The organism is Nostoc sp. EspVER01 (assembly GCF_034530635.1).
Classification (GTDB): Bacteria; Cyanobacteriota; Cyanobacteriia; order Cyanobacteriales; family Nostocaceae; genus Nostoc.
The window spans coordinates 1-48616 of record NZ_JAVRCS010000046.1 but is presented as its reverse complement, the minus strand read 5'-3'; the positions used below and the strand labels follow the sequence as shown (position 1 = coordinate 48616).

The following is a 48616-nucleotide window of genomic DNA, read 5'->3' as shown; positions in this document are numbered from 1 at the left end:
ATTTCCCTTTACATTTTCCCATAAATGATAAATCTTCCAAAACTGGATGCTCCCCAGCTAATTCTCTCCAGCTATCTCCTCTCACTAAATATTTCCGCTCTATTTCTTTCGCCATTTTATTTACCAAATTATTTGCTTTTTTATATCACAAATAATCTAGCAATCTTAAATCTTTTCACAAAAATATGTGTGTAATTATTACAAATTAGAGTGAAGTTGTTGAAGTATTGATATTGACTAATTGATAATTAGCGATCGCTTCTACTATAGTACGATAATTTATATCCTGATGACGATTTGATGCTATCTGCACTGAGCAATTGCAACTAGCAGTAAATTCGTCATTTTTATCCCACTTATTTAAAGGTGCAGTGAATTGACAAGACTGTTAATACTCCATACCTATGTTCAATCACTAGCACTGAATTCAAACATTTGTTATATATAAGAACTCACCAAATTTTCTTGTTTAATTTGTTCTTTTGCTAAAGCCAATGCTAGATGAGCATTTTTAAACTTTGTTTCATCTGTAAATTTATGCTCAAAATTCTTTAAATAAGCTTCTAAATACCGAATACGTAAGTGTGGGTCGGCCGGATTCTGAAGAAAGGGGAGGTCAGCTTCAACCATGAACCGGATAGCCAACAAGGGGATAGGGCTACGAAGTGGACGGAATTTTGGGTTGTGTAGACCAGGACAGTCATTACGTTTATGAAATTCTCCGATCATCAGTCCTGACTCAACAAACAAAGGTTTAAGTTTTTGTTGGACACTATCTATTACTTTAGAAGCGTCTTCTATATGGATGTCAGGAAAAATAAGTAAAAAAGCTTTATTCATTGCTAATGTCTGCTCTTTAGCATCTATTTGCAGAAATATATCTCGATACCGTCCAACAATCTCTTCTAATTGTTCTGGATACAAATCTTTTGTATGAATAACTGCTAGACGAATACTATTTGATTTGAGAGAGTAAGGTACAAAGGGGCAAACTGCGCCGGGTCTACCTAAGTTAGGATGAGACCTTCCTAAAAAATTTTTCACCCACTCCATAATTTCAATTAAGGCAGAAAGGTCTTCATGTTGCTGGAGTTGTTCAATTTCACGAGTTGTATAGAGTTGCATAGGCTTGAGTGAAATGAAATAATTGTTTAATTCTGAATCCCAAATTAGTTTTACCTACAGATATATTGCAAAACTAATTATTTAAGTAAATAAAACAAGCCCTTTGTTGTTGATTTTTGGTTCATCTGTGGCTTGCAGAAGATAACAACGATCTCCCATTTGGTTTCGTGAACTTAAAATAAGTTACCTCAATACATACACAAACATATTTCGCATCAAATAACTTGTTTTCATTTGTTTTGAAATTAGTTTGTAATATGTTAGCTTCAGAAGTAATATTTGAATCTTGAAACACGTGTAGGGCGTGCTACGCTTTGTTAACACACCCTACAATTGCTTGACAGATTTTTTCAAAAACAATTTACGATTTCTATAGTATACGTATGTATCATCATTATTCGGCATCTGCTCCTAGTTTTTTACACTCTTAAGCTTCTGTTATTTTTATGAACACATTATAAATTTTATGTGTAAATAGTTATTTTTACTGTAAAAATTTGGTGTAGATTCAACAGCAAGTTTAGGGTTACTATCAAGGTAATATACTTGTAGTAAGTAAAAAGTTTACATAGAATTGGTATAAGGCTAATTATATAAGCTGTATATTAATCACAGCATATTTGGTTTAAAAATAAAAATCAAAGGGGAAGGCAGAATCAGCGGCGACTTCTACCGTTTATATCCCTATTCTTAAGTAAGCTACTCACAAAATTAAATATTTTAGGACTTACAGTACTATACCAATTAACCATAATATGCATTGAATCAAATTTATATTTTAGGTGCTGATTGCAACCCCGATTTTGCTGCATATTTACTGTTTTGGGTGTTAGACATGGCTCCAAAGCCCAAAATTAGTATAGTCAATATGTATGATACGTAAGTCCTATATTTGTTTAATTGGAAGTCTCTTATTTCTCAACAAATTCTTTCACCACTGCCATAGCATCAGGCGGAATCTGCGTAATTAGACGGAATGGAAATGCGGCAGTTGAAGCAAAATGAGCATAGTCTGGTGTCAGGAAGATAGCATAGTTTTTAGCTTCTGGAGTCATCTGGAAAGCAAAGGCCAAGGTTAGAGCTTTAACGTACTTGCGAACCTCTGCTGCTTGTTCACCGACAACTTCACCGCCACTAATCGGTGTATTTGGTTGTCCGATCTGATCTAATGTGGTGCTGGGGTCTTTGACACTGAGATGAGTACCCCCAATTATACCAACTAGCGATTTTGGAGATGGAATTTTTTCAAATCCGACAATCTGTTCAGTTAAAGCTGGGGTGGTTTTATCGGCGGAACCTGCTAACACGATGGTAGGAACTTGTATTTTAGTTAACCCAGTTTCGCCAAAAATCAGAGAAGTTGTCGGATTGAAAGCGATCGCTTGTTTGATTCTGGGATCTCGTAGTTGATAGCTATTTTCTGGTAGTTCTTGAGCGATGCACTGCATATTTTCTCCCAAACTCAAGATAGTCAGGTTCTTTTTACAGCGTTGTTTGAGACGTTCTAGTTGTAACTCGGCTCCAGCAAGCGCTAAAGCTGTACCACCACCAAAAGAATAGCCAACAACCATCGCGTTTGTAGTTGCAAGTTTCCCTTGCAGGGGATGATTAGCTGTTTGGTTGAGTTTTGCTAATTCGTCGAGGACAAAACTAATATCTTGAGGGCGATTTAAAAACTCTTGAGGCTTCATAACTCTGGTTTTGCCTTGTAATGCTAAATCAATATTTGCCGCATTACTACCGGGATGTTCTAAAGCTGCTACTACATAACCGTGGGATGCTAAATGTTCTGCTAAGTAACGCAAGTCCGTGCGGACTGACGCGAAACCGTGAGAAAAGACAATTACGGGTTTGTCGGGAGTTGCAGCAGTTGACCAGTAAATATCAACTGGAATTTTGCGGTCGCGCTTTTGATCGTTCAGATTTAAGTTGAGTATTTTTACTTGGGCGATTCCTGGTTGGCTGGGATCAAAAGGGAAAGCAATCTGCGGTGTTCTCGGATGTGCTGTTATGGGGTCGAGTTGGGGAGCGATCGCTAACATGAATTGCTGGGTACGCCAAAAAGCTGTATTTAAATTCCCTGCAACAGCGAAAGCCTTTGGCAAATCAATTTCTAAGCGTTTACTGGGATAAGCAGCAATAAAACTCAGTATAGAAAGACCTTGCGGTGCAGTAGAACCTAATACCAATCCTGCCCTCAGTGCTTGTACCCCAGCTTTGTCTTTTCGGGCTAAGGCTGTAGCGAAGTCACTGAGAATAGTTGTACCAATCTGCGTATTAATTAACCTATCAAGTGTGACAACATTCATAGGTATATTCATGCCCAGCGCCCCCAAGAAGAAGCGGCGTTGTTCTTCAGATAAAGACTGTAAACTCCCAGGCAATTCCCCTGTTTTTACAGCCTTTTGCAACTCAGTAACAGAGATGGATTCTGTAAATAAACCGAAACGCATAACAACTGTGTCAGCTGCAATGGCCGAAGTATTTGTCCCGAACTGTGTAAGTGCGATGGCGCTAAAAAAACCTGCAACTGTCTTAAGACTTCTCCAACTTTTTCCCATAAACTTTTATACCAATTGTTACTTACGGGAATATAACGGATATTTGTGTATTTGACTACCCCAATAATTGTCTAGAAATAAAAGTAAATTTTTTCTTAACTTGATGGCAATGTCTACGACGGTCACATAGCTCTGTCGTACCACTTGCCTACGGCACCACGAACTTAGAAGCAAGTTACGCGTCGCGCCTTGTAGAGAAGTACGGACTACGACTATGGTCTAATCTCCTCAAAGCATCTGCTAATGCAAACAAAGCCATATTACAAGCATACAAAAGTAACGAATTGTAGAATTCATCACAATTCAAAATTTGAGCATCAATCAGTGTTAACAGCCACAAAAGCTCGATTGTTTCTCAGCTAGGTTTAATACTGTAACGGAGCTACTAGAACAGGAGAACGCATCTACAATCTGCAATTTTATTTGACAGGGAAATTTAACCAACTGCTTAATGTTTTGTCTTTGCTCTTTAAAACGTTTTGCAGAGGTGTTGCAGGTGAATAGTCTGATTGCTGTAGCTGCAAGATCGTTACTCATCAAATTCTACCAGCCGCATCAACAATTTTTCTTGGCTTTATGCGTCGCAGACTCCCATATATTTTAATTTTTCTGCTCTCTCTGAGTATTATTACACTGTGGTGGCCTGTGAATGATTCTGATTGCAATTTCGAGGCTTTTATCGCATCAAAAACTACAAAATTTCAAGTACATGCTACTAAGGTTATTGTTCAGCCGTGGCGTGGTCGTCACCATGTATATGGAATATTTATGATTCCTGATGAATACAAACAAGCTCCATTTTTTGTGTTAACAGTCCAAGGTGCTGGTAGTTACTGTTCAAAACAATTTGGTCATAAACAAAACTTTGATGATATCTTTGCTGAGCCAGGAACTTATCTGGTAAAGAAGCCGATTAGAACTCGAAAAACTCTGCGGCTCATTCTTCAAGGTTTATATTCTCAGGTGAATGATAAAAATAATTGGACGTTGACTTTCCCTGAACCAAAAGCTAGTCAAAATAATTCTTGAAGAAGAATTCAGAAGTCAGAATTCAGAAGTCAGAATAAATCAGTCGGGGATTCAAACCCGCGACTGATAGCGTAGCGTTAGCGAGTCGTACAAAATTCATTCTGAATTCTGACTCCTGACTCCTGAATTCTGTTTGATAATTTATCAATTAGCTTAGTGGTTGAGTTTCCAAAACCTGGTCTTTTTCTAATAAGGTACTAGTCGCATTAACTACAATTTGTGCTGCTCCAGTGAAGAACGATCGCTCGATAGTCGCTGGTACATCGCTAGGTTCATGATAGTGCGGAGTACGTAAATTTGCGGTATCTGTCACTAGCACAGCACCCACACCTTGATACCAAAACGGTGCATGGTCGCTGCGTAGGGTATCTGGTGTCAGTAAACCTTTAAAAGGAATTGGTAGTGTTAGAACTGCTGGCATTGATTCTTCTTTATTCAGGGCGGTTGAGGGGATGTTTTGTGAGTTTTGAAAGGCATTCAACAAAGACAAATGTTCTGTATCACCAACTACCACTAAAAAATCGCCCTTGTCACTAGGTGGCGTAACAGGCAATCCAGCAGGGTATTTCTGGCATCCAGAAGTGTAACAAGCGTAACCTACCATATCCATAACGATCGCTCCGCCTAAATTTTGCAGGCGTGCTGTCTTACTCACAAAAGCCTGACTACCCAAAAGTCCTGCTTCCTCTTGGTCAAAAAAAGCTAGCTGTAACGTCCGTGGCGTAGGACGAGAACCGAGTAACCGGGCGACTTCCAGCACTACAGCTACACCACTAGCATTATCATCAGCACCAGGGGAAGAGGCAACAGTGTCGTAATGCGCTGCTACAAGAATTGCTTTCGCGGCTTTATTAGTTCCTGGACGTTCGGCAAAAATATTCACACCGTCAGAGAACTTTTCTAATTTAGGTTTCCAGCCGGCTTTTTTCAGTTCAGCTGTAATATAAATGCGAGTAAGCGATCGCTCTTTTGGGGTGTAGCGCTGAAAATTCAACTTTTGGATATGGTTTAACAGCTTCTCAGTAGACACTTGCGGGGTAATGTCAACTTCCCTTGACTTTGGCTGTGATTCGAGTGTTTTCACTGGAATCCGCTCAACAATTGTCGGTGAGGGACGCTGTTCAAAAAACGTGCTACCTCTGCTACCCAACACGGCAACCGTCATCAGCACCAACAGCATCAGCCAAATCCATTTTCTCATCTGATTTATCCTTGGCTTCCTGACTTAGGGTAGCGCAAATCAACCTTGGTGAGGACAAGAGGGTTATGTCAGAAGTATTCAGGCAACAGGTGTTAGTGTTTGCCTTGTTTAAGACAGATCAATTCATGAGTTAAACTTCTCTACCTTCTGATGTAATTCCTCTAGTTCAGAGTAATCAGGGTTATGCGAAGCGCCTGAAACGACCAAATATCATAATCCACATCATGGTTGATTTATAGATTGGTAAGTAGTTTTAGTTCTTTAGTGATATCTACTGCTTTGCGAGTGATAAGTCTGGTAACTTTTAGAACGTCTAGCAAACCTCCGCTAACACTTACGACATCTAATAATTCAGATTCGGGAATTATTTTTCTTACCAGCTTCACTCTTGATAAAGATTAGTTACTTATCTTCAATATTTTGATTAAATAATATTGCTTTTACGCCGATCGCACTCCCTTAATCCTTACTTTATATCGCTAAAAATACTGCTGTATCTACTTTATAACCTTTCACTCTTTTGTTAAAAAAGATGTTGGATTTACGGTAAATATTAAAAATATTGAGTGCGATCGCTGTTTAATTACCACAAAAAAATAAGTATACCGAAAGGAGTATTTCAAAAAAATAAGTAAGATTGTAATATCAAGCAATAAACATTCTATCAGATCATCAATTTTCCTTGACAGTTAATCCTGCCCTTACTAAATTCGTGATATATAGGCGTTAGAGGCAATCACAGGTACACTCAATTCGTACCTCATTTTTAATAGCTGGAGAATGTTTAGATATCGCTAGTCATTTGGTTTTTTCAAGGAGGAAAGTTTTATGAATTTTTTGAAAAAATACTCCAATTTAACTATCCGTGTAATATGTTTAGAAATTTTATTTATTGCACCTGCTTTAGCTGATGAATGTTCATCAAATCAGCGAGCGCCTTTGCCAGGATGTGTTTCAGCAGAATATATTAGTGGTGGAACTGTTATAACTAATAACTGTCCTTATACAGTTACTATAAAAGTTGATATAGCTAACAGTTCCGATAAACGGGTAGACGTTGGTCCCAACGGAGGAAGAACTGTAGTTGGTGTTGGCGGTAGGTTTCAGTTGTTTTGCTGTCCCAGATATAATAAATGTGCTTAACAATACCTTCACCGAAAAAGAGTACGAAGAGATAGAGTTATCGGCAACTTTTGGTGATGATGAAAGGTTACGCGCTTTAATGCAGAAGGCAAAAGGTTTTAAAGATTTTGTCTGTCGTTATGGAACTAGTGACAAAGGTTCAAATCTAATCCTAAGCGCATCACACGCAATCAATCGACCATTGCCTCCACATCCGTAAATAACACCTCGTAGAACCTCGCGTAGCACGAGGTTTATTTTTGGGATTGGCAGAGGCCAAAAAATAACATTTTTTGGAGAAGTCATTTGACCTGTATTGTAGAGACGGCGATTCATCGCATCTCTTGCTTGCGTTAACTTAACATTTGTCTCTTAACAAGAGCATGGCCAGATTGCACATCAAACCAGTGAATATCTTCAGGGGGCAATGCTAATGTAATATCCTCATTACTCCAATTTTGGTCTGTTGGCAACAAAGCACGTACCGTAATTGCTCCAGTTTGTGAACCCTCAACCCTGACACTAACCAAATAGTGCATACCCAAATTTTCTACTAAAAACACTCGCCCTTGAATAGTCTGGGTATCACCTGGTTGAGCAATGCGGACATTTTCTGGGCGGATTCCCAGAACAATCTGCGGTGGTACAGTTGGTATATTTGGGAGAAGTATTTGGAAATTACCCAAGATTGCGTATTGTCCCTTACAAGGTAAAGTCAACAAATTCATTTGCGGACTACCAACAAATCCAGCCACAAATAGATTAGCGGGATGGTTATAGATGCGGTCAGGCGGGTCGAGTTGCTGGACATAGCCATCGTTGAGCAATGCAACTTTCGTAGAGAGCGTCATCGCTTCAGTTTGGTCGTGGGTAACGTAGACAACTGGCACTTTTTGGGCGGCAAAAATTTGCTTGATATCGGCTCGGACTCTTTCCCGCAATAGTGCATCCAGGTTACTTAAAGGTTCATCCAGCAGGTAGACATCGGCATTACGCACCAAAGCACGACCGACAGCAACCCGTTGCCGTTGACCTCCAGACATCTGACCAGGCTTACGGTTCATTAACTCTGCTAATCCTAAAACTTCTGCCACTTCTGCCACTCGCTGTTTAATTTCTGTCGGTGGTACTTTTTTCAGCTTCAGTCCAGAAGCGAGGTTTTCGTACACCGTCATGTGGGGATAGAGTGCATAACTTTGAAACACCATTGCAATATTGCGATCGGCTGCTCGTTTATAGGTGACATCTACATCCCCAATCTGGATCTGACCGCGAGTCGGTTCTTCAAGACCCGCAATCATGCGTAGGACAGTGGATTTGCCACAGCCAGAAGGTCCAAGTAAAGTGAGAAACTCATGGTTATCTACAGTTAAGCTAACGTCTTTAACAGGGACGACTTTAGGACTGTAGGTTTTATTCAAGTTTTTAAGTTCGAGTTTAGCCATTTTTCATTTTTCATTTGTCATTTTTCATTTGTCATTCGTCATTTGTCGCTTGTACTGAGCGAAGCCGTTAACGTGGTCACTGAGCTTAGTCGAAGTGCAGCCTCTCGTAGAGAAGTATTGGTCAGAAATTATTATTCTCCTCTCTGCTTCCCCTGCTCCTCGGTCACTGAGCGTAGCCGAAGTGCTGCTCCCCCTATCCCTTGACAGCACCAGCGGTAAGACCTTGGACAATCCGGCGCTGGAAAAACAAAACTAGTAAAATCAGGGGTAATGTCCCGATGACAGTTGCAGCAGCGATCGGGCCATAGGGAATTTCATATATTGTCGCACCACCCAACTGAGCCGCAGCAACGGGAATTGTCTTCAACTCTTCACGAGTCATAAACGTGAGAGCAAAAATAAACTCGTTCCAAGCAAAAATAAAAGTGAGGATTCCAGTAGTAACTAAGGCGGGAAGGGTCATGGGTAGCACGATTTGCCACAGTAGTTGAAAAGTGTTGTAGCCATCGACCCTAGCAGAATCTTCCAAGTCTTTTGGTAATTGTTCAAAAAAGCTTTTAAGTACTAAAATTGTTAGCGGCAAATTGATCGCAGTATAGGGTATAATCAGCGCCAGATAATTATTGCCCAATTTCAGCGCTTGGATAATTTCTAATAGTCCTAAGAACAAGAGAATTCCAGGAAATAAGGTAACAATTAAAATGCTGGCGAGGATAACTTTTTCACCCCAAGGGCGTAACCGTGCGAGAGCATAAGCCGCAGGTGCGCCGATCGCTAAAGCTACAGCGGTAGAAGTAATCGACACAAAAGCGCTGTTGAAGATGTAGCGCCAAAATGGCCGACGGGTGAATAACTCAATGTAGTGATTGAAAGTGAATCGTGTGGGGAAATAGACAGTAGGAACGGCGGCAATATCCTCATTCACTTTAAACGAGGTCAGCAATTGCCATAGGGCTGGTGCTAGGCTAAATAGCACTATTAATACAACTATGATAAACAGCAAGATTTTTTTCAGAGAAAACTTGGTTCCCCCTGTTCGTTTTGGAGTCGTTGAAACTGTTTGGGGAGTTACACTCATAAGCTAAATGGCTCCTGATGTTTTGGCACGGTATTTGTTAAGTAAGAAACTAGCGATCGCCACCGCCGCAATTAATATTAAGAATGTCACTACTACCAGGGCTGCTCCATAACCAAAATCTAAGTAGCGCATCACCGTAGAGTAAATGTACAATGACACCACTTCCGTAGCGCCACCAGGGCCGCCCCCGGTCATCACAGCAACCAAGTCAAAAATTCCGAAAGCTTGAGCAAACCGAAATAGCACTGCAATTAATATCTGCGGCAGCAGCAATGGCAGGGTAATATTACGGAAACTTTGCCAAGCAGTTGCCCCATCAACCGAGTAAGCTTCATAGAGGTCTTGTGATATCGACTGCAACCCAGCTAGCAATAGGATACTGATAAACGGTGTAGTTTTCCAAACATCAGCAAAAACCAGTGCGATCATCGCCAGCGTTGGCTCTCCTAACCAATTAATTCCAGTCTTAATCAGCCCTAAGCGCAGCAGAATATCGTTCACAACCCCAAACTGGTCGTTAAAAATCCAAGACCACGCCAGACCAATTAGAGAAGTAGGCAAAGCCCAAGGGATAATGGCAGTTGTACGCACTATGCCTCGCCCAACAAACGCCTGATTGAGAACAAGGGCAATCCCCAGTCCTAGCAGTAATTCTGAGATGACCGATGCTGTTGTGAATACGGTTGTCGCCCACAAACTCTGCCAAAAACGACCATCCCCCGCCATCCGCACATAATTCTCTAAACCAGAGAATACAGGTTGTAACTCTGTTCCCAAATTTCTAGTAAATACGCTTAACCAAAATGCTCGTAAAATCGGGTAGGCAAATACAAACAACAACAGCAGCAATGCGGGTGTTAATAAAATCCAGGCTGTCTGTTGTTCTCGATTTCTAAGTGTATGTAAATTTGTCATTTGTCATTTGTCATTAGTTATTCTCCCCCTGCTCCCTGCCCCCCTGCCTCCTGCCCCCTGCCGCCAGCAGTCGGCGTGTTTCCGCAGCAGCAGCTTGCATTGCTCGTTCAGGATTCATTCGACCGGATAATGCGGCGCTGAGATAACGCTGTAAAATATCTGATGTCTGAGCATATTGCGCGATCGGTGGACGTAAAACTGCATTGTCCACGACCTGCAATAACTGCGGATAGTGGGGGTATTTAGCAACAATCCCTGGATCTGTAAACAGTTCCCGGCGACTGGGCACATAACCTGCACTGAAAATGAATCGGCGCTGTGCTTCCCGACTAGTAAAATACTTAATTGCTTTCCAAGCTTCTTCAGGATGTTGAGAAGATTTCGCAATCCCTAAACCCCAGCCACCTAGACAAGCCGCTCCCGTCTTACCAGGAGCATGAACCATCGGTTTAATAGCTATTTTGCCCCGAATTGGCGAATTTTCTGCCTGTGCTAAAGGCCACGCATAGGGCCAACTACGTAAAAACGCTACTTGACCACTTTGAAACAAGCGCCGGGTGTCTTCTTCTTGGTAAGTTGTGACTCCAGGCGGAGAAACGCCTTCGCTGATGGTACTACGTAGAAACTCAATGGCTTTTAATGTTTCTGGTCGATCTAGTCCAACTTCAAGGGTGTCGGGTTTAACCCAGAAGCCACCAAAGCCATCGAGGATTTCTGCAAACATCGCCACAAGTCCTTCATATTGGCGACCTTGCCAAACATAGCCCCAATTCACCTGCTTTTTCTTCTGCAAAACTTGGGAAATTCGGATCAAATCATCAAAGGTTTCTGGTGGTTTCAATCCTGCTTGTTTAATTAAATCTTCCCGGTAATAGAGCATTCCCACATCGGAACGCACTGGAATGCGGTACAGCTGGTTTTGATAACGTCCCCCTTCTACATCCTGGGGTGAAAATGCTGCCAACTCCTCTTTAGAAATGCGATCGCCTAAAGGTAGCAACCATCCAGCAGCAGCAAACTTGGATGTCCAAATGACATCCATATTGATCAGGTCGTAAGGAGATTCACCCAAGATAAAAGATGAGGTATACAAGTCTTCGAGCAAATTTGTGGCATTGGGCCCTTCAACTAGGTTAATACGAATACCAGGGTTCTCAGCTTCAAAGTCTTTAATCAAACCCTGCCTCCAAGGTTGGGCATCAGGGGCAGTCATTAACAAATTGAGGGTAACTGGTTGCTGCGAGAGCGCTACCCAACTGAACAATATCATGCTCAAGAGAGTTGCCAAGAAAACCCCTATATGCAGATAACTTTGTTTTTGAATGAATTTTTGCAAATTGTTTATTGGCTTTCGGTACAACATTATCAATGTAGCGATCGCTAGTTGTAATTCTTAGGAAATAAAAACATAAAACATCTCAAAAAAGATTATTTCGTATTATTTTTTTACGGTTTATTATAAGTAAAATTAATTTATCGAACAGAATTCTTCTTTAATAGAGAAAACATCAAGTTTGACGCTTTGTCTTTTGACAGCGATCGCAATTTCACCTACAGTTCCGCACTAGAGGAGTCCTGAATACTGAGCAAAAAAGAAAAGAATTTCTTAATTACTTCTTCAAAATCTTTATTCTTACACTCAGGACTTATGACTCAGAACTCGGAACTTTTTTTATGGTAGATTTGTTGCTGATCGCAATCCTGGGGTTCCTGGGGAGTTTTGGACACTGCTTTGGGATGTGTGGCCCGCTAACAGTGGCATTTTCTCTGTCTCATCAGCCGAAAAGCCCACAAACAGCCTCTTTGGGACGGACATCAACCTTAGAAAAGCCCGATACATGGCAACAGCAATTAAAATTCCATATCCTGCTAAACCTGGGGCGGATGTTGAGCTATGCTCTAGTCGGTGCTGGCATTGGGGCGCTAGGTTCGGTATTGCTGCAAGGTGGACAGCTAGCGGGTGTTGGCAGCGACTTCCGGCGCTGGATGGCAATTCTGACTGGTGTGATGTTGATTTGGTTTGGCTTAGGACAAGTAAAACCCGATTTACTACCGCGCATTCCCGTGTTACATCCCCTATTGCAAGGTAGTTTACACGATCGCCTCAGCAGCGGAATGGTAAAACTTTCTTTAAAAACCAAATGGTGGACACCAATGCTTTTGGGGATGACTTGGGGTTTAATGCCCTGTGGTTTCCTGTATGCTGCCCAAATTAAAGCCGCTGAAAGTGGCAATTTATGGATGAGTACAGCTACTATGCTGGCTTTTGGCTTGGGAACCTTACCCACGATGCTAGGTGTAGGCGTTTCCACATCTTTGGTAAGTAAAGACAGGCGTAGTCAGTTGTTTCGATTAGGCGGTTGGGTAACACTCACCATTGGCGTTATCACCTTGCTGCGGACTGGTGACACAATGGTAGATTACACCGGACACGCCGCCTTAATCTGCTTAATTTTGGCGTTAATTGCGCGTCCGATTAGTGGCTTGTGGGCTTCACCACTGCGTTATCGGCGCGGCTTGGGTGTGGGATCTTTTGTGCTTTCTGTGGTTCACACCATCCACATGATAGAACACTCATTGCAATGGAATTTTGCCGCCTTTTCGTTTTTGCCACCAGAATTTCAGTGGGGGATGGCTGCGGGTGCTGTAGCATTGGTATTAATGTCCCCCGCCGCTTTTACAAGTTGGGAATCGTTGCAAAAATCTTTGGGCAAGCGTTGGCGACAGATTCATCTATTGGGTGTGCCAGCCTTGCTCTTGAGTGCCATTCATGCTGTGTTGATTGGTTCCCATTACCTGGGTTCCTTGCAATCAACTTGGGGAAATAAATTAGCGGCAGTACTGATGGTAATTGTTACTCTCAGTGTCTTGCTAGTGCGTAGGGCGAAGCCCTTGCCGTAGGCATCGCGCTTTTTCTGGTCAAAGTTAGCCGTAGAAAAGTTTTATGTTCCCCCAACCAAATCGCGGTAAATCATCCTTATTTTCTGGCTCCGTTTCAACGAGTCAAAAACAGAGGCGTTATCCACTCAAAGGCCTTTTCTGGAAAAATCAAAGAACAATAAAGTATTTATTATTCCTGAGTTGCTTAGTTATATCAATAACTAATCTTTACCCTGCTTTTGCTCATAAGGTGGAAGTAAGCTCAGATGTTGGCGGTACTCTCCACATTGAACCAAATGATAATCCCCGTGCTGGAGAACCAAGCCAAGCTTGGTTTGCACTTACCCGCAGAGGTGGAAAGGTAATTCCTCTGTCACAGTGTAATTGTCAGTTAGCTGTTTATGCCGAACCTTATGCAGCCGGAGAGCCACCGCTGTTAGAACCACAGTTAAAACCTGTGGCTGCCGAACGCTATCAAGGCATTCCAGGTGCAGAAGTTGTCTTTCCCAAACCAGGCCTTTATGAATTGCAACTAAATGGAAAACCTGTTTCTGGGGCAAGATTCAAACCCTTTGAGTTCAAATTTGAAGTGACTGTGGCAGGAGGCGGGTCTACACAAAATACACGAAACCTGCGAAATGTCAATGGTGATCTAGTAGAGGGTCAATCTCAACAATTACCAACTTGGGCGATCGCACTTCCAATTGTGGGATTTATCGGCATCTTAGTTGTCGTACTGCGAAGCATGAGAGGGGGTAGCGAGTGAGTGTTCTCACATAAAACCTTGTCGTTATAGCGTTTCCTAAATAAGACGTGAGTTCGATAAACCTCCCCCTGCCTTGAACTTTAGTTCAAGTCTGTCCCTCTCTGAGTCGGAGAGGGATGGTTTTGCGTAGTAAAACCTCTTAAAGGTTTCAATATTTACCATAATTAGGCGGTTACTACATAAGCCGTCGAACTTTTTTAATTTACTGTCAACTAGCTTGGCTAATACGCCGTTGTAACTCGATTTCAAATTCCTCATCAGTGCGAGTGATGACTTTTGGTCGTTGGTCTAACCTGTCCATTAAAATATGGAATGCTTCGGTGTCCTGTGGATGATATCTAACCCAATCTCTTAATTCATTATCTGACATAGCTTGATAATCAGGTTTAGTCATGGAAATGTCACCTCACCATTTGGATATATCTCTATTTGTATTGTGTCTCCAATTAAAACGTATATGCGCTTTGTTCTTTCGTCCAGTCGCACCACGTTGATAGGCTGAAACATATTACTTGCTCTCACACATCTACTGTAAAACGCTCTCAACTGTTCTGTTGTTGGTTCCATCTAGACTCCACTCTCAATAAAGCTATCAAGTAAGTCGCTAAGGCATTGAGCCGAGATGCACAACTTTCACGTCGCGCATCTCGGCTCAATGCCATCAAGTCGAATGATGTCGCTTCTGATGCCACTGCCACGCGTCAGCGACAATATCTTTGATGGATGGATACTGAGGTTGCCAGCCTAAGATGGTTCTGGCTTTCTCGCTGGTGCCAATGAGAACTGGGGGATCGCCAGGACGGCGATCGCGTTCTTCTACTGGTATCGAAGTTCCTGTCACCTCTTCGACTGCGGCAATGACTTCTCTGACGGAGAAACCGCTGCCATTGCTCAAATTAAAAACTTCACTATCGCCACCTTTTAATAAATATTCCAATCCCAAAATATGGGCATCTGCTAAGTCGTTAACGTGAATATAATCTCGAATACACGTACCATCGGGCGTGGGGTAATCAGTGCCGAAAATTGAGATGGATTCTCGTTTCCCTAAAGCTGTCATTAACACCAAAGGAATCAAATGGGTTTCTGGGTTGTGATCCTCACCCAGTAAGCCATCGGGATTAGCACCAGCGGCATTGAAGTAGCGAAAACGCACTGATTGCAAACCGTAAGCGACATCAAAATCAGAGAGAATCCTTTCTACCATTAGCTTTGTAGCGCCATAGGGATTAATCGGATTTTGGGGATGGTTTTCTGGAATGGGCACGAATTCCGGCACACCATAGGTAGCACAGGTAGAAGAAAAGACAAATTTCTTTACAGATGCCGTCAGCATCGCTTCTAACAGGGTCAAAGTACCAAGGACGTTGTTGCGGTAATATTTGGCCGGATCGCTCACCGATTCTCCTACGTAGGCATAAGCCGAAAAATGCATCACCGCAGCAATATCGTGGGTTTTAAATACATGATCCAGCAAAGCGCGATCGCTTGTGTCCCCAATTATTAGTTCTACCTGTAAAACCTTTTCTACTAGATCGCGATGTCCATAGACCAGATTATCAAGTATGACAACCCCATAACCCGCTTTTTTCAAAGCAAGCACTGTATGGGAACCAATATATCCAGCTCCCCCTGTTACCAGAATAGTAGGCTTTCCAGGCGACATAATTTTTCCTTTTGAGTAGATTACTTAATTAATTTAGTTTACCGGTACGCGATTACTCTTCTGGAAAATTATAAATAATAGACGCAGTGTCAAAAAATTGCACTAAAATCACTACGACGGTAGTCATTGGGTGTGAGGTTTGAGAAATTTTAAGTCAAACAGTGCGATTACAATTTGACAATAAAATAAATCCATTTCCCGAAACCTCTAGGTTGAGCCTTACGGGTGACGCTTCTAACGTCGCTATCAGTAAGAAGTCGCCAGTTGTTTCATGCATGGTTTCCCTGTATGGCAGTCTTTTCTGGGGGCAACCCCGATCAAAACGGACTGCCTCTCCTGACGGAGACGCTACGCGAACACCACCACACTGGCTCACCGCACCAGCAAATTTGAGAGTTAGTCTATGTTTCTATTGTTAAGCCGGGTACTGCTGTGGCTGCTGATTGGCACTATCGTTTATTCTCTGTTCCAGCGATTTTATCCCTCTGGAACCTTTGTCGGGCGATTAATCTTAGTCGTTATCTTGGTAATCGTAGCCCTATCATTTCTTAACCCCAATGAACCTGCTGTGGCGTCGTTGTGGAGGATGCTATCTTTTCCACTCAAGCCTCTAGGAGCCTCTGTTTTACTGATGATTCTTGCCGCTCAGAAAATCAAAGGAGGTGGAATAGAGAAACCAGGAGGATACTTGATCGGTTGGGCACTAACGATTTTGCTGTTGGCAAGTACACCAGCAGTCGCCTATTTCCTTTATAGAGCGCCACTGGCAATGACGGGTGAAACATCTGTCGCAACTGCTACACCAACATCTGGGACACTGGTGGCATTAGGGCAACCTACCACAGCGAACATCTCAGATGTAAGGGGGGATAGCATTCTTTCTTATAATTTGAGAGTGCCTCCCTATTTATTACAAGGAAATCCTCAAGATATTCGCACACGCGGTTTACGACTTGAAGACTTTGTACCAAATTCGGAAACGTTGCAATTGACAACAAGAACTTGGGAAAGTTATCTCGTTGAAATTTACAGGTTCTTGCGTGTTCAGCGGTAATCAGGCAAGAGAACTTTACTGAGTTCGTAGTAAGCGCTTGAGCTATCAATCAAAGGACTAAAGTCCTTACTACGAACTTATTTCTTCATTAAAGTTGCTGTGGTGGACTACTAGTACCAAACGGCAATAACTATCCAGTTAAAAGAGGTAAAAAAGCTGAATTTATCACAAGCGATATTTCCTCTTCATAGCTGCCTTCTTGGACTAGCAGTTAATCTAGATGATAAAGTTGCACAATTGCTTTAATGGCAAAATCTCGACGAATCGCTAAACTCAGTGCTTACTTACGACCCCATTGGCGGGAAGCCTCCTTGGGTATTCTCGCTTTGTTGTCTGTCAATGCACTGGGTGTTTATATCCCTTGGTTGATTCGTGCTGGTGTTGACAAACTCTCGACAACCTTCAGCTGGAACCAAATACTACATTACGTAGTAGTGATTGTCTTGCTCAGTTCGGCGATGTGGCTAATGCGGATGGCATCACGCATTTGGCTATTTGGGGTGGGGCGTCAGGTGGAATTTGACCTGAAACAACGGATTTTTGAACACTTACTGAAGCTGGAGCCTGGTTATTTTGCCAGTAATACTGCTGGCGATTTGATTAGTCGGGCTACCAGTGATGTGGACAATATCAAGCGGTTATTAGGTTTTGCGGTCTTGAGTTTGGCAAATACAATGTTTGCCTACGCCCTGACACTGCCAGTAATGCTGGCAATTAGTGTGGATCTCACCCTAGCCGCCCTAGCAGTGTATCCTTTTATGCTCTTGTTGGTGAGTTTATTTAGCGATCGCTTACGCAAACAACAAGCAGCAGTCCAAGAGCAGCTCTCTGATATCAGCGAACTCATCCAGGAAGATATTAGTGGCATTGCCTTAATTAAAATCTATGCTCAAGAAGCAAACGAGCGTCGAGCTTTTGCCAAGAAAAATCAGCAGCTATTGACTGCTAACCTAGAATTGGCAAAAATCCGCAATACACTGTTTCCGCTAATTGGTGGGCTAGCTAATATCAGTTCGCTGGTAATCATCTGGCTGGGAGCGGCACGGATGTCTGCTGGGACACTTCAGGTTGGCGATTTTTTAGCATTGTTAATTTATGTAGAGCGTCTAGTTTTCCCCACTGCCCTTTTAGGATTCACAATTACTGCCTACCAACGCGGTGAAGTTAGTATCGATAGGCTTGAAGCTATTCTCTCTGTCACACCAAAAATTAAAGATGCAGCCGATGCCATACATCTGCCTGTGGCTGAACTCAAAGGGGAACTGACAGCGAAAAATCTCACCTACAATTACCCTGGTTCCACTACCCCAGCTTTAGCAAATATTAACTTTACTATTGCTGCTGGAGAAACTGTAGCGATTGTTGGGGCAATTGGTTCGGGAAAATCTACTTTGGCCAATGCTTTACCGCGCTTGTTGGATATTGAATCAGGACAATTGTTTTTAGATGGGGTAGATATTACTAAGATCGCTTTGACAGATTTACGAGGTGCGATCGCCTACGTTCCTCAAGATAGCTTTCTATTTAGCACTACAATCAAAAATAATATTCGCTACGGCGATCCAGTTAGCGAACAACAACAGGTAGAATCTGTCGCTAAACTTGCCCAAATTGAATCAGAAATTCAGAATTTTCCCCAGCAATATGAAACTATTGTTGGCGAACGCGGTATTAATCTTTCTGGCGGTCAACGCCAACGTACTGCTTTAGCTCGTGCAATGTTGGTCAATGCTCCAGTGTTAATTTTGGATGACGCTCTCTCTAGTGTAGATAATCAAACCGCTACGAAAATCCTCAAAAATCTCTCCAGTGGTACTGAACGTAAAACAGTAATTTTTATTACGCACCAATTATCAGCGGCGGCGGCGGCTGACCGAATTTTTGTCATGGAAAAGGGAAAAATTGTGCAAATCGGAAATCACTTGGAGCTTTTGCAACAACAGGGTTTATACAGAACTTTGTGGAGCCAACATCAAGTTGAGGAATTACTGCGGTGAAGGAAGCAGGTGGTCACTGAGCGTAGTCGAAGTGAGGCAGGGGGCAGAAGGAAGGAATTATGATTGAGTTAGGGACTGGGGATTGGCAAGATTTGAATGGGGATTCAGACCCCAACCAATTCTTAAAAAATTTCTTCCCCAGTACCCAGTAACCAGTCCCAGAGTGCCCATTACTCACCTTCAAGCTTGGCTAATTGGGGAATCCCGCGACCCGTTGAAGAAAAATTCCGAAATTCCGACTTTACTGAAGGATTGTAAATAGGTCTAGCAAAATAATTGCATTTGTCATAACTTTATAGTTATAGAACTATTGATTCGATCGCCTCATCACTCATGGTTAACACCCTACCCAAGCCAGAAACTAAAACCCCCAGTAAAGAAACTGTACTCACCCCCCGGTTTTACACTACAGATTTTGAAACCGCAGCCAACCTGGATTTGTCTGCCCAGGAAACAGAGTTACAGGCGATGTTGACAGAAATGCGGACAGACTACAACCGCCACCATTTTGTTCGCGATGAAGCGTTTGAGCAGTCTTGGGAACACATTGACGGTGAAGCAAGACAGGCGTTTATTGAGTATTTGGAACGCTCTTGCATTTCTGAGTTTTCCGGCTTCTTGCTATTCAAGGAATTATCCCGCAAGCTAAAAAATCGTAGCCCAGTGCTAGCGGAAATCTTTCAAATGATGGCGCGTGATGAAGCCCGCCATGCTGGATTTCTCAACAAAGCCATGGCCGATTTTAAACTCTCCCTTGATTTAGGCACTGTTACCAAAACCCGCACTTATACATTTTTCCCAATTGAATGGGTACTTTACACCGTCTACCTCTCAGAAAAAATCGGCTACTGGCGTTACATTATTATTTTCAGGCATCTAGAAAAGCACCCAGAAAACCAGTTTTACCCGATATTCCGCTACTTTGAGAGCTGGTGTCAGGACGAAAACCGCCACGGAGATATATTCAAAGCATTATTGCGTTCTCAACCGCAACTCTGGAACACCTGGAAATCTAGGCTGTGGAGTCGCTTTTTCTTGCTATCAGTATTTGCTACTCACACCCTGACAGTTCATGAACGTTCCGGCTTCTACAAATCATTGGGACTTGATGCCACAGAATTTGATATCCAAGTTGTGCGCAACACCAATGAAACCGCAGGACGGGCTTTTCCTGTAATGTTGAATACTGAACATCCCAAGTTTTTCCCACGTCTGCAACGCTGTGCAGGTTACAACTTGAAAATTGCAGAGATTGAAGGCAGTTATAACCCGAAATTAGTGAAGCTAATTCGCAAACTACCTTTGATTGCAGCAATTGTTTGGAATCTGCTGTTAATTTACCTCATCAAACCAATTGATACTGAAGCCCTGCGGGGAACGGTTCGTTAGCTATTTATTAGACATCTACTGGTGAAATTAATTATGTGTTATTCAGAACGCATAATTAATTTCACCAGATGTTAATTCTTGAATATTCGAGTAGCTGAATAATGACAAAACTAGACTAAACTCTATACATGAGTATGTCAATAAAATAGTTAAATTTTTGTATATATATAATCGTGGAATGCAATAGATAAGAGGTTCACTAATTAATCTATAAAATGTAGGAATTGAGAGATGAGCGAAATTAAAAAACAAGCCGCTTTGCCTTTACCTACATGGAAGCGACCCAACACAGAAAGATCAAATTTTACGAATCCATCGCTTGTCTCATTGTCTCATCCAATATTCCCACATTGGCCAGTCCAACACGCGGTTTTGGTTTACCAACAAATAATAATACTCCACTAGATACAGTCATTGAAGTAGTAAGCGACCTTCAAAAAGCCAAGAAGAACAAGAATTACAAACCGAGTTGTTGTTACAACGCGTTAGCGATCGCAGCTTACGGGGCTACAAAAAGTGGCGTTGCTGAATTAAGGGATGATTCTTGTGGGGTGGGCATCCTGCATTGGTGTCAACAGCGAATTTATCCACAAGGTGCTTGATTCTTCTGGCTGTCTGTGATAGTTTTCTTTTTACAAGTCACAAAGTACTGTAAGTTTATCAAGATACCGATATTTTGAATTTCGTTAACCTAGTTGCAAAGATTTGAAGTATTGAGCGATCGCAGATGGTATGAGGGATAGTACTGATTTCTGGTTCAAACTAGATCGGCTTGTAGCACTTAGTAATCTCAAGATAGATCGCCCAAAAGGGGCATCACATCCACGTTATCCATCTTTCGTTTATCCCCTGGACTATGGATATTTACAAGACACTCGCTCTGGAGATGGATCTGATATTGATGTCTGGATAGGTAGCTTGTCTAGTCAAAGAGTAACTGCCGTTATTTGTAGTGTTGATCTGGAAAAACGAGATACAGAAATCAAGATACTTCTAGGTTGTACATCTGAGGAAAGCCGAGTCATCTTGGATATCCACAATACAGGCTCTCAATCAGCAATATTATTGGTTCGCAATTAAATTACTTAGATTTTTGAGGGGAAGTTTGTATGAGTTTAGAACTAAAACTATCAGGTAAAACTGCGATCATTACAGGAGGGAGTGCGGGAATTGGATTAGCTACTGCCAAAGCACTTTATAGTGAGGGTGTGAATGTTGCGATCGCAGCTCGTAATCAAGAACGCTTAGATCGGGCTGTAGCTGACATCCAGTCTCTACCCACGCCAGGCGCCAAAGTTATTGCCATCAGCGCTGATTTAACTAAAGCTGAGGATGTTGAGAAAGTTGTCTCCACAACATTGGCCCAATTTAATCAGATTGATATTTTGATTAACAATGCCGGATCAGCCCGTGCTGGGGCTTTCCTAGAATCCACAGATGATTTATTTTTGGATGCTTGGAACTTAAAATTATTGGGCTATATCCGCCTAGTGAGAGCCGTCGTTCCCCATCAAAAAAGTCGCGGTGATGGGCGGATTGTCAATATAGTCGGTGGTGCAGGACGGACACCTCGTCCTAACTTCCTAGCTGGTGGTACAAGCAATGCTGCTTTGCTGAACTTCACAAAGGGCATTTCTAAAGAGCTAGCCGAGTACAAGATTCGCATTAACGCTATCTCCCCTGGTGCTACAGCTACTGAGCGTGCCGAGACTTTAGCGCGGCAAAATGCCCAAGCGCAAGGCATCACCGTCGAGGAAGTGAAAGCACAAAATATCCAAAGTATTCCTTTAAAAAGAATCGCCCAGCCAGAAGAAATTGCCGCGCTGGCGCTATTTTTGGTGTCCGATCTTGCTGCATCGATTACAGGAACAGAGATTATCGTTGATGGCGGATCTACCCCTGGTGTTTAGCAGATGAAAGGAATTAGAAATCAGCAGATTTTTCCTTCAATCCAAAATTGAATAACTGCTGACGACCTAAGTAAAAACATTAGCCCTTTCAAGGTGACTTGCAAAATCTCTTTTTTCTCTCTGCGCTCTCCGCGTCTCTGCGGTTAAAAAATCTTTTCTTTAACCACAGAGGCACAGAGAACAAAGAGTTAAGAGGTTAAAGAGGAGTTTCTTGTAGGCGAATTTTCACCCAACTTGAAAAGGCTAGTCCCAAACATAAATTTATTGGAGATAAAAACATGGGTTCTCAATACTTTGATATCAAACCAGTTGCAGGACGTATCGGCGCTGAAATCATCGGTGTTAATCTGAGTTCTAACCTCAGCGATGACATCATCAGCGATATTCGCAAGACTTTAGTCAAATACAAAGTTATCTTTTTCCGTGGTCAGCAACAGCTTGATGCTGATGGACAGGTTGCCTTCGCTCGTCGTTTTGGTGAAGTCACTACAGCCCACCCTACCGTACCATCGCTGCCAGAAAATCCAGAAGTCTTGGATTTGAATTATGGGCGCACCACTTCCCGCGCCAATAGCTGGCATACAGATGTAACATTTGTAGACCGTCCTCCTCTCGGCTCTATCTTACGAGCGCTTGACATTCCCCCAACTGGTGGCGATACAATCTGGGCAAACTCCGTGACTGCATACCAAGATTTACCTACTCATTTGCGTAATCTGGCAGACGAACTTTGGGCAGTACATAGCAATGCCTTCGATTATGCAACTGGATTCGACCTACCTGAAGATGCCAAAGCTTACCGGGCTGTCTTCACCTCGACTGTATACGAGACTCTGCACCCAGTTGTACGCGTCCATCCCGAATCTGGGGAGCGGGGGCTATTCATCGGCGGATTTGTGCGCCAGTTCCGTGGCTTATCAACAACTGAATCAGATGATATTCTGCGGCTGTTGCAAGCATACATCACACGTCCTGAGAACACAGTGCGGTGGCGTTGGCAAGTTGGTGACGTAGCCTTTTGGGATAATCGGGCTACTCAACATTATGCGATCGCAGATTACGGCGATCAACCCCGCCACGTTCAACGAGTCACAATTGTCGGCGATCTCCCCGTTGGCATCGATGGTAAACAAAGTGAAGCGATCAAAGGAGATGCTTCTGAGTACAACCGACGTGAGGCGGTGACTGCGTAATAGAGACTCGCGTAAAAAGTAGTAGTCCCAAAAGTTTTGAGAGGTTAGTGGTGTTCAGATCCCCGACTTCTTCGAGAAGTCGGGGATCTGAACACCACAAAATTAATGCCATAGACCAGTAGTACTTTGTCAAGCTAGTTTTGAGGATTTGTTGTAAGGACTTTAGTGCTTAGAAAATAAGGGCTAAAGTCCTTACGATGAACTTGCTTACCCATCAATTTAAGCTTGACAGACTAATAAATATCACTGAAATATCTTTCAGGTATTTCAGTGATATTTATTGACCAGTTTTTTTCAAAGCCTCTGCACTTGGACTAGAATTGATGGATTCCCTGTAGAGACGGCGATTTATCGCGTCTTTTGAAGCGACGGCTTTGATTTCCTCAAACTTCATCTGGTTTGTTATTCCAGTGGTTTTAACAATACAATCAAGTCGTCTCTAAGGAAACTTTTTATCGTGTTGGGCATCCTAACGGTTCTTCTATCCTCCTTTGTTTTAACGTTTCACAACGTTACTGTCCGAGTTTTGTTTTCAGAACATCTCGTACTAGGTTTATTTTTAGTCGGTGGATACGTTAAACCGGATTTGCAGAATTCCTTCTTGCTGATGTTCATGCGAATGCTGCTGGTGGTTCCACTCATGGCATCTTTATCATTCAAGCTATATCCATCTGCTTGGACAGAACTCCAAGACTTGTTCACTCGCAACCGTAGGGATGTTCTAATCCAAGCTCTTGGCTGTGGAGTGCTGATGTTTGTGTATATTGCCTCACTCTACATTGCTATTGGCTTGATTCCCACAGGTATTGCCTTGACCCTCTTTTTCACCTATCCCGTATTTACAGCACTACTATCTTGGAGGTTTTTTGGCCATCGCCCCACATTGTTCCGTTGGCTGGTAATGGCTATTATTCTGGTGGGAAGCGCTCTCACGATTCCCCAATCTTCTGCTACCTACAGCAGTCATACCATTGCGATCGGTATTTTCGCTAGTTTTGGCGCTGGGATCGTTTATGCCTTTTATGGCATCATTGCTCAAAAATGTTTAGAAAAATTCCATCCAATTCCCTTTACCTGGATCAGTTTTGCCTGTACTCTACTGCTCTCTGGTGTTAGCTTAGTGTTCTGGCCAGGTAAAAGCGCTCAACTTGACTGGACACCCCTATGGATTGGTAGCATATTTTCCGGTCTTGTCAGCTTTCTCGGACACACTTTAAACAATGTGGGAATTCGGATGGTTGGCGCATCTACCGCCTCCATAATCGGCTCTAGCAGTCCAGCATTGACGGCCTTAGTTGCATGGATAACGATTAACGAAACTTTAAACGTGATTCAGAGCGTGGGGATTGGTGTTGTCACATTGGGGATCGCCTTACTTAGTGCAGAAGGCTTTGTAAAATCGCTCAAAATTAGGAGTTGAATTGAGAATTGAAAATTAGGTAATTTTAGAACATTACTTTCTTAATTACGAATTACGAATTACGAATTAAAATATGCCTTTCTCCGCTATCCTTTTCGATCTTGACGGGACTTTGACAGATCCTAAACCTGGTATTACTAGTTGCATTCAGTATGCGCTCTCTGAACTCGGTTACAAACCACCGAATGCTGATGAATTACATTGGTGTATTGGCCCACCACTGAAAGATAGCTTTTCGCAATTACTCAATACCTTAGATAGCACAGTAATTGAACAAGCTATTTTATATTATCGTCGTCGTTTTGCCACAATTGGATTATTTGAAAACTCACTTTATCCCCAAATTACAGAAGCTTTAAAAGCAATTCGTTTTGCTGGTTATAAAACTTTTGTTGCAACTTCTAAACCATATATTTATGCTACGCAAATTATTGAATATTTTGGCTTATCATTGCTTTTTGATGGTATTTATGGTAGCGAGCTTGACGGAACGCGGAGCATAAAAGGTGACTTAATTAAACACATTTTACTAACAGAAAAACTTTTACCCTCTACTGTGGTGATGGTAGGCGATCGCTCCCATGACATCATTGGAGCCAAGCGCCATCAAATCGCCTCAATTGGTGTCACCTATGGCTATGGAACTGAGGAGGAATTAAAAGCTCATGGTGCTGACTTGATTGCCCATTCTCCAAGTGATATTCCCAAATTAATAATTCGTAAATAATGCCACCATCTTTAACACTTTTCCATAGCTTACTTCTCTTTAGTACTGCTTTCATTGCAGGTGGCTTAAATGCTGTAGCTGGTGGTGGAAGTTTTATCACATTTCCAACTCTCATCTTTACAGGTGTACCCCCGATCGCAGCTAACGCCACCAATAATACTGCAATTTGGGTGGCTGCCCTAGCCAGTGCTAGAGCATATCGTCAAGATTTGGGCATCGAGCGGCGAGATTTTTTCCTTCTATGTGGCGTCAGTTTAGTTGGTGGCATGATTGGCTCCATCGCTTTGTTGTATACATCGCCAGATGTCTTTAAAAAGCTGATTCCCTATCTATTGCTGCTAGCAACTGTTGTGTTTACCTTTGGCGAACCGTTCAAAAAGTGGTTGCAGCGTCGAAACCAGAATACATCACCGGAATCTGTACCGTTGTTTAATTTAGCACTAGCTCAACTAGCGATCGCCATCTATGGCGGTTTCTTCGGCGCAGGTATAGGGATTTTAATGCTGGCAACTCTGACATTGTTAGGTATCAAAAGTATCCACAAAATGAATGCTTTCAAGACATTTTTAGGGAGTTGTATCAATGGTATTGCGATCGTTCCATTTCTTTTTGCAGGTGTGATTGCTTGGCATCAAGCTATTTTGATGGCAGTCGGTGGCTCTCTTGGTGGTTACTTAAGTGCCCATTATGCTCGTAAACTTGAACCGCACTTAATTCGGAAATTTGTGATGATTGTTGCTTTTAGCATGACTGCCTACTTTTTTATTCACGGTTAAAAACTGGGAACTACTCAGGGGTGATGTATGGAAGCATCAAACAAATCACAAGTCATTTGAAAGAGTGCATAATCGGGAGCATCTCACTTTTGTAAAAATACATGTGTCCTGGCGAATGGAACTCGCGGCTATACAGACAAAACCCACCTACGTGGGTTTCAAATTCTTTAAGTCCGCGTAGGCGGACTTCGTTTGTGTAGCCGCGATTTCTAATCGCCTGGTATATTTGCATTGCCAGTATGAGTTTCAAAACTATCACTAGTATTTTAGTTAGATATTAGCTGCCAGAAAAGATAGTCAGTGGCGATAATACTAGCTTTACCTGATTTCAAATTTTGTTAGGTTTGCCATTATTACTCTCCAATGTTTTTGAGTTGTTTAATAAAAAAATCATTAATGGGGATGCCCACAATTTTGTAAAGTATTTTCAAAACGCGTTTCAAACACTCTCTTATGACCGTTTTCATCTAAATAACGCACTTTTAAATTAATAACTATGACATCGCGAGCATCATATCCAAATATACGATCTAAAAATGAAGAATGTCGAATCTCGTAAGGGCCACCGGGATTTATAGAACAGCAGTCTGGATTTTGTTTGATATATTCATCAAAACTTGCATACTTGATGTAGTTGTAACTGCTTCGTCCTAAATCTGTTCGCTCATTTTGATAATCAAAAACCATTCCAAATCTCTCCTCATCGCTGAGATAACGCATTTTGGCAAAGCAGAAGCCTGAATAATTTAAGCTAAAGTATATGCTTAAAATGGTTATTGGTAAGCCGATGAAAAGGAAAATAGCTAAAACACAGGTGCGGTGCATTATTGTATTTGTGGGAATTTACATAGTTCTTCAGCCAAAACATCTTTCGGTCAAATCTCGCTACTACCTAAAAGATTTGTAGGAGCCGTGATAATTGGGTTGTCTCGTTCCAGCGGAGGCTAGGAACGAGATTTGAAAAGGATTAAACGTTGGTTGTAGAGCTAACTTTTGCTTGGCTATGCTTCAAAATATCAGGTGCATTTAATTTTTTGAGTATAAAACCTAGCTGCTAAAAGAGCCGCACCTGCTACTAAAGTTGCTAGTACACTATCAGGTTCAGGTACGGCAGTAACTTGAGCATCAATTCGTGCAGTTCCAGCAAACAAACCGGTCAATTTAGAGTCGCCTAATATATCAGCAAACTCTGGAGAAATCAACAATTGAACATCAGGGATGGTTAAATTTTGGCCATCAAATGCCACAAGTCCCGGAGTGTTCAAATCAAACAAAATTGTATTTAAAGAAAATGTGTCTCTTAAAACAAGTCCGCTGGCACCTGTGACAGTACGTTCTGGAGCAAAACCGATTGAAAAGTCACCAACAGTAATTTGATTGTTGAATGTAACAGTACCAGTATGCTCGATTGTACCTGAGAGCGGAGTAAAACCGCCCTTGTCACTGAACGTGAAGTTAGTAAGCGAGTCGATGTTGAAGCCAACTAAATAATTGCTAGGAATTGGTGCAACTGTCTGATTAGTACCTGTCAAGTTTAGCCCAATACTACTAAGAATCTCTTCGTGATCGCGATCGATGCTGGTGACTCCAGATATCACTTTAAAAGTTGCAGCTTCTACCTGTATGGGTGCTATTGAGATAAAAGCTGCTGTCGTACAACCAAGAATCCCTACAAACTGAAAAAAATGCATATATATTTCTGATGATCTTCGTAGTTTATTTTACATAAAAAATGTCATTTATTAATCTATAAGGTCAGAAATTACTGCTAACCAACTATTCTCAAAAGTTAAGACTAGGCAAAAGTCTAGTTAATAGCAAAATTCCAATCATATAGTTACAAATGCAAAATTAACTAAGCGGGTACAAATAAAAATTACTACTCAAAATAAGGCGTATAGCTTAATTTATAAAGCATTAAGTAGAGAAGATGAAAAAAATATAGTTACGTTTAATTATGTCCAATCTAAATTATTTATGAGCCAATTTTAAAATCCCTCTCCCAAGGTTAGGAGAGGGATTGAGGGTCAGGGTTTTTGATTCATGCAAGAAGTCTAATTAGGCATTTGCAGACTCTAGCTGAGAACCAAAGAAAGCTGATTTATTATCGCCGATTTACTTCTTAGTTCACAAACTTGTTCTAATCCACCAGCTTATTTTCTCCAAATTAGGACCTATTTCCTGCCAAAAGCTTGCTGATGAGTCTGTTTCTCTTGTTGCTGCGAGTATTTTATCTATACTGTCGAAGTTTTTTTGAATCAACTGCTTATCTAGTTTAGGAATATCTAATTTCAGATATTTCAAACGGTTGGGTAACTCTACTTTCTCTTGTGTCGGCAAGTGGGCAATCTGAGCAACTTGTTCTAAAATTTTGTCTACTGATACAATTATTTCTTGCAAGGTGGGCTTTTTAGTTTGTAATTGTAAATCTTTTTCTTCAAAGGCTTCTTCTTGATTACCTAACTTTACTAAAACTATTTTGACAAAGAAAATATTGTAATCTACCTCACTAACTTCACCCACTTGCTGATAATATTTTCCACTTTTATTTATAACTACTATGTCACCTTTCTCAATTCTGTTGTTCATAATTTATATAGCCTAGTATTAAATTACTAAATAATCTCCTCTACAGAAAATACTACTCTAAAGCCACAAACCCTCAGTCCACCGTCTGACTCATTCCAGCTACGGCTAGCGCTGCGACACAGTTCTGCACTGAAACTCCAAGAACCACCGCGTAGCACCCGACGATTTATATCACCGCCAACTTCCCAAGCTGTTCCATCTAAGGGTGCGTCATTGTAATTGTTATGCCACGAATCAGCACACCATTCCCAAACTAACCCGTGCATATCGTACAATCCAAAGGCGTTGGCGACTTCAAAACTACCGACGTTTGTTGTTTCTTTACGGAATTTGCTTTTTGGTTCCATAGTGCAGCTGACTAACTCAGAGGTAATCGTTTCGCCAAAGTGGAATGAGGTTGTAGTTCCAGCCCGACAAGCATATTCCCATTCCGCTTCACTTGGTAAACGATAGTCGCGTCCAGTTTTTTCTGATAGCCTGAGACAGAATTCTACAGCCTCATACCAAGATACATTTTCTACTGGTCTATCTAAACCTTTGAATTTCGATGGATGGGGATTTAAAGCTTGTTTGACTTTGGGTAAAGCTGCTACTACTCTCCACTGTGCTTGAGTTACAGGAAATTTCCCCATAAAAAATGGTTCAACGGTAACTTGATGTCGAGGACGTTCGTCAGCATCTCCTTCAAATTCTGGTGAACCCATCATGTAAGTCCCACCAGGAATCGATACCATTTCTAATGTGACAGACTTACCTAATTCTTCAGCAAAGAAGTTTGCATTACAGTTCATGCGGTTTACTTCTCTACCACCTGTGTCTACTGTCACTACGTTAAATTCAAAGGTTTCTAATGGGGGTAATGGGACGATTACTTTTTGTGGTAGCGGCGGTAATATAGGTTGAGGCATCGAAACAATTTTTAAGGCAATAGGTTCAATGTTCGATGTGGCCAACTCTACATCGTTGATGACTTCTACTGCTGTTTGATACCTTTCACTCGGTAGATGTTTGAGTAATTTATCTAAAATTTTTCCTAATTCGTCGCTGATAGTAATACCTTTTTCTTGTAAACGTTCGCGCCACAACCACTTAGCGCTCATGGCATCATAAATAGGGTCATTAATCTGTCCAGAAGCATCCTGCAAGGGCAAACATTGAGTTAAAAGACGCACACAAGTTACGCCCAAAGCATACAAATCACTGCCGTGACAAGCAAATCCAGCCATTTGTTCTGTTGGGGCATAGCCAAGGGTATAAATTACTGTAGCTTGTCTTCCGATACTGGTTTGTGTTACTTGTTTAGCACCGCCAAAGTCAATTAATACGGGTTTTTCATCACTTGCACGGCGGATGATATTTTCTGGTTTAATATCGCGATGAATGACGTTATGAGTATGAATAAATTGCAGAACTGGCAATAAATCAGCTAAAAGTTCCCAAATTTGTTGTTCGCCATAAATTTGTTGCTGAACTTCTTGTAAAAGAGTTTTTCCTTGAATAAATTCTTGTACGAGATACAAGCTAGTACCTTGTTCAAAATAAGCTAGTAATCTGGGAATTTGCGTATGATTTTCTCCCAGTTCATACAACCGAAAAGCCTCTTCTTTGAAAAATTCTGCGGCTTTAGTGCGTTGTCCTGTTCCCTGAAACTGCGGGAAAAATTGCTTGATGACGCAAGGGGCGTTTAGTCTGTCTACATCTTCTGTAGCATAGGTTCTACTAAATCCACCTTCGCCTAATAGTCTTAATACGCGATAACGGTTTCTGAGAAGTTTACCAAAGTTGCTTTGTCCGCAACTCACGCAAAATCTATTGCTATCAGAGTTGAATGGATTTGAGCAATTGGGATTTTGGCAGATTTGCATAATGAGGGGGAAATAGCATCTTCTCCAAAGTTAGCCCCAATATTATCTAATTGAAAACAGTTATGTAGAGAAGCGAACACGGAAGTTGATTTATGTGCTTAAAACTATCTTTCACACGAGGGCATAAGAATGAATAAATTATATTTATTGACTTATCTATACGATGACGTTGTGTTAGCAGAAAGTACGGCACATTGCCATAATATTTGGGCGTTAGGCTTGCCGTAATGCACCCTCAATTTTAATATAGCTGTTGTTTACTATCTAAAAAAGTTCACGAAGAACGAAATCACCTACCTATAACTTTTATTGCCAATTGCGACTATTATTTAAAAGTTTTATTTTCTCCAGAAGCGCGAATTAATTCCGCTACAAGGGCAACGATCGCAGATACTAAAATTAACATGACACTCAGCGCGTTAATATCAGGTTTAACTCCGCTTCTAATGCGGCTAAAAATTTCCATTGGCAAGGTGTTAGAACCACTACCAGCAGTAAAACTAGCAATAAGAAAGTCATCTAGGCTAAGAACAAAAGCCAAGAGACAACCAGCGACAATCCCAGGCATTAATTGAGGTAGCAATACTTTGATGAAAGCTTGGGTTGGTGTTGCACCTAAATCTAGTGCTGCTTCTTCTAAGTGTGGATCTAAATTAGTCAGTCGGGAAGCAACCACAAGTCCGACATAAGCCAGACAAAACACCACATGGGCTGCAACTATTGTCCATAAACTCAAAGGTATCGCAAAGGCTGCTAGACATACTAGGGTAGCCACTGCGATCGCAATATCGGGAATAATCAATGGTAGGTAAGCAATACCCCGATACAATTTTTTACCAGGAAATTCGTAACGCGCCAACCCAACTGCCATCAAGGTTCCCAGTACTGCGGAAATTGCCACGGCACAACCAGCAACTATCAGACTGTTTTGCAAAGCTGATAAGATGCGATCGTCACTGAACAACTTACGATACCAATCGAGAGTGAATCCTTGCCAATTTGCACTGTAGGGTGACTGATTGAAGCTATAAAAGCCAAGTACTAGTATGGGCAGGTACATGAACACAAATATCAACAGTGAGAAAACCGCCTGCCATGAGACACGCGGTTTTTTGAGAGATGGAGAGATATTCACGTTTATTTTATATATATTATTGATAGCAATATAAAATAGCATATTTTATGCAATAAGTCAATTACGATTTAAAATTTATTTATCGAACCGCAGAGGCACAGAGAACGCAGAGATTTTATGAGTCATTTTAATGTGATTCTCGCTTCTCTACGAGACGGTGCGCGATCGCTCGAATTCAAAATTCAAAAAGGGATACAAGCCCCTAAATTTATGAGGCGTTCAGGAGGTCGAAAAAAGACGAAAAATAACCCCTAAAATCAAGCAATAAAATTAGGCAGATTTCAACATAACACAACGAGCGGAACGGTTCGGGTTAGATTTTTTGCTTTTTTTCATACAAATTTAAAAGTCAGGTTAATTTTACTTTTAGGAACTTGGATAGAAATTCTCATAAAAATTGCTACTTCTGATTTCAAAGTAACTACTTTACGAAAATTTACCTTTTCTTCGGCTAGAGATGATCCTTTAGAGTACGGAAAGCCGCCCAAAGAGTGTCTACAGACTTTATTCTTTAATTAACATTTTAAAATTGTATGATTGATGTCTATAAATAGAGCTTTTTCAGTCAAAGCTACCTTTTAATGACAGTTTTTGATGATTATAGAAAGTTTCTGTTTAGAAAAAAACTTCTATTGAAAACTAATATAAATAACATAAAAATTAATAAATCAGAATACAGCTACCTCTTTAGGAGTGGGTAATTTCCGTACTAGGATAGACAAACAATATAGAAGGTACAGCTTAAGATTTAAGGGAAATTGTTAATAAGTTTAGTATCTGAAGTTACTTTCTGATGCCAAGGTGGATAAATTACAAGCACTAAAACAACAGAAATAAAAAACTTCTAATTCAAGTTTTATTTTTTAGGAGGTTTGTGATGAAAATTGCTCAATTAGCTCCACTGTGGGAGAGAGTTCCGCCTCCAGCTTATGGTGGCATAGAGTTAGTAGTAGGGTTACTGACCGATGAGTTAGTCCGACGCGGACATGAAGTAACTTTATTTGCATCGGGAGATTCTATTAGTCTAGCAAAACTAACTTCAGTTCATCCCCGCGCTCTCAGACTCGATCCTACTATCAAAGATTACGGCATTTACGAGATGCTGAATCTAGCTTCGGTGTACGAACGCGCAGAAGAGTTTGATATTATTCACTCCCATATCGGACATGGGGCGTTGGCTTACGCAAATCTGGTAAAAACTCCTACGGTTCACACGTTGCACGGTATTTTTACTCCTGACAACGAAAAGATGTTTAGTTTTGGTAAAAAACAACCCTACATCAATATTTCTGATGCACAACGAGAACCACGGTTAGGATTGAACTATGTAGCGACGGTTTACAACGGGATTGATGTCAGCAGTTATGAGTTTCACTCCCAACCAGAAGCTCCTCCTTACTTAGCGTTTTTAGGTCGGATGTCTCCAGAGAAGGGAGCGCACTTAGCTATAGAAATTGCCAAAGAAACTGGTTGGCATTTAAAAATGGCAGGTAAGATTGATGTCGTTGATGTGGAATACTTTGAGAAGGAAATTAAACCACATATTGACGGAGAGCAAATTGAGTATCTGGGTGAAGCTAACCATGCTCAAAAAAATGCCCTAATGGGAGGTGCAGTAGCAACTCTATTCCCCATCACTTGGCGGGAACCATTTGGATTGGTGATGGTAGAGTCAATGGCTTCTGGTACGCCAGTGATTGCGATGAAATTGGGGTCTACTGAAGAGGTAATTTCTCACGGCAAGACGGGTTTCCTCTGCAATAATATTCAAGAGTGCATCAGTGCCATCGATCGCGTCATCGAGTTAGACCGTTATGCTTGTCGTCAGTATGTCGAAAACCTTTTCAGCGTTGAACACATGACCGATGGCTATGAAGCGGTTTATCAACAAATAATCGCAGAACGATTTTCTCAGAATGGGCGCTATCGCAGTTTGGTTGATTTAGCTAGCTAGTAATCTTACAGCCTTGGCGAATAGAATTCGCGGCTACACAAACATAGACGCTTTGCGGCTTCCCGCAGGGTAGCCCACGGAGGTGGGCTAATGCAAAATCAAGCCTTTTATCAAAAAAATCGCTATATTTACCAATTAGCAATTGCTAAAAGTAAATAAAGACTGCTACCAAATTATGCGATCGCTCCATTTTCCCAACATTTTAGCACTCACTCCTGGAACTCTTTCTAAGTCTTGTAAAGATGTAAATTTTTGCTGTTGACGACTAATAATTATTCGCTGCGCTAATTTTTTACCCACGCCAGGGAGAGTTGCCAATTCTTCTAAACTTGCGGTGTTGATATTGACTTTTTGAATTGCTTGTACTTCACTTGATGAAGAAGTTTTTATCTGAGGACACCGTGTTTGTTCTAATTTAATTTTTTCTTGAATTGCTGGTGGTAAACCGGGTTTGACTTTGGTATAAAGACGAGCGAATTCTCGCATATAATGGGCAGCAACTATCGGATTTTCAATCACTACAAGCGTCTCATCGTTACCATTATTAGCAGCATCTGACCAATTATGAGAGCCTGTAATTACAGTTTGACTATCAATAACACCAAATTTGTGATGCAATAAATCGCCTTTGGGTAATACAGGTACACCTACGGTAGTGATTGGATTTTGCCAAGGATGATTGTCAACTTCATATTTACATTTGTTACTAAGAGCAACCCCCATCATATCTAAGGCTTCGCTATAAGGGCGGTAGGCGAATTGTGGTTCAATTAAAGCGCGAATTTGCACGCTTTGTTGATGGCGTTTTTCTACAATATTGGCAAGAGGTTGTTCGGAAAAGACAAATAAGGCCATGTCAATAGACTTGGTTGCTGAACCTAAAGTTTTACCAATTAAACCGTTACTACTGTTACTCCAAGGTTGAGTTGGAGAAGTAGGCGAAAATTGCACAGTAATTTTGGTATTACCTAAAGTTATTTGTTTAGGTAAACGTATCGGCTTTTGCAAACCAAATCGACTATCTGGTTGACCTCCCGGCCCGTCACCCCACATAATATTAAACTCTTCTGTAAATAAAGCAGCTAATTCTGGGCTGTCAATCTGCAATAAGTTATTAGCATTGCCTAAACTACTAGAATTTGTAAAATCACCCGAAGTATCACTTAATGTAAAATTAGCTGAAGTGATAATTACTAGGCGATTGTCCACAATCACAAATTTATGATGCATCAAGCTGCTACCCGCTGAACCATCTGCTCGATCGTCTAGCCAGGGAATTTTGGCATTCTGCAAAATTATCAAAGCATCTCTTTGATTGATTTCTGCCGGACTAAGTTGATTATCTTGATTAATATCGATAAATTTGCGAAATTCATTGTAGCGTTCCTGTTCTCTTTTATCTAACTTACCTACTTCAGCAGATGTTAAGCTACTCCAAGGTCGGCTATAGATATTTTCTAAAATTATCCTGACTTTTACCCCAGCTTTTTGTCTATCAACCAATGCTTGGGCAACTTTGGGTAAACGTAATTCTTGTACCGCTATATCTACTGTAGATTTAGCTTGTGTAATCGCATCCACAATCTGTTTTTCTAAATCATCCCCCAGGCGAGTTTGCTGACGGTAAGCTTCTTGGTATTCTGAAGACTCAGAATGGTTAAAGTAAGCTTGAATTAACGGGTCTTGTGGTAAGGGTGCTGGACGCTGATTATAAGACTGGACTCGTTGACAACCAGGGAGGGAGAATATCAGTAAAAAGATATATAAAAAATATCTTTGTCTAGAGATAAGTTGCACTGTAATCTGTTAAAAGTGGATTGGGAGTGGATATATTTATCATTCCCAAAATTTTGTGTTCTGAATTAAGTAGAGAAATAAGTTTCCAAGTCAAGGAAAAAATTCACTGCTAGATGTAAAATTACAGATATTTTTTTTCAGGATTTGTTCACTAAAACTGTATATGCTGACAAATCCGCAGTCTATCACCAACGTGTGTTCTCACTATTATCGGTTTTATGCAAATTTATCTAGATTACAGCGCCACTACTCCAACTCGAAAAGAAGCGATCGCAGTTATGCAAACAATCCTCACTCAACAGTGGGGCAATCCCTCCAGTTTACATGAGTGGGGACAACGGGCGGCAACGGTTGTAGAACAAGCCAGAGTCCAAGTTGCTGGTTTAATTAATGCCGCTACCCCTGAATCGATTGTTTTTACCTCTGGTGGCACTGAGGCAGATAATTTGGCGATTATGGGTGTGGCTCGGTTGTATGCTGTACCTCAACATCTAATTATCTCCAGCGTTGAACATTCTGCAATTTCTGAGACAGCAAGGTTGCTAGAAATGTGGGGTTGGGAAGTTACGCGCTTGTCTGTAGATGTTAAAGGTAGAGTCAATCCCTTAAATTTAAAAGCGGCGTTGCGACATAACACAGCCTTAGTTTCTATAATTTACGGTCAAAGTGAAGTTGGGACTGTGCAACCGATCGCAGAACTGGGTAAAATTGTGCGATCGCATGGTGCTTTGTTCCACACAGATGCGGTGCAAGTTGCGGGACGCTTACCCATAAATGTGCAACAACTTCCTGTAGACTTACTTAGCCTTTCCAGTCATAAAATATATGGGCCGCAAGGTGCAGGAGCGTTATATGTGCGTCCTGGTGTGGAGTTAATGCCCTTGCTGGGTGGTGGTGGGCAAGAAATGGGACTGCGTTCTGGTACGCAAGCAGTACCGATAATAGCGGGGTTTGGTGTAGCAGCAGAATTAGCAGCCGAAGAATTGGCTACAGAAACACCACGATTGATTGAATTACGCGATCGCGCTTTTGCCCAATTAGCTGAGATTCCTGGTTTAATCCCTACAGGGGATGTTTGCGATCGTTTACCTCATCATGTCAGTATGTGCTTAGAAAACGCCGATGGGGAAAAACTTAGCGGTAAAACCTTGGTGCGACAGCTAAACCTTGCAGGCATTGGCATCAGTGCTGGTGCTGCCTGCCACAGTGGTAAACTTAGTCCTAGCCCGATACTTTTAGCGATGGGCTATTCGGAAAAAGCCGCTTTGGGTGGAATTCGCATCACATTGGGGCGTGAGACGACGGAAGCTGATATAGATTGGACAGTGATGGTGTTGAAGCAAGTTTTGCAAAGGCTGACACCAAATTTATCTTTAGTTAAGCGTTAAAACAATTGTAACAAATCGCATACCTATAGGAATACTAGCTACATTATGATATAAGTATCCCAAAATAGGATAAAATCAGAGGTACTCAAGTTTCAGAGCCAAGTAAACCAATAAATGAGTCTATCTAACCCAGAACCGAGTTCTCTCAAGACTTTAAAACGCAAGGCTACCAGCACAGTTGGTCGTGGAAAAGTAGTCAACCTCAACACTAACTTAAATTTTTCTGCATGGAATGATGAAAGTGTTGCTCTATATATGGGTGATAGTCTCGAACATTACAACAATTGGGAGCAGCCTACAGTCATCGTTTCAGATGGAGCTTACGGTGTTCTTGGTTTTGAAGGAGATACTTCAGATCATATTGATTTACCTAATTGGTATGAACCTCATATTGAAGCATGGTCAAAAGCAGCCATACCATGCACAACACTATGGTTTTGGAATTCAGAAATTGGCTGGGCTGTTGTGCATCCAATTTTAGAAAAGCATGGTTGGCGTTATGCTAATTGTAATATTTGGAACAAAGGAAAAGGTCATATAGCAGGGAATGTTAATACAGAAAAAATTCGTAGATTTCCTGTTGTTACAGAAGTGTGTGTTCAATATGTAAGAGAAGTTAAAGTCAAGGAACTGACCCTGAAAGAATGGTTGTTAAAAGAGTGGAAACGTTCTGGATTACGACGACGACAAGCAAACGAGGCTTGTGGTGTAGCTAATGCTGCAACTAGGAAGTATTTCGATCAAGGACACTTATGGTATTTCCCTCCTCCAGAGATGTTTGAGAGGTTAGTGAACTATGCAAACGATCATGGAAATCCAGAAGGAAGACCTTACTTTTCTTTAGATGGAAACCAATCTTTAACAGGACAACAATGGAGTAAGATGCGCTCAAAATTCAAATGCCCTTATGGTTTTACAAATGTTTGGGATCGACAAGCTCTACGGGGCAATGAAAGAGTTAAGATTCCTTCTGGAAAAGCACTACATCTTAATCAGAAGCCTCTTGATTTGATGGGCGTTATTATTGAAGCTTCAAGTGATGAGAACGATGTTATCTGGGAACCTTTCGGAGGACTATTCAGTACATCTCTAGCAGCACGTAAACTGAGACGAAAAGCTTACTCTTGCGAAATTGATCCAGATTATTTTTATTATGGAGTGCAGAGATTTAATCAAGAAGTTCATCAATGCTCGCTTCTCTAATCTCTAGATAATCTTGTAAAAATTTTTTGATTCTGTCTTCTCGATGACTTGATAGCAGCTTATTCCATTGACTAACTGTAATACTAGAAACTTCAATATTATAGACACGCTGCTTAAATTTTTCAATACCTGGATGCACAATTCTGTCCATCTTTGCAAAATTAGTATCCAGTCTGTATTTATACCGGATCAATAGTTCACGTAGAAGGTGCTGATATTCTCTAGTTGGTTTATAGATTTTTCCTTCAACACCCCATGAGTCAACTATTTTTTTAGCTTCTAATAACTCTTCAACAGATCCTTGAAATTTATAACCGCTAGTGTTTGTCTGCTGTAAATTTGCTGTTCTTTGAGTTGTATCTTCTGGCTCCAAAACAATATAATCTGGCGGATTATGATAATGAGTATCTCTAGCTAAAGCTACAGACAAACCAGAGACAACACATACATCAAGAATACGAGGCTTGCCATAGATAATTTTCTCCGGCAACCATGCCAGCATAGCAACATAGGTTTGATCGTACTTAAAATGATTTTGACTGTCTTTAAAGCGTGCTGTTATTTCTGTTGCTAATGGAAACCATGCTTTAATTTCTAATCCTGGTGTCGGTTGAACTTTTCCTACAAAAATAGTATCTGGAAAACCTGGATCTTGTCTCTGCCAGTTTCCAAAGTCAGAAAATTCATTTTGTTTATTCAAAAATTCTACTGTGTTAAATTCGATTAAATTTCCGAGTAAGGGTGAAAGCTTTGAAATAACTTTAGCCAAGTTTAGTGCTGCATCTACAGTTACAGGCTTAGATATATCTAAAACGTCAAAAATATGACCCGATAAATTATCTATATACTGAGATGCCAGCCTGATTACATCCTGTGTCTTCATACCTCTTCCTCACAAGATGCTTCAGATATTCCTTGTTCAACTTTTCTGAGAATATCGCAAGGATCTATACCGATTACGCGAGTAACTAATAGAAACTCAATTACATCTAACCGCCGTTCACCATTTTCGTATTTGGCTACAAAAGATTGTGGCTTTTTCAACGATTTAGCAAGAGTCTGTTGAGTTAATTTTGCTTCCTTACGAGCCGCAATCATACAGCGACGGAATATTTCATAGTCTTGGCTGAAAACAAATTTCATTGTGCCTTGGCTTTAGCACTATGTATACGTTGAACACAATAAACCCGATTTCGGATAATCCCAAAATAGGATATTTTTAGATGTCTTAGCCTAGTGCGTCACCTAACAGCCCATCGTAGACATCACAGTTCTTATGCAAGTTCCTGAGTAAAGGCGATATTTATGCAGTTTGCGATCGCATCATATAATATTATCAATAGAAATCAGCATTATGAGTATTATCGTCTTCGGCAGCATAAATATAGACTTGGTAGCAACAACACCCCGGTTGCCAGTCGCAGGAGAAACGTTGCTAGGAGAAGAATTTTTTAAAGTTTCGGGAGGGAAAGGAGCCAATCAAGCCGTAGCATTAGCAAAATTGGGCATTCCTACCCAGATAGTAGGGCGTGTAGGTGCAGATGATTTTGGTAAGGAACTTGTTAACAATTTGCAAACATCTGGTGTGCAGACTGATAACATTTTTGTGGATAAAACTGTTAGTTCTGGAGTCGCTATTATCACCGTGAGTCAGACTGGTGAAAATCAAATCGTCGTTATTCCTGGTGCAAATGGGCGCGTCAATCAAGAAGATGTAGAGCAATTATCCCACTTATTACCAGAAGCTACAGCACTACTTTTACAACTAGAAATTCCGATTACTGCCGTGATTGCTGCTGCTAAAGCCGCAAAAGGTGCAAATATAAAAGTAATTTTTGACCCCGCACCCGCACAGTCTAATTTACCAGATGAATTGTATCCATTGGTTGATATTATTACACCGAATGAAGTTGAAGCAGCGCAGTTGGTTGGTTTTCCTGTGAATGGAGAAGAACAAGCAGCCAAAGCTGCTGCGGTTTTATTACAACGGGGCGTGAAATGTGCGATCGTCAAACTGGGTGCTAAGGGTGTTTTTTGTGCTACTGCTGAAGAAAAGTTTTTTGTACCTGCGTTTTCAGTTCATGCAGTTGACACAGTAGCCGCAGGCGATGCTTTTAATGGTGGTTTAGCGGCGGCACTTTTTGAAGGACTTTCCTTACATCAAGCAGTTGTTTGGGGTGCAGCAGCGGGTGCTTTGACAGCAACAAAACCAGGCGCACAAACTTCGCTACCTGATAGGTTTACATTTGATGCATTTCTTCAGGAAAGGGGAATAAGCAGGTAAAATACTTACCTGATAGGGATTGGCAGAAATATCAGTGCAAAGCTTCTGAACGATGTAGGGTGTATAGCAGCAGAAATGCAGGTAGGAAAAGTGAGGAATTAAGTATGGCACTATATCTAGACTCCGCGATCGCATCGGAAGCTGAAGTTGTTAAGCTTTGGGGATGGGTAAAAGGTATCACCACAAATCCCACGCTGTTATCTCAAAGCGATACTCCACCAGAAACCACGCTCAAAAAATTGGTTGCCTTGACAAATGGCCCGTTATACTATCAACTTATGGCATCTGATAAAGCTGGGATGCTAGCTGAAGCTAGAAAAGCTTTCGAGATTATTGGTTCACAAACAATTTTGAAGATTCCCGCAACACCGTTAGGATTTGAAGTGGTGGCGAGTCTCTCACCAGAGATTACCTGTTCGGTGACAGCGATTTATAGTGCAGCACAGGCAGCAGTAGCACGGGAAGCAGGAGCTAAAATTGCCATAGCTTATGTAAATCGAGCTACCCGATTGTTAGGTGATGGTATTGCTTTAGTGCGGGATATGGCTAGCGTACTCAAAGGTAGTGATACGGAAATCTTGGCAGCTAGTATCAAATCTCCTGAAGAAGCAGCCGCATCGTTGCAAGCCGGGGCGAATCATTTAACTTTACCATTGGCAATGTTGCAGGCGATCGCAACTCATGAATTCTCACAAAAAACCGTTGAAGAATTCGCGAAAGGAGGCATTGGTTTAAGTAATTCGTAATATTTCGGCTCCTTTCGACTTCTCTACGAGACGCTACGCGTTAGCGGAGCTTTCGCTTTAGCGATACGCTCAAGGCAAGACGCTCAATACAAGTTCGTAATTCGGATGTGTTCAATAAGTGAATTTAGCTAAACTATAAAAATCAAATTTACTCAACATCTCCAAAAATGTGAATACCGCAGGTACTTGCAGGGCATTAGATAAAGTTGCAGTTGCAATTACTCTTTCAAGCGGTGCAGGTAAACTGTATACTTGTACCTTTGGGGGAATGGGTACAGCTGCTAAACGAGGCATAATAGCTGCTCTTAATCCTTGATTCACCATGCTAACGACTGTGGAATCTTCTTGAATGTCGCTAGCAGTATGGATTGGAATTGCTAAAGTCTTCAGGTGGTTGTGAAGAATGCGTCCACAGGGAGTACAAGGAAGTAAAACCGGCGGATAGGCTGCTATGTCTTCCCAAGTAATTTTCGGACTGCTAATTTTGGTATCTGGTGGTAGTAAAGCTATATACTCATCCCGAAAAATTTCCCAGGTTTCAAATTCTTCACCAGTTGGCAGACAGGTAATACCAATATCGGCACGTCCATCATGCAAACACTGCTCTACATCCGTGAAAGCAGCACACTCTATGATTGTGACAGCAATTTCTGGGAATTGATTGTGAAATTGGGCGATCGCTTTTGGTAATAGATGAGTAGCGACGCTCCGAAAAGCCGCAATTCGCACATGACCACCGTGTAAACCTTTATGTAGGTTTGCTTCGTGTTGCATCATCTTTAGATGCTGCATTGCTTGACGCGCATGATACAAAATACGCTCTCCAGCTGGTGTCAGCACAGCACCGTGACGACCTCTCGCAAATAATGGTACACCCAATTCTTCTTCTAGGGTGGCGATCGCATGACTAATTGCAGGCTGGGAAAGCTGCAATTCTAAGGCTGCTTCACTAAAGTTACCACGATCTGCTACTGCAACTATGGCTCGGAGTTGAGAGAGTTTCATAGGCAATTGATGAGAACAAGGGTATACACATCCTGACTTTATTGTGGCAAAAAGGTTGTATTAGTGATTTTTCATATCTATAAATCCTATTTATAGAACCTATGCAAGCCATGATTTGATTCCTAATTGAGATGTTGTTACTGTTTTATTTACTGAGCAACTTTCAGGAATAATTTTATGAACAATAACATTAGGTGTCTATCAAAAGAAGATATAGAAATAAATTGTAGTCCGTCATTCCAGAAAAAAATCCACTCAAACTTCTGGAAATCTCTGCATCTGATTTGGGAAAATTTTGTCAAAAACCTCCTAGCAGATCCTAATGAATTACAAGTTTGGCAAAAGGTTGACCGCCACGGTAATATCTATTGGCAAGCTTACGACCCGGCGACCAGAAAATATTTTTCTTCAGGTTCCGAAACTGATGTGTTTATGTGGATTGAACAACTTTATCGGTATTAAAAACATGACACAACTTACTTTGGTAATCGGCAACAAAAATTATTCATCTTGGTCACTTCGTCCTTGGTTAGCGATGAAGCAATTCGGTTTGGAATTTAATGAGATTCGGATTCCTCTTTATAACCACCCAGATTATTCATTGAAAATTCGGCAATATTCGTCATCAGGAAAAGTACCTGTGTTATTGCACGATAAACAAACAGTGTGGGATTCTCTCGCTATTTGTGAATATCTAGCTGAAACTTTTCCAACTTTGCAATGGTGGCCAAAGGATAAGGCTGCAAGAGCATTAGCCCGTTCTATCAGTGCAGAAATGCACTCAGGATTTCAAAACTTGCGTCAGAATATGCCAATGAACTGCCGTACTAAATATCCTGGGAAAGGTTTAGAACCCGGCGTACAACAAGACATTGACCGCATTACTACTATTTGGCAAGAATCACGTCAAAAGTTTGGGACTACTGGCAATTTGTTATTTGGTAATTTCACGATTGCTGATGCGTTTTTTGCTCCAGTTGTCCTGCGGTTTATCACCTATGATGTGGAGTTAGATCATGTTTCTAGAAATTATGTGGAGTCAGTTTTGGCACTTCCAGCAATGCAAGAGTGGATAAATGCAGCAAAAAATGAGACAGAAATTATTCCCCAAAATGAGTTTTAGTGAAGTAGCAAATGGGGAGAACATAAAAGGCAGAAATATTCTAATTAGAGATGCAAACCAAAGGGATATTCCTGCCATTATGGAATTGATTTATTTGAAAGCCCAATTTGATGGTTGTCCTGAATCTGTAAAAGCAACTCCTCAAAAGCTAGAAATTGATTTATTTGGAGAAATGCCTCTTGCTTTTGTTCTTTTGGCTGAGGTTGATGGCGATACTATTGGGTTGGCAACTTATCACTTTATCTATTCAACTTTTTTAGCAATAGCAGAAGAAGGGAAAAAGCCATCAGGAGAACGAGGAAATAAACTCTGCTCAATGGCTCTCAATGCTCTTAAAGGCATAGCATCTGCTGTTACGGATGCTAGTAAACTAGCCGAAGTCTTCAAAACTTATTTGCCTACTCTTGCAAGCATACTGGGCATTTAGGTTTTGAAAAAAGCTCAACAGCTAAAGATAACAGCACTAAATCTGTAATTGGACGTAGAAATTCATGCATTAAGTCTGTAGAAAGATAGGTAATAAAAACTCATAAATTTGATACCTTGGTTGTAGGATAGGCTAAAAATTGCCTACCTTTTTTACCAAGGAATTGCTGATGAATTATCAAAAGCTAGATGCTGCCCTTGCTACAGCACTAAATGATGTTCCAAACTTAGAGGAACCCAGTTTGGCGGTTTTTATACATACCGAATCAGTTTTGGACTCGGCTGCGATCGCTATTTTAGAAAGTTTGGGCGTTAGTAGTGTCACCAGTGGTAAAGATATTTTCACAGCAACACTGTCACCAAATGCCATTTCCCAGTTGTCAGAGGAACCTTGGGTGAAGTATTTAAAGCGATCGCAGCAATTGCGTTTGTTAAATCAGAGGAAAAGTTTAGGCAGCTTCAGTGTTTGATCTGATGTGATGTTCCAAAAACAATTCTCTGTTAATTTTTCGGCTATAGCGATCGCCTCCCTATCTTTCATTCCAATTAATACAAATGTTCTATCTTTCTACTTATCAGCCGCACCATCCATACAATACCAGCATTCTCTAAAATTCATCCCAAAGAATCAGATGATCCCCCTTACTTGTGGTGGCAGACAGTCCTAAACTGAGAGTGAGAGTTGAAAGGCAGCTGGGAGAAATTTTGTGAAAAAAGTTTTATCAATCATCCTTGGTGGTGGCGCGGGTACTCGGCTTTACCCACTAACCAAACTACGCGCTAAACCAGCAGTACCAGTGGCGGGTAAGTATCGCTTAATCGATATCCCTGTTAGTAACTGCATAAATTCCGAAATATTCAAAATCTACGTCCTGACACAATTCAACTCAGCTTCCCTGAATCGTCACATCGCCCGTACTTACAACTTTACTGGTTTCAATGAAGGGTTTGTAGAAGTGCTAGCCGCACAACAAACACCAGAAAACCCCAACTGGTTCCAAGGTACAGCCGATGCTGTACGTCAGTACCTCTGGTTAATGGAAGAATGGAATGCAGACGAATATCTAATTCTCTCAGGCGATCATCTCTACCGCATGGATTATCGCCAGTTTATCCAGCGCCATAGAGAAACGGGGGCTGATATTACTCTCTCAGTCATCCCCATTGATGAGCGCCGCGCCTCAGATTTTGGTTTGATGAAAATTGATGATTCTGGTAGGATAATCGATTTTAGCGAAAAACCAAAAGGTGAAGCGTTAATCAAAATGCGTGTTGATACAAGCGTACTAGGATTAACAAAAGAACAAGCCCAAGAGCAGCCTTACATCGCCTCAATGGGGATTTATGTCTTTAAAAAAGAGGTTTTGTTCAAGTTGTTGAGAGAAGGTACAGAAAGGACTGATTTCGGCAAAGAAATTATTCCTGATGCCTCTAAAGATTACAACGTTCAAGCTTATCTTTTTGATGACTACTGGGAAGATATTGGAACAATCGAAGCATTTTATCATGCAAATCTAGCGCTGACTCAGCAGCCCCAGCCACCTTTTAGTTTCTACGATGAAAAAGCACCAATTTATACCCGCGCTCGCTACTTACCTCCAAGTAAACTTTTAGATTGCCAGGTAACAGAATCAATTATCGGCGAAGGTTGTATCTTGAAAAATTGCCGCATTCAACATTCAGTTTTGGGAGTGCGATCGCGAATTGAATCTGGTTGTGTCATCGAAGAGTCCTTACTCATGGGTGCAGATTTTTACCAACCTTTTGTAGAACGCCAATGTAACCTAGAAAAAGGTGAAATTCCTGTAGGTATTGGTACTGACTCGATTATTCGCGGTGCCATCATTGATAAAAATGCCAGTATCGGTCACGATGTCAAAATCATCAATAAAGATAACGTGCAAGAAGCTGACCGAGAAAGTCAAGGTTTCTACATCCGTAGTGGCATCGTTGTCGTGATGAAAAATGCTGTAATTCCTGATGGAACAATCATTTAATAGTTAGGAGTTAGGAGTTAGGAGTTAGGAGTTAGGAGTTAGGAGTTAATGACTAAAAATTCTGATTACTCCTCACTTCTTACTTCTCACTGCTCACTTTTTTTGCTGATTGGTCTTCCAGGAAGCGGGAAGTCAACTTTGGCAAAACAATTACTGACACAATCCCCTCAAATGGCGCTAATTTCTACCGATGCCATTCGGGGGAAATTGTTCGGTTCCCAAGCTGTTCAAGGACCGTGGTTACTGATTTGGCGCGAAATTGAGTGGCAATTTCAGCAAGCTATTTCCACAACTAATACAGCTATTTTTGATGCCACCAATGCCCAACGCCGCCATCGTCGTGAAGTCATTGCTTTAGCCCGTAACTTGGGCTTTACCGACATTAGGGGAATTTGGGTGGATACACCAGTTTGGCTGTGTTTGGCACGGAATAAAAGGCGATCGCGCCAAGTTCCAGAAGAAATTATTTTGCGGATGCACCGTCAACTCCGGGATGCTCCCCCAAGTCGGGAAGAAGGACTAGACAGCCTCAGCCGCTTATCAGAAAAATCGGAGTACGGGAATTGCGATTCCTTGGTGAGCGAGAACCACACTTGATTTTCTATATTTTTTGTTAATTTGAAATCATATTCTTTTTGTTTGGCACCATACCAGGCAAATTAAACATCTCTCTTCTAAAACATAACGGGAATTTCTATAGGAGGCTGGTAGATGGCTGCAACCGACTTCAAAGACTATTACGCTATTTTGGGAGTCAGCAAGACTGCCAGTGCAGAGGAAATTAAACAAGCCTTTCGTAAACTAGCCCGCAAATACCATCCTGATGTCAACCCAAACAACAAACAGGCAGAGGCACGCTTCAAAGAAGTTAGCGAAGCCTACGAAGTTGTGTCAGACCCAGATAAACGTAAAAAGTACGACCAATTCGGTCAATATTGGAAACAAGCTGGTGAAGGTTTCCCATCTGGCGGTGCTGGCCCAGATATGGGTAACTTTGACTTCAGTCAATACGGCAATTTTGATGAGTTCATTAATGAGTTGCTAGGACGCTTTGGTGGTCCTCCCCCTCGTGGTGCGGGGCGCCAAAGTCAGGCACGAAGTCACTCTTACCGCACTTCTCCAGGTACTTCAACCCATTTTAGCAGCAGCTTTAACGATTTTGGGTTTCAAGATGGAGGTGCGGGTAGTACCCAGGATAGTGAAGCTGCGATCGCTCTAACTTTTGCTGAAGCATTTAATGGTGTGAAAAAGCGCTTCAGTTTAGGTAACGAAACAATAGATGTCAACATTCCATCTGGGGCTAAAACTGGTACTCGCTTACGGGTGCGGGGCAAAGGTCAAATTAACCCCATGACTCAACAACGGGGGGATTTATACTTAAAAGTCGAACTTCAGCCGCACACCTTCTTTCAAATGGAAGGCGATAACTTGGTATGCGAAGTGCCAATCACACCAGATGAAGCGACTCTGGGAGCATCTATTGATGTACCCACTCCCGATGGTTCAGTTAATGTCAAACTACCAGCAGGAGTCCGTTCTGGTCAATCTCTACGTTTACGTGGCAAAGGTTGGCCCCTCCCGAAAGGTGGACGCGGCGATCAGTTGGTGAAAGTGGCGATTGTTCCACCAAAAGACCTCAGCCAACAAGAGCGGGAATATTATGAAAAAATCCGGGCTATACGTACTTATAATCCCCGTAGTCATTTGAACCAATTCAGGCTTTAATAAGCAAAAAGAGAATCCCCATAATTAAAATCTCGTCATTACCCACATTTTGGTAACAGTCAAAGTATTATGCTAAACCACATCCTGTCCAAAACTTAAGTTCTGCGGCTTTGAGCTACTGTTCACTCAAGTGGACTTGAATCATGTTCAGGTGAGTGTTTAACCGAACTTGAGATGAATTGTTGTTTAGTCCAGTTAAGAGAACTTGAACTATTAGCCTTGGAATTGTATTTCGAGGCAAAATAGTTCTAATTGGTAAGCTGTTCCACATTTAAATTGCATAATTACGGCGGGCAAGATGCCATTGGTGTCAAGTTAAGCTCAAACTTATACCGATTTGAAAAAAGAATGTGACAGATGTTAAAAAAATAGAGAGGTGGTATTAAGGGTGTGTAATGGCAGGGATAACGCATATCGAGATACAACCCACCTTCCGCACCCTAACTGTCACACATCAACAAAAAGCTGACGTAGTAGTACATAGGAACTAAGTTAGATTCAAGATTCCAGAGACTTAATGAGAACAAGTAGTATTAAGTCTCTTGATTTGGCGAGAAGAGGAAATTTTGTGACGAAGACAGAAAAAAGGAAAAACTTCATAGTGAAAAGAATTAATTGATAACAAAAAGATGAATGAGAGAATTGCAACAGAAGTCGTGGAGAATACTGTTGTGATTTTGAATACCAAAGACATTGAAATTCAGAACATAGACCATTTAGGGATAGTAGCAGGAATCATAGACGCGATAGGATTAGTAGAAACAATACAGCACTTCCGTTAGCTATGAGGTACATCCTCAAATCTGAAAGCTTTGATAGGAGAGGACAAGAAGAAAAACTGTATTGCATAATAGCCGGAAGCGCTGTAAACAAATAACTTTCGCACCTACAGCTTCAATCATTGGCACAATTGAATCTAGTTTATGTGCAGATAAATTATCCATTACTACCACTGCTCCTGACCATAAATGTGGTACTAAAAACTTCTCAACAAATAATTCAAATGCAATGCCGTCCATTGAACCATTCATTGTCATTAATGCAACTACTTTGTTAATACTAATTGCTGCAATTAAGTAGGTCAACCAAAAAAAACGTAAGATAGATAGAGTGCAGAAATCAAGT

At 41.3% G+C, this 48616-nt stretch carries 46 protein-coding genes and 2 pseudogenes; 28 read left to right on the top strand and 20 right to left on the bottom strand.

The genetic code is table 11. The features are described from left to right. Positions 1-438: 438 nt before the first annotated feature. Both RMX69_RS26095 and RMX69_RS26090 read right to left on the bottom strand, forming a co-directional pair. Positions 439-1125 (bottom strand): DUF6875 domain-containing protein, encoded by a 687-nt coding sequence (locus RMX69_RS26095; protein WP_289796151.1) that lies wholly within the window; start codon positions 1123-1125, stop codon positions 439-441. A gap of 911 nt (positions 1126-2036) precedes the next feature. Further along, entirely contained in the window at positions 2037-3686 is a 1650-nt protein-coding gene (locus RMX69_RS26090) for an alpha/beta hydrolase (RefSeq protein ID WP_322639166.1), read from the bottom strand. 576 nt (positions 3687-4262) lie between these two features. Here RMX69_RS26090 and RMX69_RS26085 point away from each other — a divergent pair. Continuing rightward, on the top strand, positions 4263-4715 hold the full coding sequence (locus RMX69_RS26085; protein ID WP_322639165.1) for a hypothetical protein: 453 nt from the start codon (positions 4263-4265) through the stop codon (positions 4713-4715). Positions 4716-4863: 148 nt separating this feature from the next. Here RMX69_RS26085 and RMX69_RS26080 read toward each other — a convergent pair whose 3' ends face one another. Next, the gene (locus RMX69_RS26080; RefSeq protein WP_322639164.1) at positions 4864-5916 is read right to left on the bottom strand and encodes a M28 family peptidase; all 1053 of its coding nucleotides are present in this window, start codon (positions 5914-5916) and stop codon (positions 4864-4866) included. An 828-nt stretch (positions 5917-6744) separates the two neighbouring features. On the opposite strand from RMX69_RS26080, the gene RMX69_RS26075 reads away from it, so the two are divergent. Then, positions 6745-7059 (top strand): hypothetical protein, encoded by a 315-nt coding sequence (locus RMX69_RS26075; RefSeq protein ID WP_289796156.1) that lies wholly within the window; start codon positions 6745-6747, stop codon positions 7057-7059. Positions 7060-7391: 332 nt separating this feature from the next. Here the strand turns inward: RMX69_RS26075 and RMX69_RS26070 are convergent, their stop codons facing one another. From RMX69_RS26070 to RMX69_RS26055, 4 genes are all read right to left on the bottom strand, one after another. Continuing rightward, positions 7392-8483, bottom strand: coding sequence for an ABC transporter ATP-binding protein (locus RMX69_RS26070; protein WP_289796157.1), 1092 nt, complete (start codon positions 8481-8483; stop codon positions 7392-7394). A gap of 193 nt (positions 8484-8676) precedes the next feature. Continuing rightward, the gene (locus RMX69_RS26065; protein ID WP_322639163.1) at positions 8677-9561 is read right to left on the bottom strand and encodes a carbohydrate ABC transporter permease; all 885 of its coding nucleotides are present in this window, start codon (positions 9559-9561) and stop codon (positions 8677-8679) included. A 3-nt stretch (positions 9562-9564) separates the two neighbouring features. Further along, on the bottom strand, positions 9565-10476 hold the full coding sequence (locus tag RMX69_RS26060; RefSeq protein ID WP_289796159.1) for a carbohydrate ABC transporter permease: 912 nt from the start codon (positions 10474-10476) through the stop codon (positions 9565-9567). 13 nt (positions 10477-10489) lie between these two features. After that, complete coding sequence (locus RMX69_RS26055) at positions 10490-11746, bottom strand: ABC transporter substrate-binding protein (RefSeq protein ID WP_416211628.1); 1257 nt, start codon at positions 11744-11746, stop codon at positions 10490-10492. A gap of 404 nt (positions 11747-12150) precedes the next feature. Between RMX69_RS26055 and RMX69_RS26050 the strand changes: the two are divergent. Further along, positions 12151-13446 (top strand): annotated as a pseudogene (locus RMX69_RS26050) (sulfite exporter TauE/SafE family protein). Next, positions 13421-14122, top strand: coding sequence for a hypothetical protein (locus RMX69_RS26045; RefSeq protein WP_409877949.1), 702 nt, complete (start codon positions 13421-13423; stop codon positions 14120-14122). The pseudogene RMX69_RS26050 and the gene RMX69_RS26045 overlap by 26 nt, the downstream one beginning before the upstream one ends. 208 nt (positions 14123-14330) lie before the next feature. On the opposite strand, the gene RMX69_RS26040 is transcribed toward RMX69_RS26045, so the two are convergent. From RMX69_RS26040 to galE, 3 genes are all read right to left on the bottom strand, one after another. After that, positions 14331-14516, bottom strand: a complete 186-nt coding sequence (locus tag RMX69_RS26040; protein WP_289796166.1) for a DUF6887 family protein — start codon at positions 14514-14516, stop codon at positions 14331-14333. Further along, entirely contained in the window at positions 14513-14689 is a 177-nt protein-coding gene (locus RMX69_RS29525; protein WP_373690607.1) for a DUF6888 family protein, read from the bottom strand. Before RMX69_RS29525 ends, RMX69_RS26040 begins: the two co-directional genes overlap by 4 nt. A gap of 94 nt (positions 14690-14783) precedes the next feature. Further along, on the bottom strand, positions 14784-15788 hold the full coding sequence (gene galE / locus RMX69_RS26035; protein WP_289796167.1) for a UDP-glucose 4-epimerase GalE: 1005 nt from the start codon (positions 15786-15788) through the stop codon (positions 14784-14786). Positions 15789-16191: 403 nt separating this feature from the next. On the opposite strand from galE, the gene RMX69_RS26030 reads away from it, so the two are divergent. The 10 genes from RMX69_RS26030 to RMX69_RS25985 all read left to right on the top strand — a co-directional run bounded on the left by RMX69_RS26030 (position 16192) and on the right by RMX69_RS25985 (position 26254). Continuing rightward, positions 16192-16842: a hypothetical protein gene (locus tag RMX69_RS26030; RefSeq protein WP_289796168.1), complete on the top strand. Its 651-nt coding sequence runs from the start codon at positions 16192-16194 to the stop codon at positions 16840-16842. A gap of 245 nt (positions 16843-17087) precedes the next feature. Then, a complete protein-coding gene (locus RMX69_RS26025) occupies positions 17088-18839 on the top strand; it encodes an ABC transporter ATP-binding protein (RefSeq protein ID WP_322639160.1) in 1752 nt (583 codons plus the stop codon). 333 nt (positions 18840-19172) lie between these two features. Further along, positions 19173-20228 (top strand): magnesium-protoporphyrin IX monomethyl ester (oxidative) cyclase, encoded by a 1056-nt coding sequence (gene acsF, locus RMX69_RS26020; RefSeq protein WP_322639159.1) that lies wholly within the window; start codon positions 19173-19175, stop codon positions 20226-20228. Between the two features lie 272 nt (positions 20229-20500). Then, complete coding sequence (locus tag RMX69_RS26015; RefSeq protein WP_289796172.1) at positions 20501-20830, top strand: hypothetical protein; 330 nt, start codon at positions 20501-20503, stop codon at positions 20828-20830. Between the two features lie 130 nt (positions 20831-20960). Then, entirely contained in the window at positions 20961-21308 is a 348-nt protein-coding gene (locus RMX69_RS26010) for a hypothetical protein (protein WP_289796173.1), read from the top strand. Between the two features lie 29 nt (positions 21309-21337). Beyond that, the gene (locus RMX69_RS26005; protein WP_322639158.1) at positions 21338-22138 is read left to right on the top strand and encodes an SDR family oxidoreductase; all 801 of its coding nucleotides are present in this window, start codon (positions 21338-21340) and stop codon (positions 22136-22138) included. A 278-nt stretch (positions 22139-22416) separates the two neighbouring features. After that, positions 22417-23331 (top strand): TauD/TfdA dioxygenase family protein, encoded by a 915-nt coding sequence (locus tag RMX69_RS26000; RefSeq protein WP_289796175.1) that lies wholly within the window; start codon positions 22417-22419, stop codon positions 23329-23331. A gap of 457 nt (positions 23332-23788) precedes the next feature. Next, positions 23789-24751: a DMT family transporter gene (locus tag RMX69_RS25995; protein ID WP_289796176.1), complete on the top strand. Its 963-nt coding sequence runs from the start codon at positions 23789-23791 to the stop codon at positions 24749-24751. Between the two features lie 73 nt (positions 24752-24824). After that, on the top strand, positions 24825-25478 hold the full coding sequence (locus RMX69_RS25990; RefSeq protein WP_322639157.1) for an HAD family hydrolase: 654 nt from the start codon (positions 24825-24827) through the stop codon (positions 25476-25478). Beyond that, on the top strand, positions 25478-26254 hold the full coding sequence (locus RMX69_RS25985; protein WP_322639156.1) for a sulfite exporter TauE/SafE family protein: 777 nt from the start codon (positions 25478-25480) through the stop codon (positions 26252-26254). Before RMX69_RS25990 ends, RMX69_RS25985 begins: the two co-directional genes overlap by 1 nt. A gap of 393 nt (positions 26255-26647) precedes the next feature. Here RMX69_RS25985 and RMX69_RS25980 read toward each other — a convergent pair whose 3' ends face one another. From RMX69_RS25980 to RMX69_RS25960, 5 genes are all read right to left on the bottom strand, one after another. After that, positions 26648-27079, bottom strand: a complete 432-nt coding sequence (locus tag RMX69_RS25980; protein ID WP_289796179.1) for a hypothetical protein — start codon at positions 27077-27079, stop codon at positions 26648-26650. Between the two features lie 191 nt (positions 27080-27270). Further along, positions 27271-27945, bottom strand: a complete 675-nt coding sequence (locus tag RMX69_RS25975) for a hypothetical protein (RefSeq protein WP_322639155.1) — start codon at positions 27943-27945, stop codon at positions 27271-27273. 436 nt (positions 27946-28381) lie between these two features. Continuing rightward, positions 28382-28843: a hypothetical protein gene (locus tag RMX69_RS25970; protein WP_289796181.1), complete on the bottom strand. Its 462-nt coding sequence runs from the start codon at positions 28841-28843 to the stop codon at positions 28382-28384. Between the two features lie 26 nt (positions 28844-28869). Next, complete coding sequence (locus tag RMX69_RS25965; protein ID WP_289796182.1) at positions 28870-30708, bottom strand: bifunctional serine/threonine-protein kinase/formylglycine-generating enzyme family protein; 1839 nt, start codon at positions 30706-30708, stop codon at positions 28870-28872. A gap of 325 nt (positions 30709-31033) precedes the next feature. Then, positions 31034-31768: an ABC transporter permease gene (locus RMX69_RS25960; protein WP_322639154.1), complete on the bottom strand. Its 735-nt coding sequence runs from the start codon at positions 31766-31768 to the stop codon at positions 31034-31036. 192 nt (positions 31769-31960) lie between these two features. Between RMX69_RS25960 and RMX69_RS25955 the strand changes: the two genes are divergently transcribed. Together RMX69_RS25955 and RMX69_RS25950 are read left to right on the top strand one after the other, a co-directional pair. Continuing rightward, the gene (locus RMX69_RS25955; RefSeq protein WP_289796183.1) at positions 31961-32098 is read left to right on the top strand and encodes a hypothetical protein; all 138 of its coding nucleotides are present in this window, start codon (positions 31961-31963) and stop codon (positions 32096-32098) included. Between the two features lie 622 nt (positions 32099-32720). Then, positions 32721-33797 carry a glycosyltransferase family 4 protein gene (locus RMX69_RS25950; RefSeq protein ID WP_289796184.1) on the top strand — a complete coding sequence of 359 codons (1077 nt, stop codon included), beginning with the start codon at positions 32721-32723 and terminating at the stop codon, positions 33795-33797. Positions 33798-33962: 165 nt separating this feature from the next. Here the strand turns inward: RMX69_RS25950 and RMX69_RS25945 are convergent, their stop codons facing one another. Further along, complete coding sequence (locus RMX69_RS25945) at positions 33963-35594, bottom strand: DUF655 domain-containing protein (protein WP_322639153.1); 1632 nt, start codon at positions 35592-35594, stop codon at positions 33963-33965. Positions 35595-35812: 218 nt separating this feature from the next. Between RMX69_RS25945 and RMX69_RS25940 the strand changes: the two genes are divergently transcribed. Both RMX69_RS25940 and RMX69_RS25935 read left to right on the top strand, forming a co-directional pair. Beyond that, positions 35813-36982 (top strand): cysteine desulfurase family protein, encoded by a 1170-nt coding sequence (locus RMX69_RS25940; RefSeq protein ID WP_322639152.1) that lies wholly within the window; start codon positions 35813-35815, stop codon positions 36980-36982. A gap of 114 nt (positions 36983-37096) precedes the next feature. Beyond that, a complete protein-coding gene (locus RMX69_RS25935) occupies positions 37097-38185 on the top strand; it encodes a DNA methyltransferase (protein ID WP_289796187.1) in 1089 nt (362 codons plus the stop codon). On the opposite strand, the gene RMX69_RS25930 is transcribed toward RMX69_RS25935, so the two are convergent. Both RMX69_RS25930 and RMX69_RS25925 read right to left on the bottom strand, forming a co-directional pair. Then, the gene (locus RMX69_RS25930; RefSeq protein WP_289796188.1) at positions 38151-39068 is read right to left on the bottom strand and encodes a hypothetical protein; all 918 of its coding nucleotides are present in this window, start codon (positions 39066-39068) and stop codon (positions 38151-38153) included. The genes RMX69_RS25935 and RMX69_RS25930 overlap by 35 nt on opposite strands. After that, on the bottom strand, positions 39065-39328 hold the full coding sequence (locus RMX69_RS25925; protein WP_289796189.1) for a helix-turn-helix domain-containing protein: 264 nt from the start codon (positions 39326-39328) through the stop codon (positions 39065-39067). Before RMX69_RS25925 ends, RMX69_RS25930 begins: the two co-directional genes overlap by 4 nt. A 211-nt stretch (positions 39329-39539) precedes the next feature. On the opposite strand from RMX69_RS25925, the gene rbsK reads away from it, so the two are divergent. After that, positions 39540-40469, top strand: coding sequence for a ribokinase (gene rbsK / locus RMX69_RS25920; RefSeq protein WP_322639151.1), 930 nt, complete (start codon positions 39540-39542; stop codon positions 40467-40469). Between the two features lie 104 nt (positions 40470-40573). Then, positions 40574-41215 carry a transaldolase family protein gene (locus tag RMX69_RS25915; RefSeq protein WP_322639150.1) on the top strand — a complete coding sequence of 214 codons (642 nt, stop codon included), beginning with the start codon at positions 40574-40576 and terminating at the stop codon, positions 41213-41215. A gap of 111 nt (positions 41216-41326) precedes the next feature. On the opposite strand, the gene RMX69_RS25910 is transcribed toward RMX69_RS25915, so the two are convergent. Next, entirely contained in the window at positions 41327-42220 is an 894-nt protein-coding gene (locus tag RMX69_RS25910) for a LysR family transcriptional regulator (protein WP_322639149.1), read from the bottom strand. A 177-nt stretch (positions 42221-42397) separates the two neighbouring features. On the opposite strand from RMX69_RS25910, the gene RMX69_RS25905 reads away from it, so the two are divergent. From RMX69_RS25905 to RMX69_RS25870, 8 genes and pseudogenes are all read left to right on the top strand, one after another. Next, complete coding sequence (locus RMX69_RS25905; protein WP_322639148.1) at positions 42398-42682, top strand: hypothetical protein; 285 nt, start codon at positions 42398-42400, stop codon at positions 42680-42682. 4 nt (positions 42683-42686) lie between these two features. Continuing rightward, positions 42687-43343 (top strand): glutathione S-transferase family protein, encoded by a 657-nt coding sequence (locus RMX69_RS25900; RefSeq protein ID WP_322639147.1) that lies wholly within the window; start codon positions 42687-42689, stop codon positions 43341-43343. Continuing rightward, positions 43333-43770 carry a hypothetical protein gene (locus RMX69_RS25895; protein ID WP_322639146.1) on the top strand — a complete coding sequence of 146 codons (438 nt, stop codon included), beginning with the start codon at positions 43333-43335 and terminating at the stop codon, positions 43768-43770. Before RMX69_RS25900 ends, RMX69_RS25895 begins: the two co-directional genes overlap by 11 nt. Positions 43771-43939: 169 nt before the next feature. Next, complete coding sequence (locus RMX69_RS25890; protein ID WP_322639145.1) at positions 43940-44239, top strand: hypothetical protein; 300 nt, start codon at positions 43940-43942, stop codon at positions 44237-44239. A gap of 237 nt (positions 44240-44476) precedes the next feature. Then, positions 44477-45766, top strand: coding sequence for a glucose-1-phosphate adenylyltransferase (locus RMX69_RS25885; RefSeq protein WP_289796198.1), 1290 nt, complete (start codon positions 44477-44479; stop codon positions 45764-45766). Between the two features lie 48 nt (positions 45767-45814). Further along, entirely contained in the window at positions 45815-46363 is a 549-nt protein-coding gene (locus tag RMX69_RS25880; protein ID WP_289796199.1) for an AAA family ATPase, read from the top strand. A 114-nt stretch (positions 46364-46477) separates the two neighbouring features. Then, entirely contained in the window at positions 46478-47491 is a 1014-nt protein-coding gene (locus tag RMX69_RS25875; protein ID WP_322639144.1) for a DnaJ C-terminal domain-containing protein, read from the top strand. 629 nt (positions 47492-48120) lie between these two features. Beyond that, positions 48121-48258: pseudogene (locus tag RMX69_RS25870) on the top strand (hypothetical protein); the annotation flags it as partial. Positions 48259-48288: 30 nt separating this feature from the next. Here the strand turns inward: RMX69_RS25870 and RMX69_RS25865 are convergent. After that, positions 48289-48616, bottom strand: a 328-nt coding sequence (locus RMX69_RS25865) for a transposase (RefSeq protein ID WP_322639143.1), incomplete at its 5' end; no start/stop codon positions are given.

Coding starts and splice junctions, on each gene's coding strand:
- RMX69_RS26095 (WP_289796151.1), bottom strand. CDS start 1,125: ATGCAACTCTATACAACTCGTGAAATTGAACAACTCCAGCAACATGAA.
- RMX69_RS26090 (WP_322639166.1), bottom strand. CDS start 3,686: ATGGGAAAAAGTTGGAGAAGTCTTAAGACAGTTGCAGGTTTTTTTAGC.
- RMX69_RS26085 (WP_322639165.1), top strand. CDS start 4,263: ATGCGTCGCAGACTCCCATATATTTTAATTTTTCTGCTCTCTCTGAGT.
- RMX69_RS26080 (WP_322639164.1), bottom strand. CDS start 5,916: ATGAGAAAATGGATTTGGCTGATGCTGTTGGTGCTGATGACGGTTGCC.
- RMX69_RS26075 (WP_289796156.1), top strand. CDS start 6,745: ATGAATTTTTTGAAAAAATACTCCAATTTAACTATCCGTGTAATATGT.
- RMX69_RS26070 (WP_289796157.1), bottom strand. CDS start 8,483: ATGGCTAAACTCGAACTTAAAAACTTGAATAAAACCTACAGTCCTAAA.
- RMX69_RS26065 (WP_322639163.1), bottom strand. CDS start 9,561: ATGAGTGTAACTCCCCAAACAGTTTCAACGACTCCAAAACGAACAGGG.
- RMX69_RS26060 (WP_289796159.1), bottom strand. CDS start 10,476: ATGACAAATTTACATACACTTAGAAATCGAGAACAACAGACAGCCTGG.
- RMX69_RS26055 (WP_416211628.1), bottom strand. CDS start 11,746: ATGATATTGTTCAGTTGGGTAGCGCTCTCGCAGCAACCAGTTACCCTC.
- RMX69_RS26045 (WP_409877949.1), top strand. CDS start 13,421: ATGTTCCCCCAACCAAATCGCGGTAAATCATCCTTATTTTCTGGCTCC.
- RMX69_RS26040 (WP_289796166.1), bottom strand. CDS start 14,516: ATGACTAAACCTGATTATCAAGCTATGTCAGATAATGAATTAAGAGAT.
- RMX69_RS29525 (WP_373690607.1), bottom strand. CDS start 14,689: ATGGAACCAACAACAGAACAGTTGAGAGCGTTTTACAGTAGATGTGTG.
- galE (WP_289796167.1), bottom strand. CDS start 15,788: ATGTCGCCTGGAAAGCCTACTATTCTGGTAACAGGGGGAGCTGGATAT.
- RMX69_RS26030 (WP_289796168.1), top strand. CDS start 16,192: ATGTTTCTATTGTTAAGCCGGGTACTGCTGTGGCTGCTGATTGGCACT.
- RMX69_RS26025 (WP_322639160.1), top strand. CDS start 17,088: ATGGCAAAATCTCGACGAATCGCTAAACTCAGTGCTTACTTACGACCC.
- acsF (WP_322639159.1), top strand. CDS start 19,173: ATGGTTAACACCCTACCCAAGCCAGAAACTAAAACCCCCAGTAAAGAA.
- RMX69_RS26015 (WP_289796172.1), top strand. CDS start 20,501: ATGGAAGCGACCCAACACAGAAAGATCAAATTTTACGAATCCATCGCT.
- RMX69_RS26010 (WP_289796173.1), top strand. CDS start 20,961: ATGAGGGATAGTACTGATTTCTGGTTCAAACTAGATCGGCTTGTAGCA.
- RMX69_RS26005 (WP_322639158.1), top strand. CDS start 21,338: ATGAGTTTAGAACTAAAACTATCAGGTAAAACTGCGATCATTACAGGA.
- RMX69_RS26000 (WP_289796175.1), top strand. CDS start 22,417: ATGGGTTCTCAATACTTTGATATCAAACCAGTTGCAGGACGTATCGGC.
- RMX69_RS25990 (WP_322639157.1), top strand. CDS start 24,825: ATGCCTTTCTCCGCTATCCTTTTCGATCTTGACGGGACTTTGACAGAT.
- RMX69_RS25985 (WP_322639156.1), top strand. CDS start 25,478: ATGCCACCATCTTTAACACTTTTCCATAGCTTACTTCTCTTTAGTACT.
- RMX69_RS25980 (WP_289796179.1), bottom strand. CDS start 27,079: ATGCACCGCACCTGTGTTTTAGCTATTTTCCTTTTCATCGGCTTACCA.
- RMX69_RS25975 (WP_322639155.1), bottom strand. CDS start 27,945: ATGCATTTTTTTCAGTTTGTAGGGATTCTTGGTTGTACGACAGCAGCT.
- RMX69_RS25970 (WP_289796181.1), bottom strand. CDS start 28,843: ATGAACAACAGAATTGAGAAAGGTGACATAGTAGTTATAAATAAAAGT.
- RMX69_RS25965 (WP_289796182.1), bottom strand. CDS start 30,708: ATGCAAATCTGCCAAAATCCCAATTGCTCAAATCCATTCAACTCTGAT.
- RMX69_RS25960 (WP_322639154.1), bottom strand. CDS start 31,768: ATGTACCTGCCCATACTAGTACTTGGCTTTTATAGCTTCAATCAGTCA.
- RMX69_RS25955 (WP_289796183.1), top strand. CDS start 31,961: ATGAGTCATTTTAATGTGATTCTCGCTTCTCTACGAGACGGTGCGCGA.
- RMX69_RS25950 (WP_289796184.1), top strand. CDS start 32,721: ATGAAAATTGCTCAATTAGCTCCACTGTGGGAGAGAGTTCCGCCTCCA.
- RMX69_RS25940 (WP_322639152.1), top strand. CDS start 35,813: ATGCAAATTTATCTAGATTACAGCGCCACTACTCCAACTCGAAAAGAA.
- RMX69_RS25935 (WP_289796187.1), top strand. CDS start 37,097: ATGAGTCTATCTAACCCAGAACCGAGTTCTCTCAAGACTTTAAAACGC.
- RMX69_RS25930 (WP_289796188.1), bottom strand. CDS start 39,068: ATGAAGACACAGGATGTAATCAGGCTGGCATCTCAGTATATAGATAAT.
- RMX69_RS25925 (WP_289796189.1), bottom strand. CDS start 39,328: ATGAAATTTGTTTTCAGCCAAGACTATGAAATATTCCGTCGCTGTATG.
- rbsK (WP_322639151.1), top strand. CDS start 39,540: ATGAGTATTATCGTCTTCGGCAGCATAAATATAGACTTGGTAGCAACA.
- RMX69_RS25915 (WP_322639150.1), top strand. CDS start 40,574: ATGGCACTATATCTAGACTCCGCGATCGCATCGGAAGCTGAAGTTGTT.
- RMX69_RS25910 (WP_322639149.1), bottom strand. CDS start 42,220: ATGAAACTCTCTCAACTCCGAGCCATAGTTGCAGTAGCAGATCGTGGT.
- RMX69_RS25905 (WP_322639148.1), top strand. CDS start 42,398: ATGAACAATAACATTAGGTGTCTATCAAAAGAAGATATAGAAATAAAT.
- RMX69_RS25900 (WP_322639147.1), top strand. CDS start 42,687: ATGACACAACTTACTTTGGTAATCGGCAACAAAAATTATTCATCTTGG.
- RMX69_RS25895 (WP_322639146.1), top strand. CDS start 43,333: ATGAGTTTTAGTGAAGTAGCAAATGGGGAGAACATAAAAGGCAGAAAT.
- RMX69_RS25890 (WP_322639145.1), top strand. CDS start 43,940: ATGAATTATCAAAAGCTAGATGCTGCCCTTGCTACAGCACTAAATGAT.
- RMX69_RS25880 (WP_289796199.1), top strand. CDS start 45,815: ATGACTAAAAATTCTGATTACTCCTCACTTCTTACTTCTCACTGCTCA.
- RMX69_RS25875 (WP_322639144.1), top strand. CDS start 46,478: ATGGCTGCAACCGACTTCAAAGACTATTACGCTATTTTGGGAGTCAGC.